Source organism: Rhodococcus aetherivorans (assembly GCF_025722975.1).
Taxonomy (GTDB): domain Bacteria; phylum Actinomycetota; class Actinomycetes; order Mycobacteriales; family Mycobacteriaceae; genus Rhodococcus; species Rhodococcus aetherivorans.
In genome coordinates this window covers 230,687-288,357 of the sequence record NZ_CP106984.1, presented here as the reverse complement: position 1 = coordinate 288,357, position 57,671 = coordinate 230,687, and the positions used below count along the sequence as shown (strand labels likewise).

Genomic DNA, 57,671 nt, shown 5'->3' with positions numbered 1-57,671 from the left:
AGGCCGATGGCCATCGGGGTTTTGCCGACGCCGCCTTTGACGTTGGCGACGGTGACGAGCGCGCCCTCCGGCAGTAGGCGGCCGATCGATGTCTGTGCGCCGCGCAACCGCATCTCGCGCGAGTGCGCCTTCGGTGCAAGCTTCAGCCCGAACATCGCATTGACGCGTCCGCGAACACCGCTGCGGGCCGGTGCACCGGCCGCGGGATCCACACGGGGTGCGGACAGCGCAGACAGTGCATCGAACGACGCGCTGAGCGGCTCTGTGACCGAGCGCGCGGGTTGTGTGGATGTCGGTCCCGGAGTGGGTGCCGGCGCGGGCTCTGCGGTCCTCTGGGATGCCTTGGGAGCATTCTGTGCGGGCGTCTCGTACGTGATCGGGCCGGCCATCACGGTCACCGGTCCGGTCGGTGCCGCGGAGACCGGTTCCGCCGCTGCCGGTTCGGGTTCGGTCGCGACGACCGGGATGGGCACGCTCGGAGCGTTCTCGGTGAGCGTGCCGTCGGGACCGACCGTGAGAAACCGCGTGTCTTTGCCGGTCCGGTAGATGACCTCGACGGCGGACTGCTGCTTGACCGCCAGTGTGCACACGAATTCGTGCACGACAGCAGCCAGTGCCTTGTCCTCGGTCGCGGCCAGGTCCATCGGCGGTACATCGGCACCGGTGAGCGTCGCGCGTGCTGTGGTCGCGGAGGTCGCTTCGATCTCGACGGTCGGCGCCATCGTTAGTTGATCCCGCCGAAGGCACCGGCGCCGGCCAGTGCGGTGTCCATCTCCTCGACGACCGCCTCGGTCTGTGTCAGCTCGTCGAGGGCTTTGTCGCGGGCCTTGCCGTCGGGCAGCGCTTCGATCACCACGCGGCGCTTGGTGGCGGCGTCGCGGATCTCGGCGAGGCGTTCGCGGGTGAGTTCCTGGCGTTCGTCGAGCTTGGCCAGCCACACCGGCGAGGTCGCCTTGAAGTACTCGCGCAACGCTTTGATCACCGGATCGTTGGCGCCCTTGGATACGAACGGTCCGCGCAGCGCAGCAACGTCCTCGGCGGTGGGGGTGATCGACTGGGAAATACGACGGGTCATCGGGCAGTCCTTCCGGAGGGTGGTTGCTGGGGCGATAGATGAAGTGACAGGCGGTCAGGCCGGGACGCTTCGGACGCGACTGCTCAGTGGCGATCCGGCGCTCGCGCCGGGTGATGTCGGAGCATCAGGCGGGCTGTTCGACGAGGTCGGGTTCGGGTAGGACGACGACACCGGTCGCGTCGAAGGTGATGCGGGTCCTCACGCGGCCGGCGCCGACGGTCAGGACGGTCTCGACGACTTCGCCTCGGGTGCCGCGGCGCACGTCGACCGCCGAGGCGGTGACCGGCACCAGTTCGCCGTCTTCGTTGTCGATGAGCACGGTCTGGCCGGCGGTCACGCTCGACGCCGGGATGACATCGGCGAAATCGTCATCCTCGGGCTCCGGTTGTGGTGCGGCTCCCGTGCCGGGTTTGGTCATCGACACCGCACTGCTCTCCCCCGTCTCTGCGCCGCCGATGACGATCGGTTCGGGGACGCTGCTGTGGCTGCGCGCACGCCGTGCGAGGGCGCGTTCGGATTCGATGAAGTCGGCCAGATCCGGCGAGTAGCAGGTGAACTGCGGTGCCTCCGCTGGTATCAGGCCGTCGATGATCGCTTTTTCGCTTTGTGACAGTTGGTTCCACTTGTTCGGATGCTTGTCGACGTTCGGGGTCCACCACATCTGTGCATCGACCGGTGACCCGTCGTCACCGAGTGCGATCCCGCGGCCCTTGACTGAGGTATCGACTTCCCTGCCGACGGTGGAGTCGCCCCACATCATCAGCGCGCCGTCCTGCGAGAGGTTGCCGAGCGAAATGCGGGTGCCGAAGTTGTCGCGCGCATTGCCCGAGGCGCCGCCGAACAGGGACGCATCCGGGCGCTGCACGCCGAGCAACAATCGGATGCCGGCCGAGCGCGCGAGCACCGCCAGATCCGCCCACGCTCCGAGTGGGTCGAGTTCTTTGAGCTGTGTCTTGGTTTCGTCGTCGCCGGTCTTGGCCAGGCGCTGCCACTTGCCGGAGAGGATGAAGAACTCGTCGAGCACCGCGATCATCAGGGGCAGCTGTGAGCCTTCGATCTTCATCTGGTGGATGTAGGCGTTGCGCGCCATCATCTCGGTGTGCAGGGCGCGCACGAACATCGCCGCGCGCAGCGCGTCGTAGATGATCGCCCCGCACCCCGGATAGCCCTCGAGGCCGTCGAGTTCGATCATCTTCGGATCGACCCCGACGAACGGGATCCCGCGCCGCGCTGCCTCGGTGAGCAGGGTGCGGATCACCGAGGTCTTACCGCCACCGGTGGGGCCGACGATCAGGCAGTGCGGCTTGTTCGAGCTGGTGGACACATCCCAGAACATGATCCGATCCGCCGCACCGGTCGCATACGGCAGGTGCCGCAGGTTCTCATCGACCAGTTCCAGGGGATGGTCGACGCGGTCGGGCATGGCGGTGACCAACCGCATCACCAGATAGCCCTTGTTCGGGTACCAATCACACGTCCAGTGCCGTCCGGACTCGTGCGGGCCGGCCAGCGAGGCGAGGGCTTCGTCGACCTTGGCCTGAAACGCGGGGGCGCCGGCGTTCATCGACTTGGCGAAGGCGATCCGGTAACCGGTCTCGATACCTTCTTCGTCGAGGGTGTCGACGCTGACCTTCGGGCTCTTGAAGATCGACGCCGCGTCGAGCGCATCCTGCAGGACCTTCTGTCGCTCGCTGCGGGTATCCGGCGCGATCGCACTGCGGATGAGGACCAGGCGGTCGCGGTGCGCGTCGTGCCGCACCGTCATCGCCCACCACTCGTCGCCGAACGCGGATTCGACCGCTCGGGAGAACTGCTCGAACTGCTTGGGCCGGATCACCGCACCACGCGGCAGCCTGATCGTCGCGCGGCGCATCACATGTCCGCTCATGGGCAGCGGAACGGAGAGCTTTGTGGGTGTGTGGCCGGTGCTCTGCTGGACCATCGATTCGAGCATCTGCGCCCAGCGGCGAGCACGGTGACGCGAGACGTCGAGGCCGATGAGCGGTGCTGTCACCACTGTCAGTGGCCATCGGTAGTCGTGCAGCTGAGTCAGCACGTCGATCGCAGCCTGGTTGCCGGCTGCGGAGGCAATGAGATGGGAGCCGGCGAAGGCCGTTGCGGCAGGTACCGCCGTGAACGGCGAGACAGGCACGAAACGCGGCACACACGACGTGCCGTTGTCGTCACCGGCACGACCGCCGCGAGTGTTGGTGGTGTCGCCGAATGTGTCGAGCCAGGTAGCGACGAGCCAGTCCTTGAGAGGGTCGGGAGTTCCGCTCACTGCCTGTGCCTTTCGCTCGTGGTGGCGCTGACCGGGATGTGGTCCGGTGCGGTGTGTGCGAGCACCGTGGCAGGGAGCTCAGGTTTTCACCAAGCAGGTGAGCATGTTCCGCATCGGGTGAACGGTTCATGGTCCGGGATGCGAGAGCGCTGACCGATCATGCTGCGGTCCACCATGGTCGAGGCGCGCCGAGAGCGAGCCGGGTTCAGCACCGTGAACAGCGTTGAGCACGCAGCTCGTACAGCACCACGACCAGCGCTCATTCCTGCGACACCTACCGCAGCCGCGCACCGGCGCGAGGAGCGCTCGACCGAGCGCGTGCGATCGTGTTCGCAGGCGCTATTTCGAGCGCTCCCCGAGCCTTGGAACGACGCGGTTGTCGAGGATGTACATCGCCTACGCATCCAGCACTCCCAATAGCGTTCGACATGGGCGTCTGCGAATAGCGTTGGCGCCCGGCGGAATTCTGGATTACACTCCCCCCAAGGAACGCCGGGGGGAGTGACCCCGTAAGGGGTAGGCGTCGCGAGCGCTTCTTCAGGCGCCCCGTTCTACCACTCGAATCCGCCGCTGTGTTCCCGCGCTCATTCGAACGCTGTGGGAGCATGCTCGCGCACCACTCGTGCAGCGAGCTGTTTCCGGCGATCCGATCACCGCCCGGCGAACTGCTTTTCACGCCGCATGTGCACGGCGTCGATCCATGTATAGCCGGCACCACTGTGAGCGCTCTTCCGCTCACCGCAGCACCGGCACGACGACGCGCCGACGAACACACCGCTACGTCAGCACCGCCCTTGAGTGCGTGAACTACGCTGCTGCGCAACCCCGGCCCGGGCGCGCTCGGCACTACCCCGCAGCCTCGCTTATCGAGGCAGGTTTCTCGCGCTCGATCAGTGCGCCGATCGCGGCGGATCTGTGTCGGGTGTGCGGTCACCTGCTTGGTCGAGATCGGCTCCTCGTTTTACGTTCTCGGCCGTCGCCTTTCGGGCGTACGACCGAACCCGTCACTGGAGTGCTCATGTCTCTCGCGTCAAGCCTTGCCGAATTGGCGATCACGACCGTCCCGCGCGGTGACGTGCTGGCCCAGACCACCGAGGTCACTACGACCGGGGTGCGCGCCTGGATCGAAGACAACATCGTCTTCACGATCCTCGTGCTCATCGCCTGTGTGGTGTTGATGGGTGGGCTGCGCGGCAACTTGTCGAAGGTCGTCACCGTCGGCGGCCTGTCGCTGGTCGGCATGGCGTATCTGGGCATCGCGACGAACACCACCGCGGCGACCGGGATCGGCAACTGGATCCTCGGCCTGATCGGCATCCAGGTCTGACCACCACCGCGTGAGCACCCACATCAGTCCAGGGAAGGGAGATCGTTCGTGATCGACAACGACGACATGCTGCACCGCGTGGACCGCCACTACCTCGGCCCGACCGGCTTCACCCTGCCGGTCCGGCTGCGCTACGGAGCTGTCGGGCTCGGCGCCGTCATCACCGCCACGGTCTTCGTCGTCGCACGCGCGATCGTGCACGTGCCGCTCGGCTTCCAGTCCCTGGTGCTGATCGTCGGGATCGGTGTGGTGATTACCGCGCGGGTGACGAAGTACGTCAACGCCGACCGTCCCTTGCGCTCGGTGATCACCGCGGCGTGGAACGACCTGACCGCGCCGCGTCCACCCACGCCGGGGCAGACCGTCGTGCTCCGCATCCCCGCGGCCTTCCACACCGCGCGCAGTACCGGCGCCGCTATGTCGAACGAAGGGAACTCCACCGATGCGTTCACAGCCTGACACCGACATCGCCGCGCTGTTCGACCCGAACTTCGACGCACCCGAACCGGCCGTGGTGCCGCCGGGTGCGTTGCCGCCGTCGTGGGCCGCCGCGATCGCCGCCCATCGCACCGACTCCCCCACCACGTCGACCGTTTCCCCAGCGTCGCCGTTGGCGTGGTCCCAGGTGCCCGACAGCAGCCTCACCGCACCCGCTGCAGAGCCCGACCCGACCACTGCAATCGACACAGATGTACCGGCCGACAAGCGCAGGCGCGGACGCAGAAAGCGCGGCAAGACAACCCACACCGACGCGGAGTTCACCCGCCAGTCGAAGGCGGCGGCCACACGCGCCGAGCGCGCACGCAAGGCGGTGCGTCTGCAGCTGGTCGGGGTGGAAGGCAACATCACCCGCACCCGCACCCAGTCCACCGCATGGTTCGTCCAGCCTCCGGGGCCGTGGAACATGCGCCCCGTCGCCCGGCAGCGCCGCTACATCCAAAACGAAGCGCTGGTGCTGGCGAACCTCGCCGAAGCCGGCGTGACCGGTCTGCACCGCCGGCTGGTGCGCACCCCGTGGGCGGTGCGCGCATGGGCGCAAGCGCACGACGGGTGGGCCGAACCGATCCCGGATGTTCCCGGCGCGTTGTCGTGGTCGGATTACCTGCGCGGTCAGCAGCACGCGATGCTGTGGGGCAACCCCACCCTCAAAGGCCGCTACTGGGGCATCGAACTACCACCCCGCGCGGCACTCGCGGTCGGACTCGACACCGTCTCCGAATGGCTACTGCCCATCGTCGACTGGCCGCTGCTCGGACGCGTCGCGAAACTGGTTCGCGCGTGGGCGCGCACCGCCTTCCTCAACGAGCAGAAGACGCTCGCCGATCACCTCGCCACGATCGAACGCATCCTCTCGGGACAAGGTGTGCGCGCCAAGCCCGCCACCGCCGCACAGATGGACTATCTGCTGCTGCGCTCCGCCTCGCTCGGGTTACCTCTCGACGCCGAGGGCGTGATCTCCGGCGGCGGGAACTGGGAGCACTCCGATGTCGCGGCGCTCGAAGACCTCACCGACCTGGAACTGACTCCCGGGGACGGGTACACCACCGTGCGCGGTCAGGTCGGCGGCCGCGACTACACCGGCTACGCCATCGTGCTCACGGTCGGGCGCATGGCGCCGCTGCCGATCCCGGAGAAGATGCTGCCGTGGCAGGTCCTCGGCGACTCGTCCGGTGAACCGCTCGAATGGTCCGAACGCCTCCGCCTGAAAACCAAGAGCCAGACCATCCGCAGTCTGCGCCGGCTCACCGCGCGCATCGAGGCGCAGTTCGACCACTACACCGTCGAACACGACCAGGTCCCACCGCAAGAGTTGGCCGAACAGCACGCGCTCGCGCAGCGGGTGATCTCCGACATCGAAGACGACCACTCCGGGCTGTCGGTGCGCACCGAGGGGTGGTACCGCGTCCTCGTCGTCGGCTCTTCGCCCGAGGACGCCAGGGCGAAGGTGTCGATGCTGCAGGAGATGTATGCGCCGCGCATCCGCCTCGAGCAGGAGCACGGGCAGTACCAATTGCTGCGTGAATTCCTCCCGGGTGAGCCGCTCGCCAATATCGCGCACTGCCGGCGCATGAGCGTCGAAGCCGTCTCCGCCGGGATGGCCGCAGTCGGTGACCGAATCGGGGACCGCACCGGCGTGGTGATCGGCGAGACCGCCTCGATCGCCCCGCGGCCGGCGGTATGGGATCTGTTCGCCGCGCACGAGAAGAAACACAAGTCCGGCCTGACCCCGATCGTCGCGGTACCCGGCTCGGGCAAGACCTTCCTCGCCGGAATGCTCGTCTACCAAGCAGTGCGCGCCGGGGCCTACGGGGTGGTGCTCGACCCGTCCGGGCCGCTCAAGAAACTCGCGCAGCTCCCCGAATTCCGCGGCGTCGCCGACGTCCAAGCATTGACCGGGCGCACCTCCCGCCCCGGCTCCTTGAATCCGTACCGGGTGATCGTCGACCCGCGCCGCGACGACCCCGACTACAACCCAACGAACCCGGACTACGCCGACGATGCCGATCCGGTCGCCGCCGCCCGCGCCCAGTACGAAGCCGACCTACGAGCGGCGCAGGCCGAGCGAATCTCGGTGGCGGTGTCGGTGCTGAAGATGATGCTCTCCCCCGCCCGCCTCGAGCACGAGTGGACCGAAACCGTGCTGCAGACCGCGGCGAACACCGTCGGCGGCGAACGTCACCACAACCTGCGTGAAGTCCTCGACGCGATCGAAGCGCTCGGCCGCGACGATGAGAACGCTGATCTGCGTACCTGCGCGCGCAGCGTGCACCAAGAGTTGTCGATGATGGCCGACCTCGCCGAAGCCCGCGTGCTCTTCCCCGAAGCGGGCACCACCGGCGAGCCGGAGGACAGCGTCGACAACACCACTCGACTGACGGTGTTGACGATGCCCGGCTTACAGCTCCCACCCACCGGCACCGATCCGTCGCAGTGGACCCCACAGCAACGCATGGCCGGCCCCCTGATGCACATGGCCGCGTGGCTGGCAAACCGGCTCGTCTACGAACTGCCGCGCTTCGAGCGCAAGGTGCTGTTTCTCGACGAGAACAAGTACCTCGAACAGACCGGCGCCGGCCGCACCCTGAACCTGCGCATCGCCCGCGACAGCCGCAAATACAAGGTCCGCGCCCTGGTGTGCTCGCAGCTGCCCGATGACTATCTCGGTGTCGATGGCAGCGACGACAAGTCCGCGCTGACCTACGAGGTGATCATCGGCGATCTCGGCGGCAACACCCATGCCATCGACGGCGCCCTCAAGCTGCTGAATCTGCCCGCCGGGGAAGGTTACGAAGCGCTGCTGGCCGATCTCGGTGGCGGTGGAGAAGACACTCTCGACGAGGACACCGACACCGACCACCTCGATCAGGCCCGGCGGTTCATCGTGAAGATGGCCGACGACATCGAACTGATTCGCTCGGACTGGACTCACTTCGTCCACCTCGCGCATGTGTTTGCCGCGCTTGATTCCCGTGCGACCCGAGCCGCGATGGGCGCCCCGGCGTGAGCGCGCAGCAAGCACGCCGGACGTTTCCGGTCCCGTCGCTCTCCGTCCGCTACGTTGGGCGGCCCGGCGAGCTCGTAGCCCGTGTTCTCGTCGTGCTGATCCTCGCCACGATCGCACTGATCGGAATCGGCACCGGGACGGCTGTGGCCAGCGGTTTCGACTGCAAGGACGTACCATCCCCGGAGTTCCCGAACGAGACCGTCGAGACGACCTTCGACTCGTCCAGCGCCAACCGGCCGCCCCTCGAGGACGGGGGTGGCACGGGTTACGAAAGCTACGGCTGGGCCGGACTGAAATGGCACACCTACGACCTCGGCTGCGGTGAGGACCTGGTGCGCGCTCCCGGCGCGGTCAACGACACCACCCTCGGCAACACCTTCCTCACGATCGGAAAGTCCCTGGCGGCCGCGGCGTTCTGGCTCGACGACCAAACCAAGACCGGACGCGACGCACTCGACGCCGGAGTCGACTCGGCACTCGAGCAGTTCGACCGGATCGTCTACTCCATCAGTAACGGCATGCGCGGGGTCTACGGACAATGGCTGGGGATCGCGCTGACCGTCGTCGCTGTGATCGTGCTATGGAAATCGCTGAAGGCCGACACCGCAGGCGTCACCCGAACCTCAGCAATTGCAGCAGCCGGGCTCATGCTCGGAGCACTGATGGTCGGCGCACCACAGAAAGCGGTCCAGGTCGCCGACGACACATTCGGATCACTGATCACCGACACCCAAGACCAAATATTCTCGGTCCAATTCGGGGACGGACCGGGCGGCGGCACACTCGTCGGTGGACCGACCGACCCACGCAACGTGCTGATCGACCAGATTTTTCTTCCGGATTGGCGCACGGGGTGGTTCGGCACGAACTACGACCCCGGGGACACAGCCGGGCTCGGTCCGAAGCTGCGTGATTCGCTGGGTTTTTCGTACGAAGAACAAGAGCGCGTCAAGAACAATCCCGACGCCCAAGCCGAGCTCGCCGAGCAGAAAGCCGACAAGTTCCGCGAGATCGTCGCATCGCTGGAATCCGACCATCAGTTGTCCTACTACCAGTTCCAGGGCAAGGACTCCGGCCGCACCTCGACCGGTTTCATCGGCATGATCAAACTCGCGATGCCGTCGATCCTGTGGATCGGCGCCTCGATCCTGAAGATCACCGCACTGCTCGCGATCCGATTCGCCATCCTGTTCGCGCCGCTATGGGTGCCCTTCGCGATGATCGCCGGTGGCTGGCTCGCCCGCATCCTGCGCATGCTCGCCACCACCTACCTGTGGGGCGTAGCCGGTTCGGTCATCATCGCGCTGTATCTGATGGCGCTCGTGCAGCTCTACGTCGACGCCGACGGACAGATCGACGGGTCCTGGCGGTTGTGGTTCATGGTGCTGCTCACCGTCGTGTGCTGGGCGATCATGCGCCCATTCAAACGGGTCGGCCAGACGTTCACACAGAACAGCTCGAGCATGGTCAACCGCAAGGCCCGGGAGGCAAAGCGCTCCCTCAAAACGAAGGCATTCGGCGCGGCAGGTGCCGCCCTCGGCGGCCCGGGCGGAGCGATCGCAGCCAAGGCCGGCGACCGCATGACACGAAGGAACCGCGGGCACGACGACGAGCTCGAGATGACGTCCACCGGTTTCCGACCCGAAGGCCGCGGACTCAACAATCGTCGACAGCAAGCACTGGCCCAGGCACGAGCAGAAGCACGCACGAACAGAACTGAGCCCCTGAGCCACGGAGCGGACCGGGACGCACGCATCGCCGGTATCGCGGCCAGTGCCGGCCGCAATCGGGACCGGAGTAAGAAAACGTTGGGCGACAAGGACACCGAGCGAGCCGTCGCATCGGGCGCGGCCGCATGGAAACGGTTGGACAAAGACGAGGCCGAGAACCGACGTCGGGAGCGGCACGCCCGCACGGATCTGTTGACCGCCAGTGTCGGTCAGCGCTGGGACGGCGGGGATCGCTCCGCCATCGCACCAATGAAGGTCTACACCCCGGCCCGTCCCCACGAGTCCGCACACGCCACCAGCACCGGCACCAGCTCTCGTGAGTCACGGCACGGCCTCCTCCGCAGTCAGCGTCCGACCGAGAACACACCGTCCCGACCACGGGTCTGGAATGCGCCCACCCCAAACAGTCCTACTCCGCGGGACAGGTACCTCTGATGTCTCGGTCCGGACCCAACCCCGTACTCGCCCCTATCCGCCGCTGGGTGCTCTACTCACGCACGAACCTGGCAATATCTGTGGTCGGGGTCGTCGCGGTGTTGTCGCTCGTCGGCATGCTGGTCGGGGAACAACCGCAGCCGCAGACAGTGGAGGACACATCCGCTGCAGGGCCTGAGACTGCTGCGGCGACCGCGGACGCCATCAGCTACAACCTCGACGAAGTGAGCGAGTCCCAGGTGGTCGCCACGACGGCAGCCCAGACCGCAGCCAGTGCACCGGCCACCGCGATGGCCTACGCCCATACCTTCGTCGACACCACACTCTCGGATACGCAGTGGACCTCCGCGCTCGGCCACTACACCGTCTCCGAGCCCGGGCCCAGCATGGTGGCGGCACGACCGCGCACTCCGGTGGTCATTACCGGACCCACAGTGAGCACTCTCGTCGCCGGCCCCGCCGGGACGCAGAGCTCACGGGTCCTCGTCCCGACCCAAGCCGGAGAAATGACGGTCTCCGTCGTGGTCAAGGAGCTGTCCGATGGAACGCAGCGCTGGGTGGTCGACACTCCCCTGCCGACCCTCGAGCTCTCCGACGTCGAGGACACCGCACCGCGCTCCACCGCCCCCACAACCACTCCAACTCCGACGGAGGCGACGACACCGCGACCGACGCCGACCTCACCCACGACGCCCACCCCTCAACTAACGTCCGCCCCTAACGAGCCGGAACACGAGCCCACGTCCAGTCGCAGCGCTGACCCTGCCCCGACGCCGGTGCCTGGGCCAATTCCGATTCCTGACCTCGACACCCCCATCCCGGGGCAATTGTGACCATCCACGGCGCCGGCAAGGTGTTGTTGCTCAGCAGCGCAGCCGCTCTCACCGTCGGCATATCCGCCTGTACGACAGGACCTCCGGTGATTCCCCACGATCCATGCCGTACCGTCCCCACCCGCGACAACACCTCCGAGGGGACATCGGAGCTGCACTTGCGTGTCTCCGGCCCGATACACCTACCGGTCCACCCCGGAACCACGACTCACACATCCGGATTCGGCCCACGCTGGGGAACGCACCACCAAGGGGACGACCTGGCCGGACCGGCCGGAACACCGATCCTTGCCGCTCTCGACGGAGTCGTGGTCGCTGCAGGCTCCACTGGTGAAGGACCAGGTATCGGATTCGAGAACTGGGTGATCATCGACTCGAACGTCGGCGGCTCACCTGTGAGCACTGTCTACGGACACATGTTCGCCGACGGCATCCACGTCACCCCCGGCCAACAGGTCACTGCCGGCGATCACATCGCCGACATCGGCAACGCCGGAAGCAGCACCGGAGCGCACCTGCACTTCGAATATTGGCAGGGCGGCAGACTGCAAGGCGGCACCCCCATCGACCCGGTGACCGTGCTACCCGCGATCGCTTGGCAGAACGGCGGAGCACCGTCGTCCGTCGCCGACCGTCACGACAGCGACCGTCACGGTGACCAGGACAGCAACGTGCGGCTCGTCGCCGCCTCCCGCTCGACTGCCGACTGCTCGGGATTCGGCACGGCCGGCGGCGGCGACCTGGCCTTCGGAGCTGTCCCAGCCGAGTTCGAGCCGTGGCTGCGCCGCGCGGGCGGGGTGTGCCCCGACATCGACTCGCCCCTGCTGGCCGCACAACTCCAGCAGGAGAACAACTTCCGCTACGGCCCGGACGCCCCAGTCTCACCGTCCGGCGCAGTCGGACCGGCGCAGTTCATGCCCGGCCCATGGGCCACCTGGGGCAAGGACTACGACGGCGACGGAACAGCGGACCCGAACTCGATCGGCGATGCGGTGATGTCGCAGGCGCACTTCATGTGCGCACTCCATCAAGATGTGGCTGGGATTGCGGGGGATCCGATCGAGTTGACGCTCGCGGCCTACAACGCCGGCCTCGGGGCGGTGTTGCTGCATCGCGGTATCCCGCCCTACGCCGAAACACAGAACTACATCGCCAAGATCACCGCAGCCCGCGCGGCCTTCACCAACCCGAACTCGCGCGGCCGGTTCACGCCGAAGGCATCAGCTGCCAACCGCCAGGTCGTCGCGGCCGCGCGCGAGTACCTTGGCACCCCGTACGTCTGGGGTGGCGGTGGCATCGCAGGCCCGTCCAGTGGAGGGTTCGACTGCTCCGGCCTGACGTCGTTCGCGGTCCACGCGGCCAGCGCCGGCATCCTCACGCTTCCTCGCACGTCCGAGCAACAGTGGACCATCGGAGTCGAGATCCCCATCGAGCAGGCACAGCCCGGCGATCTCGTCTTCGGCAACTGGGGGCCGAACGGGCCCGGCCACGTGGGGATCTACTCGGGCGACGACCAGATGATCCATGCCCCGACGACCGGCGATGTGGTCGAGGAGGCACCGCTCCAAACCGGGATGAAAGCACGCCGGGTGATGTGAATCGGCGTGTTGTTGGTACTGGCCATCGGGCGTTTCGCGTGAATTGGAGGGGACCTTGTGAAGGGGAGGAAGCTTGTCGTGGGAATGCTGGGCGCCCTGGTCGTCAGTTATGGCACGCATTCGTGTCTATCGCCCCAGAACGATGTCGCAGGACCAATCCCCGCGGACTCGGGGCCCTCGATCTCACCGATACGGGTTGCGCCCACCACGACCGTGGACTCGTCTTCCGCGACTGCGGAGGCCACAGTCCCGTCTCCGACAACTCATGCAGCCGAAGACGCGGCAAGACAGGCCCTCACCGTGGTGTTCACCTGGTACCCGGCCACCGACCGCACCCAGAACGACGCCTACCGGCGCGCACGCGACTGGCTGACCGACTCCCTTGCCCAGCGCATGATCGTCGACGCCCGCACCCAACGCGCGCCCAGCGTGCAGTGGGCTCATTGGGCCAAGCAGCAGGCCAAGGTCATCGCCGACGTCAACATCGAGTGCTCCGGCTGCCCCGAAGACACCGACACCGTCATCCGCCGCGTGGCCACCATCAAACAGTCAGCGGTGTCCGGCAGCGGCACCCATACCGTCCAGCCCGACACGACGGTGTGGGTCACGATCGTCCGGGACGGCGACCGCTGGCTCATCGACGAGATCCGTTACTGACCCGGAGGACCTATGAAGCCAAAAAACCTTGTCGTCGCCCTGATCATCGCAGCGCTTGCAGTGGGCGTGGTTTCGTGCGGGAGCGACGAGCCGACCACGCCTGCGCCGACCGTTCCCCTGAGCACGACAGCCGCGCCGGCGGCCGTGTCGGTCTTCGGCGAGGACAGCACCGACATCCTCTTCAGGATCCATCAACGGAACGCTGTCGCGATCGTTGAAACTGTCGAAGAACGTGGAGGTACGCCGGAGCAGGCGGTCGCAGCTCTTCTGGCCGGTCAGGCCGAGACAGGCTGGAGGTCCGGGTTATCTCTGCCTGCGCCAACCGCGGCCATCGCGGACATCTACGGGTGGCGGTTCGCGTACAACATCGGGGCCGACTCCACGGACGCAGTACGCGCCGCGACAGACACGTTCATGGACAACACTGCTGGCGTGGACGTCGATCCGGGCGATCCGGTGGCGTACGCGCTGGCGGTGCAGCGGGCCGATACGCGCCAGTACGTAGAGGACAAACGCTTTTACACGAACGGCGAGACTGCCGCGTCGGAGTACGCAAGGGCCCAGCCCATCGCCGAGGCTGCGTACACGGAATTGCGCCTCGCACGGTAGCTCTGGACACGTACAGTGCCAGGGCGTGCACAGTGCTCCCTGCCAATCTATCCGAGTTCGACAGGCAGCCTTCTTTCCGAGATCGTGCTCCTTCTCAGCAGGAAGAGCTCCGCACCAACGCGTTCCCAGCGCAGTGCTGTCGGTATCCCAGTGCCTCAAGCGTAGAAGAACGATGAACGAGTACAACCGTCGTCAGGCGGTGGGTGCGCCGATGCTTGAAGACGGTGCCGTTCAGGGTCAGTAATGATCGTCTACCGGAGTGACCTGGATGAGTGTCAGCTCCGCATGAGCAGGACGATCCTTGAGTTGGAATGGGCGCATAGTTACTGAGGACTTCACCCACTCGTCCTGACCGCCGTGCAATTGCACCAGATCCACGGTATACGGGGCTTCTCCAAGGCTGATTCGCTTCGCGCTGGCCTGCAAGGTAGGTAGATCGTCCGGGTGCACGACAGGTCCGGTCAGGTGCGCGTACTGCCATTCGAGCCACTCCGGGGCACGGCCGATCCACAACACGATCGAGCCCCGGTGGGCTTCGAAGAGGGCGACGTGCACCTTTGACCCGTCGAGTCCTTCGGTGAGTCCGAGTTCGGCGAGCGTGGGCATGGATGGCGGATAGGCGTCGGAGAAGTCATGGTAGAGAACACGCACGCCCTTCCCGTCCGGGGTAGGTCGCAGGATTACCTGCCACTGCATGGCGTGGCCGTGATCGTGACGGACTGAGAACCAGGTGCTGAGCACCATCCCCGGCTTGGGTGCCAGGGTGATCTCCAGGAACTCCTGTTCTTTCTCCATATGGATTGCTCGACTGATGTAATCCGAGGAAAGCGCCGTAGGCACCCAGTCTTCGAGCAACGTTCCCGACATGGCCGCGGACTCCCAGGTCTGGTAGATCAGCCAATCGGTGGTCGACCAGAACACCCCTGACGTCAGTCGTCGCGGCGTCATCTTCTCCTTCGGATCGCCGACCCACATGTGGATGCCGTGCACGTCGCCGAAGGGCCCGATGATAGGCCAGGCGTAAAACCGCCACGCGCGGTTCAAGCGCTTCGAGTGCAGGACACGTTCGAACGGTTCCCGCGTCTTCCGTACGTGCTCGATGATCGGCTCAACGAGGATGTCAGCCGCTGGCGAGATGCTTCTCCTGGTGGAGAGCATGCTTTTCGTCTCGTCCCCCGAAGCCACCAGTGTCGCGACGCCCTCGGTCAACGTCTCGATCAAGTGCCATCCGCCCATGCAGACCTCGCTCATTACGATTGCGTATCGATCAAGCGGTCAGTGTAACGGGAGTACATTCTCGAGCGATCGGGCGTCGCGTCTCATCGCTTGCGGGGTCGCATAACCAGGCGCAGGTCCTTGGGGCGGATCGTCAGAAGCTCTTCCACCCTCAACTCGTATCCCGGGACGGGTGCGATGTCGAAGTGCGTAAGGATGCGGGCCAGTGCGAGTACGGCCTCGTGCAGCGCGAATTGGCGACCAATGCACGCACGCGCGCCGACACCGAATGGCTTGTATGCGTGGGCCGGACGAGCCCGTACGGCTGGGGGCAAGAACCGATCCGGATCAAACCGCTCTACGTCGTCGCCCCACAGTTGCGGATCGCGGTGCAGGGCGAGCAGGACCACCAGGATGGTTTCGCTCTTGCGGATCGGATAGCCGGCCAGGGTGGTCTCTTGGCGAGCTTTGCGGAAGAAGGCCGGGCCGGATGGCCACAGTCGCAGCGTCTCGTCGACGATGCGCCGTACGTACCGCAACTTCGCGACCTGCTCGAAGCGCGCCGGCGCGCCGGTCGTTCCGAACACCTCGTCGATTTCTTCCCGGGCCCGTTCGACAATCTCAGGGTTGAGTGACAGGTAGTGCAACGCGAATGACAGCAACCCGGCGGTGGTCTCATGCCCGGCGATCAAGAAGGTCAGGACCTGGTTACGGATGCTCTGATTCGACATCATTTCCCCCGTCTGGGGGTCCGGGTTCTCGAGCATTCGTTGCAACAGATCGTCCTGTCGCGGTGTCTCACCGCTGCGGCGGGCGGCAATGACCTGATCTACCATGTTCTTCATCAGCGCAATGTCTTTCGGATTTTGGCGCATAGCCTTCCATCCGAGAATTTCCCGAAGGACCGGAACATCATTTGCAGTCTGGGAGACGTACGCCATAGCGCGACTCATCGATTCGACGAACGGATGACGGCCAGGGGCGAACGAGTCGAAGCTGTAGCCAAACCCTGTGCGGCCGATAACCTCCAGGGTCAGCCGGTTCATGTCAGAAGATATGTCTACAGGCTCGCCACTGGCCGCATCGACCCAGTAGGCACATAGTTGGTCGATGCATTCAACCATCGCGTCGTGGTAGCTGCGCATCGATGCCTGGCTGAAGGCCGGCATCAACACATTGTGCGCCTGCGCCCAGGCCGGCTCGCTATTGAATGCAGTGAAAAGTCCGTCACCTGCCAGTTCTCGCAGATTGCTTACCGGGGGGACAACTGCCTTGGCGAACCGGGTTTCGTCAAAGACCTCTGCGGCTGCGTCGCCACCCCCCACCACGACGACCTTGCGGCCGAGAATGCTGATCTCGAAGACGTCGCCCAACTCCCGCACGAACTGCGCTTCCCGCTGCACAGGTCGCTGAGGGTCGAGGCGCAACACATCGCCAAGCAATGGCAGCCGCCACGACGGTCGAGGCATCCGCTGTTCCGCCTGCTTGCCATCCCCCGGATCGTTCGGCGTGATTCCTCCGGAACTTGCACTCCCCACAGAAGTCATGGCCCGAGTGTGCCGTACCGCCATCTCCTCCGCCGAACCCCCACCTGAGACCACGCCTCACGACCCGCGTGCCCGATCGGCCTCGGCGACGCAAAAACGTGTCATTGACTGAGTCAAGATCCACTCTTCGGAATCGCGCCGCGATCGAACGAGGGAATTGCCTGCAGCCAAAATGTGAATAGGGCTCCAGCCCGACGCAAAATAGCTACGGATTCCGCTGCGCGAAGCCACTATTCACCTACGTCTACCGGATCTTCCATACGAGCAATCTAACGACATCTCAGGCACCTTCGGCCTGTTCAACCGTTGCGGTGCTGCGATTGGCGTGAGCACATCCGAACCGGCATCGGAAGAGAACGCGACTGCGCCACCTCGCCCCCGTTCGCTCGAACGGCCCGGCCGAGCAGAACGACGAATGGATTGAACGCGGCTGTCATCTCGACCTCGAACCCGAATGCGCTCTAGCACCGTCAAGTCAAACACTGTCGGCCAAAGCTGCCGAACAAGTGCCATCGGAAGCTTTCCCATGCCGATACGTCCCGAACATCGAGCGTTACAGTGATTTGAAACACACGCTTTGCCACAACTGCCCCACCTGGGTAAGTTCTCATGTGCTCGGGGGAGTGCCTCCTTCGTGCTCGCACCGGTCGGTGAGTGATTCCCGTCTGGAAGCAGTAGGCCCACGAAAATCGTGAGGCCTGCTTCCAGCTACCCGGAATCGGAGACGACATGCAGACCGCGAGCACCGACGAAGAAAGACACACAAGACGTTCGCGGGCAGAGGACCTACGAAGGCTCGCCGAGCGGCCTGTTTCGAGCGCGTTCGTGCGCCGCTCGCAGTTCGTCCTCCGAAATCCCCAATGCAGCAGAGAGCCTTTCGCTGACGTTGTCGGAAAGCGAAATCACACCCCGTTCCACGCAGCTCACGATCTGAGTGGTAACGCCAGCTTTGGCGCCGAGTTGCGGCTGCGTCAGACCCAGCAGCACACGCCAGTCACCCGGGTAGCGCTCCGCCTCGGGCACTTTCACCACGTCCGCGATCGTCACCCCAAGCACTTCGACAACTCGAGCGAGCAAATCGACCTGCGGGGAGGACTCGCCCATTTCCCAACGGCGGACGGTCCCGGTGCCTACCTTCGCGACCCGCGCGATCTCCGTCTGCGACAAGCCGGCGTTGAGGCGCGCCTGACGCAGAGCGTCGGGACTGAAGCCACGCATTACCCGTCGGCTCACCGTCCGAATCCTCCTTGTGAAGTCGTCATCGCTAGACACTGTGCAACTCCCTCGATACGATGCGCGCATATGGATTTGAATAGATCGTTTGTATAGATGGATGATATGGAAGGAGTGAAGTAGTCACTGAACGCGAACGGTCCCCCAGCTGTTAGCAGCAGCTGAGGGACCGTCCAATAGCAAGCCGACTGTTACAGCAGTCGAACAAGCCAGAGGCACACGGGTTAGCGGCCCGTGGCCTCGATTGCAGATACGGAGCCTGCGATGAACAGGTTAGTTGGCGCTGGGCAGATACGCCTAGTAGCAGAGAGTCCCGCCCGTCCTGACGGAGAGACTCACGACACAATTTGTGGCAGCAAGGATCCCCACTACGTCCTCGCTGAGCACCTTCCGAATCCGGAGGGCACCGCATGCTCGTCGTGCGGGTTCACCTACTCCACGGACCGGCCGCTGTGCCCGCCCGTCGTCGAGGCGTTGCGCACGCTCACCGCACGCGCCCACACGCGATCGTTCAGCGACTACTCGACGAACCAGCTCCGCGCGCTCGAGCGGGAACACTGCGGCACCGGCCGGTGCCGACGATGCGGATTCGTCTACACCCCGACCGTGCGCGTATGCCCCACTTCGCGCCGTATCGCCATCGAGCTCGAATCCCGCTTCAAGGCCCCGATGAGCGAGGTCCGCGCAGGTCAAGGTCTGTGCTCCGGCAAAGGGCAGGTGTGGACGGTCAGCGGAAACAAATCCGCCCCGTGGCGGCAAGCCGTCGCTGCGTGCGCCCAGTGCCCGCTGCTCACCTCATGCACCGCTGAACTCGACCGCAGGTTGGCCAGCGGGGAGAAGATCCGCGATCAGATCCTCGCCGGGCGACTGTTCTCCGGTAAAGGCGACGAGATCGCTCCCGAGATGTTCGATGCCTACGCCGACCGGTGCGGAACCAAGACCAAACGTCGAAAGCCCAAATCGAAACGCCGACCGTCCCGGCGCGCCGCGACCGATCGGATTGTGCCTGCTTCTCCTTCTGCGCAGGATGGTGCAGCGTCCCCCGCCGGCGGACAACTCACGTTGTTCAAGGGGGCGGTGGCATGAAGCCGAGCCCGCACCTGAATCTGTACGAGGCCATCGCCCAGGGGGTCATCGAGGCACCGGCCGGCGATGACCACCCTGCTGCGGACCGCTGGCGCTGGTTCGCCGACCTGTACGCCCACCGCACCTGGGGTCTGGTCGCCGTCATCGACGGGTTCCCGCGCCTGGCGGCCGAACAGATCGCCGCCGCCTGCCGAGACACCGCCACCGACAACGCAACGCTCGAGCAATGGCACGCTATCGCGGACATCGCGCGCACAGCCCGCACCGCCGCCCACTCCCCCGGTCTCGACCTCGCATGGAGCGCCGTCGCCGACACCTGCACCGACGCCCTCGATCATCTCGCCGGCCACACCGTCGGCGGTCTGGAAGCCATCCTCGGCGCACTCGATGCCATCGGGCATGAGCACGAGACACCGGTTGCGATGTCCTTTTGCCCTCGAGGCGTATACCGCCTGGGACCGCCGCATGGCCCCGCCCGTCACGAGCGATCGGACGGCCGCGTGAACCATCAGGTTGCTGTCGATCGAGACGGCCGCGAATGGGCACTCGTCGCCCTCGACAGCGTGCTCAAAGCTCGACTCGTCTGCGGGACCGCGACTCCTGCTGTGCTGGACCTCGAGGAGCTGGTCGAGACGTACGGACCGGTGATCCTGTCCCCCACGCCTTGCTCTACCGCCGGTGGGTTCGTCGCGTTTGCCGACACTGTCGGGCTCGTTGCGTCCGATCCGGAAACAGCCTCGGTCGAGCAGGTCAGACAGGTCGCCGCGTTCGCACAGTCGATCATCCTGCCGCACGGTTCATAGAACCGCCTACCTGCTCCACGCCCCGCATCCCGTTCGGACGCACAGCTCATCTACCACGAGTTACGCACGCTCCGAACCGGAGTCGTCACACGCTTTGAGGCACCGAGGAGACGCATCCATGACCCCGTAACCCGAACCGATCAATCCGACAGTTCAACAGCGCAGTGACTCAACCCAAAAGAGAAACCCACCCCCGAAAGGGTGGGCTTCACGAGCACATCCGCAGAAGGACTCAATAGATCCTTCACCACTCGAGCGAGAACGTCTGGCCGGACGATCACGCTCTTGAGCGAATCTCCGAAGTTTGCCGCTTCGAAAATTCTTGAGTTACTGCTTCCCCGAAGGGACTTACCGTGCCAGGTACGTCTCAGGGTAGCGCACACCCTGAAACACGCCCAACCACCTACACTTCCGCCCTCGGCGTCTCGACCGACACCGTGGAGGCCGACCTCCTACTTCCGCAGCCGTTCACCGACGCCGAATGGGACGTCATCGTCGCTGCCGCCGTCGCGAACGTCACCGTGCTCGAAGCAGCCCACGCGCAGGACCATCCTGCCGAGGACGCGGTCCGCGACCTGCTCGACGCCCAGCCCGTCGGCACCCGCACCGCGCTCTCACTGCCTGTCCCTGCGGGCGCGTGTGCCCGTGTCCCGACCTGGCACAGCCGCCGCTACTGGCTGAGCCTGTGCGAATGGATCGTCACCCACACCGAACGCGGACGCACCGCCCTCACACGCCACGGCATCGCCGCCCAGACATTCCTACGCGTCTGCGCCGCCCACGCCCGGTACGCCGAATCCACCACCGGACGCCACGTCTGCGCATCCTTGGCCACCCTCGCCACCAACGACAGCCTGTCGATCGACCAACTCAAACGCGGCCGACGCGCACTGAAAACACTCGACCTCGGCGTCGAACTGGCCCGCGGCAAGAAACTCAACGCCACCGAACGTGAAGCCGCCGCCCGCCTCCACACATACACCCACGGTCAACCTCCGAGTCGACTACAGAGCGGCGCTGCCAGCGTGTGGGCACTCTCTGCACCCGCATGGGCCGTCGAGACCATGCCCGCACCAGAGAAACCACACAGGAAGTCACGTCGACGGCCACGCTTCACTCTCATGACCGGAACCTCTGCCACTCAATCCGTTTCACCAGTCCCACACCACTCACCAAGCTCCGCACCCCAATCCCCTAGTGGTTCTTTATCAAGGTGTCTTTCCGTCAGGAAAGATCACCAAGCGCGCATACGCGCAGGCGAACAGAACTCGACACCGACCACGCCCCGGCCGCTGGCCCTCCAGCGAGCAGCCGCCCAACTGATCGACCGCGTCCCCGCGCTACGCACGATCGTCGGCATCGACGACGCAACCGGCAGACGCCGAGGGCACATCGGATCGGTCTGCGACCTCCTACTCGACGCCGGTATCGACACCGACCGCTGGACAGGCATCGACATCGCTCACGCCCTCAACCACGACGGCACCACTCGCGGATGGACATGGCCCACCGCACACGCGATGACCTCGCCGCTACGGCTGGTGGCCTATCGACTCTCCCGCCTCGACTGGTCCGGCCCCTCCCCCACCGAACGCAAGATCCACGACCGAACGCACAAGGGCGAAACCCCGACAGATGCAGCACACCGGATCATCAAGACCCGCCACCGTGCCCTCGTCGCCACCTCGATCCCCCAGGCTCGACCGGCAACCGGCGAACATCGACAAGCAGTGCGCGAACAGCTCGCGACGGACCTCGCAGCGAAGAGGACCGCTGCTGCACGCTGTGCTCGATAAACGCGCCTACCCATTCACGCACAACAAGGAAGCGCTACCTCGGCATGCAGCTACTCAGCCGCAGACGGCAATCAACTCACGACGCGTAACCGACTGTCCTACCTGCCCGCACGGCACGTGCGTCGGCTCCCGGTCACCACCCTCGTCTCGACACCTCGAGCGCCCGGCGCGCTCGACAGCACGCATACGACTCGTTGAAGCGGGCGTTGGCCGATATCACGGTCCTTACGTCAACTCGGCGCTGGCATGTCCCGCCCTGGAGCGGACGCGCAAACGTTTCGACTGGTGCAGCCACACGAAGGTGCGCTCGCTGGGACCCTACCCCGGGACGGCCGCGACGTCGGTGACCCTCCCGAGAGGATCAGGATCGGCAGATGTGAGCACGGTCCTTAGCGCCACCGATCGGATGATCGACGTCGTCAACTCAATTCTCATCGGTGTGATGTCGTACCAATGCCGGCCGGCGTCCGCGTACTACGCGAGCAGGTCGACCGGCACTCCGTTTGAGCCAGCCGACTTCCCCTCTGCCTAGGCATTCTTGGGGCCAGCTCGACCTTGAGGCCAGCTCGACGACCCGCGGTCACACCGGCCATGGAGTGGCGGAGCTTACTCACAAGTATGCAGGTCTACCTGTCACGGTGCAGTTCCGGACTCAGCGTTGACGGCCGCCAACGCTGTGTTCAAGGTCTGACTGGGCCGCATCACGACCACGGTCTTATCGCTGTCCGGCTTGCAATAGCCGCCGATGTCGACCGGCGCGCCCTGCACCTCGATCAGCTCCCGCACGATCGCGTCCTCGTCCCCGGCCAGCGCCTCGGCCAGCGGGGTGAACTGTTCTGCGAGTTCCGGGTCCTCGGTCTGCGCGCCAAGTGCCATCCGCCGACGTAGGTGCCGGTGGGGGCCGCAGATGCGAAAGTCGTACCAGCCGTGACCGCCGGCAAGTTCGGCAAGATCGGTGCCGAAAATCGCGCAGGGAGCTGCCAACTCGAACAGTCCGACCTGATCACTGATGCCGGACGTCAGCTCGTCGGCGGTGAGACGATCCGCACCGACCGCGGCGGGCCGGTAACAGTGAAACCGCACCGACGGGCGGCCGCGGTGAACGCCTCGGGGTTCGGATCGGTCGACCAGGCTGCTTTTCCTGCCGGACCGAACAGACCGACCGCGTTCGGGTGCGGTCCGGTGGTGAACCGGGTCTGGTACTGGATTCCGGTGAAGCCGATGGCATCGAACGATGCCGCCCACTCCTGTGGCACCGCGTACGGCGTCATGGACACCAGTTCTCGGGTGAGACCGAAGTCCGCGGCCTGCTCCGCGCAGGTGTCGGCGACCACATGGTCGTGCGGCACAGCCAGGGTCGACAGCCGGCGGATAGCGGCGAAGTCCTCACTGATCACCCCTGTCCTCGCCAGCGCCTCGCCGACGGTCTCTCGGATCGCAGTGCGCTCGTCGAACGCGAGATAACAGGTACCGCGTGGCGGGGTCAGATCGAATCGGCCGCCGCCGTCGGAGGAGAACCACCACGGACCGTTCGTCTCCCGGTGTCCGCGCACGAGCGGCTGCGCCGCGGTGAGCTCACCGCTCGGGAACCCGTGCAGCGGCCGGCTCGGTGGCAGAAGAGCGACACTGTCCCGGCTCACGCGGCCCACCGCTGCGCGTCGGCGCGGGCCAGCGCCAGCGCCGGGTCGAGTGGGTAGCCCTCGGCGATCCAGTCGGATGCGCTGCGATCGCCCAGTTCGTGCTGCGGGCTGCGCAACCACACTGCGCACGTCCACGGGTCGGCGCCCGCACGCAGGGTTCTCCACAGGGCGATCAGGTGCGGGTGCACCGTTCCCGTGTCCATGAACTGCCAGGTGGGATAGACCCACTGGCCGTCGGCGAGCCGACAGGCGATCACGGAGTCGGCGGCAACAGCCTTGTTGACGGCCTGTCGGCTCACGCCCCACCACCGGGTCAGGCCGCCGGTGTCGTAGAACGGACCGACCAACTGGTCGTAGATGTGACTGGTCGGCAGGGCCGCAGCCATCGCGCGGGCGATCGATTCGACGTCGTCGAAGACCTCAGCGGGGACACCGGCTGCACGCGCGTTCGCGAACGTCTCGTGAACGCGGCGGGTAAGAAGCTCCATGAGCTTGCGTTCCTGTTCGACCAGGGTGTTCATGCGAGCCCCCGCCCCCCTTGTCAACGTAGACAACCCCAGCATCCCCATATTCGTCAACCATGTCAACCAGTGTGGTCCCGGACGTCTACACGAACGGCATAAGACCCCCGGCACCGAGATCGATGCGGGGGCCGGCCCGGAAGGGCGTCCGGTTCAAGACCGACACATCGCTGGCCCCCGTGTTCACCGCCGGGAGATCAGCTGTCCATCGGCAGGACGTGCACCTCCGATCTCCCAGGAGATCGGCATGTCCGATTGCACCAAAGAAAGTGGGTCCGTGCAGATGCACGGACCCACCTCCAATTACGTTCTCGTCAATGACGAACTCGGCATTGACCTCAGCAGGCCTGGCCGAGCCGCTATGTCACCGACGATGGTTTCCTGCACCCACCGGTACCACCTGAGCGCGGCGCTGACTCGACGCCGATTCCGATGCCCAGTCCTGTGCGGGCTCCACCCTCGGACATGCACTCGTGGCCTCCGATGAGGAGGGTCATCTGGGCGAGCACTACTCCGATGACGGCCGAGGTCATGTCCACTGCCCTGCGGACACATGAACGATCCCGGAGCTCAGAGACCGATCGCGGCACGAGCGGTCGCAACAACGGCCGGATGCACACCGGTCAGCCGCCCACTGCGGGCCCGCCCGGCAAGAAACCCCAGCACCTCGAGTGTGGGGCTGTCGACAGCGATAGCAGCGAACGCCGAACGGTCGGCCACGCGCCACCCGAGTCCGAGGAGCACGGCGCGGATCTCGTTGTTCCACTCCTCGGCCGGGGCGCCGCTCGCGACGACAGCCAGGGCCGACCAGCCGGCCTGTCGGTCGAAGTCGGTCCTGCCGATCGGTAGTCGGGACACGATGTGCTGCCACAACGGGCAACACGATCCCCAACCGATGGACGACTCTACGGACAGCCTGATGGCAGAGACCGTGGAGAGCCCGTTGCATTGAGAGGCGCACGGCGGGTTCGGCGAGAGGTCCGGGGAAACGGGGTGGGAGCAATCCCGCCACCGCCGGCGTCATGACCGAATCCGCCCAGCTCAGCTATCCGATCTCGTACATCCCGGTGTCCCAGGGGCGTGCCGACAGATGTCGGGTGAGCGCGGACAGAAAGCGCATGTCCCACTCCGCTTGTTCGAAGTCGCCGGGCCGGACGGTGGACGGTTCCTCACCTAGACGAACGCCGCTGCTGTTGCTGCCGTGTCCTCGAACAGGTGCATGCGCGTGATCTTTCCCGCCTTCACGGTCAAGCGCAGCGCGACGTCGGTGTGGAACGGGCGTCCGGTCGCGGCTGCGACGTGGTCGAACGCACCGAAGATGACGGCGTCCTCGCCGTCGGTGACGACAGTCTCGACCGAGACGACGCTTTTGCCTGGTACGAGGGCGGCCCACAGGGCACGGAAGTAGTCGGGCACCTCGCTCTTGCGCGATCGTGCTCCGACCCAGTGCGCTACGGCCGGGTCGCCCGGAACGAACCAGTCGATCTCCTCCGCGAACAGCTCGCCCAGTTGCTCCGGGTCCTGTGCTCCGAGGCCCTCGAGGAAGGCGGTCGTGGTGTCTGTTGTGGTGGGGGTCATCAGGTGTCCTGTCTGTCGCGGCGAGCGCCGGCCGCCGATCTGTAGTGGTCGATACAGAACGCTAGCATATCTGTAGCGGTCGTTATAAAATGAATGAATGGGACGGCCCCGCAACTTCGATCGAGACACCGCATTGGACAAGGCGATGCTCCTGTTCTGGGAGCACGGCTACGAGCAGACCTCCATCGCCGACCTCACGCAGGAGCTCGGCATCTCCGCGCCGAGCCTGTACGCCGCATTCGGCGACAAACAGACCCTGTTCAAGGAGGCCGTCGCCCGCTATGAAGCCAACCCCGCGTCCGTGACGACAGCCGGGACCGCCGGGACGACTCCGCACGAGGTGCTGCAGTTGATGCTCGACCGTGCATGCCAGGAGTACGCCAGCGAAGCACATCCACGTGGATGCCTCGTCAACACCGCACCCGAGCTCACCGGCAATCGCCACCACAACCGCGCGATCACCGCAGACCGACTGCGGACAGTCGACACCGACACGGAGACGAGCGTCGACGCCGACACGCTCGCCGCCTTCACCCATGCTCTGCTCGTGGGCCTGTCGTCCTACGCCCGCGACGGCGCCGACGAGGAGCAGCTGCGCCGCGTGGCCGAGCTGGCCATGCGCGTGATGACCGCGTGAGCGGTACTCCTCTGCACCTGTTGCCAGGTCGTGATGCCGGCGGGCAGGAGGCGTTGCTCTCCGCTCTGGGCGCGCCGCCGTGTCCGGTCACCCACACCACGCGAAGCCCGGCACACCGGCGGTAGTACAACCGCGGCCCCCTGGGGAGCTACCCGACCCCAGCCCCCAGGCCGGCCCCGACCTGGAGCTGTGAGCCCAGGCATTCCTTGTTCGTGAGGAACCTCGGACCTTGCACGCTGTTTGATTGGCCGATCTACGATGCATGCGTGGCCTGCGACGTGGCATGCATTTCACGCGCGGCACGCATGCGTGCCGACGCAGATTCATAAACTCCTGGATCCCCGAGCCACTGGCGCAGCTCACACGGTCAGGTCCGCTACAAATTCCCGCGGGAATAGGCTGACGCACGGTCGCGTTGCACTGGCCGGATCGGGTGCGTTTTCGTGTCCCCCGGGCTCAACCCTTTGCCTTCACGGAGTTCCGTTCGGCTGGAGCCGTGCTGTGCCTTTCGCCGAGAGGCGACCGAACGCACCCGATCCTTCTTCGTCTCCACCCGGTGTCCCGCCTGTGGAGGTACTGACCGCGCGCTTTCACCCGACTGATGCGGCACTGAAGCGACGAGTGCGCACCTCGCTCGCGCTTTCACCGTTGTCCCGGTAGCCGGCCGATAGCCGCTCTTTCGTCGACTCGGCGCTGGCACGTCACCACAGACCGCGTACATGCCCTTCAGTCCCGGGCTGCCTGGGCCCTCGATAGGTCAGGATGGTGTCGAGTTCGTCGGACAGATACGCCTCGACCTATCTCATGAATGACCATCGGCTGGACGCACCGCATATCGGGATATCGGTCTGGAGGCAGTGCACCGCGCGGTGTGCCGACCTCAACTGCACCGACGACACGGTTCTGCAGTCATGGTCACAAATTTCTTGTGCCAGTAGCTCGCCGCTGTCGATGTCGTAGAACACCCGTCCGAACCGGCCGTCACGGTGGTCGACGTGCGGGCAGCCATAAACGCGGCCACCCGAACACGGACCTCTCCCGGGTCGCCGCCTCTGCCGCGTCGATGCGGTCGAGCCATTGCAGATAACGCCTGCGGCACAACCACTTATCGGCCACCGTTGCACAGCGCCTAATAGATGATTTCGCGCGACACACATCCCCGGCGTGACCGAAAGTAAGCGCCTCATGGCGCGTGCGAGCGCCGAATCGCATCATAGCCACCGCGGTCATACTGAAAGATGTTGCGCTACAGTTCACAACCGCCCGCTGATGCCAATCGACCCAAACACCGTCCAGCAGCACCCATTACCGAATCTCACACTCGACTCACGTTTTGTTCTCTTCGTCCCATTCGCACACTCCTCTCCAATCAGCAGGGTTACGACCAATACTTGAACCCGCTGCGCCGGTTTCCACATTCCATGACGGCAGGCACCGTTCTGGGCGGATACTGAGAAAGTGCCCCGGACCGAGGTAGAGGCCAGGTACGTGCAGGACTCACGCAACCCTGACGCGACAATCCTCCCTGCCGCCGAACCGCATCGGATGACACTGGGACTGCCCATACGCACAACCCCCAGGCATCCGCGGCAGCGGCACCACACGGGGATATTCTGGCCGGCCACCCATCAGGCAGGGAGGTGATGCCAGAGTCCAGCGGCGGGACTACCACGGTACGTCCGCACCGATCTGCCCCTCAAAAATAGTAACGTTCGCCAACTTCGCCGAAACTGAAAACGCCTTCGACGACCTCTCCGGCCAACATTTCGCAGTAGGCAAACTAGCCATCGTGCGCCGGGACATCGAGCCGGTCGAATAGGTCATCGGCACACTGAATCACCGCTGGGCCGCGTCGCGCGGCGCCGCGGGCGCGTCGACAGCTACACCAATAGGCTGGATCTTCGGATTACTCCACCGAGGCCGGCCGCCGCGCACAGGCCTCGATCTCACCTTCTACGCGCCGATCTTCGATGCCGTTGTCGGCGCTCTGTTCGGCCTGCTCATGCACGCATCACAGGGCAGGGCAGCCAGCGCGACTTCACCCCGTTCCCAGTCCTTACAACCATGTCCCTACACAACCACGGCACTCCGAAGTCCTCGCCGACGTCGAAGTCGCGGACCAAGCCGTCCGCCGACTCACCGGCCGGACCAATCGAAAGGAATGAATCATGGCAACTGCGGTAGGCATCGACTTGGGCACCACCAACTCGGTCATCGCAAGCTGGCAAGGCGGCGAACCGGTGGTGATCTCCAATGTCGAGGGTGCGCGGACGACGCCGTCGGTGGTGGCATTCACCGATAGCGGCGAGCGCCTGGTGGGTCAGCTGGCCCGACGACAGGCGATCCTGAACCCGAAGGGCACGATCTACTCGGCGAAACGCTTCATCGGACGTCATTTCGACGAGATCTCCGAGGAGGCCAAAGCGGTCAGCTTCGACGTCGTACCGGGCGACAACGGTGAGGCACGATTCGACGTGCGAGGTAAGAAGTACGCACCAGAGGAGATCAGTGCCCTGGTGCTGCGCAAACTCGTCGACGACGCCAGCAAGTTCCTCGGCGAGAAGGTCAAGGAAGCGGTCATCACCGTTCCGGCCTACTTCAACGACGCGCAGCGCAACGCCACCAAGGACGCCGGCCGGATCGCGGGCCTCAAGGTCCTGCGGATCATCAACGAGCCGACCGCGGCGGCATTGGCGTACGGCATGGACAAACAGACCCACGAGACCGTACTGGTCTTCGACCTCGGCGGCGGCACGTTCGATGTGAGCCTGCTCGATGTCGGCGAGGGAGTAGTCGAGGTTCGCTCGACGGCCGGCGACTCCCACCTCGGCGGAGACGATTTCGACCGGCGCCTGGTGGACTACCTCGCCGACGAGTTCCAGAGCGCGGAGAACATCGATCTGCGCAAGGATCCACAAGCGCTGCAACGACTCTTCGAGGCGGCAGAGAAGGCCAAGGTCGAGTTGTCCTCGGTAACTCAAGCCCAGGTCAACCTGCCCTTCGTCACCGCAGACGCGAACGGCCCCAAACACCTCACCACCACGATCATGCGATCGAAGTTCGAGGATCTGACGGCAGATCTGGTGGAACGCTGCCTCGGTCCGGTAAAGCAGGCAATGAGTGACGCCAAGATCACCGCCAACGACATCCACGAGGTGATCCTGGTCGGTGGTTCGACACGCATTCCGGCGGTACAGGCACTCGTTCGCCGGCTCACCGGCGGTAAGGATCCCCACATGGGCGTCAACCCGGACGAGGTCGTGGCGCTCGGTGCCGCGGTCCAGGCAGGCGTGCTCAAAGGTGAGGTCTCCGACGTACTGTTGCTCGACGTCACCCCACTGTCCCTCGGCGTCGAGACGCAGGGCGGGGTAATGACCAAGATCATCGAGCGCAACACGACGATCCCCGCCCGACGCAGCGAAGTGTTCTCCACAGCGGAAGACAATCAGTCCGCCGTGGACGTCGTAGTCCTGCAGGGCGAACGCGAACGCGCCGCCGACAACCGGGTGCTGGGCCGGTTCCGGCTGGAAGACATCCGACCTGCGCCACGCGGCGAGGCGCAGGTCGAAGTCACATTCGATATCGATGCCAACGGCATTCTCAACGTCACCGCCCGTGACAAAGACACCGGCAAGGAGCAGAGCATCACGATCAGCGAACAGGGCAACCTCGACCAGAGCGAGGTCGAGCGCATGCTCGCCGAGGCCGAACGGAACCGGCGTGAGGACGAGGAGCTGCGCAAGGCGGTCGACGCACGTAACGCCCTCGATTCGGTTGCCTACCAGGTGGAACGGCGACTTGCCGAACTGGGTGACAGTGCGCCACCGCACGAGAAAGCGCGTGCCGAGATGTTGATCGCCGACGCGAGGAAGGCTGTAGAAGACGGTGCTCCACCCTCGGAGGTAGAGCCACTGACCTCGGAGCTGCAGCAGTTGCTCTACGGGCTTGCAGCGGTTCAAAACGGCGGCGACGGATACCAGGCCGGCGGAAGAGACGCTGCGTCGTCGGATGACGACGACGTGATCGACGCCGAATTCGATCGGAGCTGAGGCACCCGATGGACAGATCTGCTGATCATTCGACGACCGAGCAGGCTACCGACCATACTGACACCGACCAGACCGAGACGAGGCCTGATCACACCGATACCGAAGCCAAGCTGGCTCAACTCGAGGACCGCTGGCGCAGAGCACTCGCAGATCTGGACAACCTGCGCAAGCGGTATGCCAAAGATCTCGACCGTGAACGCGCCGCGGAGACAGCGAGAGTATCGGCGGCGTGGCTGCCTGTCCTGGACAACTTGGAGCTCGCGCTGGCCCATGCGGATAGCGATCCTCAGGCCGTCGTCGAGGGTGTGAAGGCAATCCGGGACCAAGCGGTGCAGATACTGTCACGGCTCGGCTTCGAGCGCCACGACGAGGTCGGTGTGCCGTTCACCCCGGAACTCCACGAAGTAGTCAGTGTGGTGACCCAACCCGACCTTCCCTCCGGAACCGTGATCGAGGTCTTGCGGCCAGGTTACGGAGAAAACGGACAGCAGTTGCGTCCCGCCACCGTGGTCGTCAGCCGACCTGAGGAGTGAGCGCCATGGCGCGTGACTACTACGAAGCGCTCGGGGTCCCGCGCAGCGCCGACACCGACGAAATCCAGCAGGCCTACCGCCGACTTGCCCGCAAATATCACCCCGACATCAACAAAGACCCCACTGCGGAAGACAAGTTCAAAGAGATCAATGAGGCCTACCAAGTGTTATCCGACCCAGACACCCGGAAACGCTACGACCGATTCGGGGACGACTTCCGTCGGGTACCCGAGGACTACGACGAACGGGTCCGGGCAAGCGCCGGCGGGTACGGCGGCGGAAGGTACAGCGGCGGGGGCCGGAGGGTGCACTTCGGACACGGCACAGACGGCGAGGGGAGCGTCGACTTCGAGGACCTCTTCGGACAGATGTTCGGCGGCGGTGGCGCGTACGGCCCGATTCCCGGCGCCGATCAGGAAGCGGAACTGGAACTGACCCTGGAAGAGGCGTACCGGGGCGGCAAACGCACTCTCCGTCTGGACGGACGACGATACGACGTCAACATTCCGGTCGGTGTCCTCGACGGCCAAAGAATCCGGCTGGCCGGGCAAGGGGGCCGAGGCAACGGCGGCGCACCGCCCGGGGATCTGTACCTCGTGGTCCGGATCAAACCGCATTCCCGGTTCCGCGTACAGGGCCGGGACATCTACGTCGACCTTCCCGTCTCCCCCTGGGAAGCAGCCCTCGGCGCGACGGTCGCCGTTCCCACTCCCGGCGGTGAGGCGAAAGTCAAAGTCGTACCGGGCTCGTCCACAGGTAGGAAGCTGCGCCTGCGCGGAGAAGGCATGCCCAACCCGCGAGGCCCCAACGGCAACCTCTACGCCGAAATCAAGGTGATGGTGCCACCGAAACCGACAGCACGTGAACGCGAGCTGTTCGAACAGTTGGCCGCCGAATCGAACTTCGACCCGAGGAAACAGCCATGAGCACCCCGACCCCGGGCACCCAGTACATATTGGTTCGCCGTACCGGAATGTCGCTAGATGTCTTCGCCGAACGTACCGGGCTGCACCCCGACCTGGCACGAAAACTCGTGGCTCTCGGCCTGCTCGACGCACGCCGCGACCCCGGCGGCGAAATATTGTTCGAACCGTCAGCAGTGGCCCACGCTGCCCGCATCCAACGGCTGCGGACGGGTCTAGGCCTGAACTACTCGGCAATCGGGCTCGTGCTCGATCTGCTGGATCGAATCGAGAAACTCGAAGCAGCGTCCCACGGAAGGAAGACACCCCCATGGACACCGGCAGTCTGACTGAAAGGTCACGAGAAGCCCTGCAGGAGGCCCAGAACATCGCGACCAGAATGGGCCACACCGAGGTCGACGGAGAGCACCTGCTGCTCGCGTTGGTCGATCAGCAGGAAGGGCTCGTACCGCGACTGCTCGAGCAGGCCGGTGCGAACGTCGACGCCCTACGCTCCGATCTGGAACAGGCACTCATGCGTAGGCCGAAGGTCAGCGGCCCCGGTGCGACGCCCGGTCAGGTGATGATCACCCAGCGCCTGGCCAAACTGCTCGACGCCGCCGAACGAGAGGCAAAGCGACTCAAGGATTCCTACGTGTCGGTGGAGCATCTCGTGATGGCCCTCTCCGAGGAGGGGTCGACCAGTGCGGCCGGACGGGTTCTCACCAGCCATGGGGTCACACGAGAGACCTTCCTCGCCGCCTTGACCACAGTGCGCGGCAACCAGCGCGTCACCTCGGCCACCCCGGAGGGGGCGTACGAGGCGCTCGAGAAGTACGGACGCGACCTCGTCTCCGAGGGCCGAGCAGGCAAACTCGATCCGGTCATCGGGCGAGACGCCGAAATCCGCAGGGTAACGCAGATCCTGAGCCGGAAAACGAAGAACAATCCGGTGCTGATCGGCGACCCCGGCGTCGGCAAGACCGCGATCGTCGAGGGACTCGCCCAGCGGATCGTCCGCGGCGACGTGCCCGAGGGCCTACGCGACAAAACGATCTTCTCGCTCGACATGGGTTCCCTGGTGGCCGGCGCGAAGTACCGCGGCGAGTTCGAGGAACGGCTGCAGGCGGTGCTGTCCGAGGTGAAAGCGGCCGAGGGGCGCATCCTGTTGTTCGTCGACGAGTTACACACCGTCGTCGGCGCAGGATCGGTCGGCGGCGAGGGATCTCTCGACGCCGGCAACATGCTCAAACCGATGCTCGCCCGCGGCGAACTGCACATGATCGGTGCCACCACTCTCGACGAGTATCGCAAGCACATCGAATCCGATGCAGCATTGGAGCGTCGATTCCAGACCGTTCTCGTCGACGAGCCCAGTGCCGAGGATGCAATCTCGATTCTGCGCGGACTTCGAGAACGCCTCGAGGTGTTTCACGGCGTGAAGATCCAGGACGGCGCACTGGTGGCCGCCGTGACCCTCTCGCACCGGTACATCACCGACCGTTTCCTTCCGGACAAGGCGATCGACCTGGTAGATGAAGCGTGCGCCCGCCTACGCACCGAAATCGACTCGATGCCCGCCGAACTCGACGAACTCACCCGGAAAGTGACCCGGCTGGAGATCGAAGAGGCCGCCCTGTCCAAGGAAACGGACGCCGCCAGCAAGACACGCCTCGAGGAGTTGCGTAAGGAACTGGCCGATCTGCGGGCCGAGACCGACGCCCGGCACGCTCAGTGGGAGGCAGAGCGCCAAGCGATCCGTCGGGTGCAGGAGCTACGGGGAGAGCTGGAACGATTGCGACACGAAGCCGAGGAGGCCGAACGCAATTACGACCTCAATCGGGCCGCCGAGCTGCGATACGGCGAGATCACCGAACTCGAACGCAAACTCAAGGCGGCGGAGGAGCAATTGGCCACCAGGCAAGGCCGCAATCCGTTGCTGCGCGAGGTGGTCACCGAAGACGAGATCGCAGAAATCGTGGCCGCATGGACGGGTATCCCGGTCGCTCGACTGCAGGAAGGCGAGCGGGAGAAACTGTTGAAGCTCGACGAGATCCTGCACGAGAGAGTCATCGGTCAGGACGAGGCGGTACAACTAGTCGCAGACGCGGTAATCAGAGCAAGGTCGGGTATCCGCGATCCGCGCCGGCCGATCGGTTCGTTCATCTTCCTGGGCCCGACAGGTGTGGGGAAGACCGAACTCGCAAAGACGCTGGCCAGTGCCCTCTTCGACAGCGAAGACAACATGGTGCGCCTGGATATGAGCGAGTACCAGGAACGGCACACGGTGAGCAGACTCATCGGTGCACCCCCCGGGTACGTCGGGTATGACGAGGGGGGTCAGCTCACTGAGGCGGTGCGTCGCAAGCCGTACTCCGTGGTGCTCTTCGACGAGATCGAGAAGGCCCATGCCGACGTCTTCAATACCCTTCTACAGGTGCTCGACGACGGCCGGATCACCGATTCTCAAGGCAGGCAGGTCGATTTCCGGAACACGGTGATCATCATGACCTCGAACATCGGATCCCAGCATCTCCTCGACGGAGTCACAGCGGACGGCGAGATCAAGCCGGACGCCCGGGCGCGGGTGCTGGCGGAACTGCGCGGGCACTTCCGTCCCGAGTTCCTCAACCGGATCGACGACATCGTGTTGTTCACCCCGCTCACGCTGCCCCAGATCGAGCATATCGTCGAGCTACAACTCACCGATCTGCGGAATAGATTGTCAGAGAGACAGATACACTTGAATATCACACCGGAAGCACGCCGGCTCATTGCCGAACACGGTTTCGACCCGGTCTACGGTGCACGACCCCTGCGCAGGTATATCGCCCATGAGGTCGAAACCAGGATAGGTCGTGCGCTGTTGCGCGGCGAAATCGAACCGGGCGGCACCATCGATGTCACGGTCGATGACGGCGAACTGTCCGTCGCATATGCGGAACCCGCCATCGCGGCCTGAGAAGGGGTGTCGTCATGGGATCCGACAAGGTGAAGTGCCCACACTGCGGCAAGGTCAACAGGGTACCGGCGGCCGGGAACGGGAGACCCCGCTGCGGAAATTGCCACGAGCCGCTGCCCTGGATCGCCTCGGCAGGGGATGGCGACTTCGCGGAGGTCGCCGAGAAATCCTCGGTGCCTGTACTCGTTGACCTCTGGGCGACGTGGTGCGCTCCGTGCCGAATGGTCAGCCCCGCGCTCGAGCAGCTCGCCACAGAACGCGCAGGTCAGATCAAGCTCGTCAAGGTTGACGTGGATGCTGCACCCCAGACGGCCGAACGTTTCACCGTCCGTGCCGTTCCGACGCTGCTGGTGATGGACCGCGGTGAGGTACTCGCTCGTCAGGCGGGCGCCGCTCCGGTACCGGTGTTGCGCACATGGCTCGATCAGGCGCTCTCGGAAAAAGCAGGCAAGGAGGCGAACTCATGACTTTTGCCCACGCGGACCCACATGTGATCGCGATCCGGGCCGTGGCGCCCCGCACTCCACAAGGTTGCGAGGAATGTCTTCGCCTCGGCACCCCGTGGGTACATCTGAGGCTGTGTCTGTCGTGCGGACACGTCGGTTGCTGCGACTCCTCGCCGGGCAAGCACGCGAGCGCACACGCTCACGCCCTTGGCCATCCGATCGTCCAGTCGATGGAACCCGGTGAAGATTGGCGTTGGTGTTATGTCGACCAGAATTTCGTCTGAGGACGCCCCACGCCTCGGCGACGGTCAGCTCGTCGACGACGAGACTCCGGATGCAGTCGGGGCATTCCCGCGGTTGACGGACGCCCAGGTAGCGACGCTCGAGACCGGAGGCACACGTCGATCGGTTCACGCCGGCGAGGTGCTGATTCGAGCGGGCACCCGCAGCAGCGACTTCTTCGTCGTCCTTTCCGGCAAGGTCGCGATCATCGACGAGGGCGCCGAGGACGGTGAGCGTCGGATATTGCGCCTGCACGGTCCGGGCCGATTCCTGGGCGAGCTCGGACTGCTGGATGGCCAGGTGGCGTTCTTCACCGCCGAGGCGATCGAGGACGGCGAGGTGCTCGTCGTCCCAGCCGAGCGGGTGCGCGAGCTCGTCGCCCACGACCTCGTGCTCAGCGATCTGATCCTGCGGGCCTACCTGGTGCGCCGGCACCTACTGATCGGGCTCGGTTCGGGGTTCCGAATCATCGGCTCCTGCTATTCCCCGGACACGTTGCGGCTTCGCGAGTTCGCGATGCGCAACCGGCTGCCCCACAAATGGATCGATCTGGAGCAAGACGAACGGGCGGAGCAACTGCTGCAAAGCCTGGGTGTCGCCCCAGAGGACACTCCCGTCGTGATCTGGCACGGCGAGAAGGTGCTGCGCAATCCGACGAACGCCGAACTCGCCCGCATCGTCGGGCTTCCGGTCCCGGACGCAGCGCACGACGTATGCGACCTCGTCGTCGTAGGTGCCGGACCGGCGGGTCTGGCCGCGTCCGTGTACGGCTCATCCGACGGGTTGAACACGGTGACACTGGAGTCGATCGCTGCAGGTGGGCAGGCTAGCACCTCCTCCCGGATCGAGAACTACCTGGGCTTTCCGGCGGGGATCTCCGGTGCCGAATTGGCGGAGCGGGCCGTGATTCAGGCCGGGAAGTTCGGTACCCGCCTTCTAGTATCGGCGGAGGTGACCGGTTTGGGATCCGACGGCGGGCACCATGTGCTCCAACTGGCGGACGGCGGCGAGATCCGCGCCCGGGCGGTCGTGCTCGCCACCGGGGCGCGATATCGCAAGTTGGAGGTTCCGGGAATCGAGGCACTGGAGGGGAGAAGCGTGTATTACGCCGCAACCAATCAGGAAGCGCGTCTGTGCGGCACCGACCCTGTAGCCATCGTCGGCGGCGGAAACTCCGCCGGCCAGGCCACCGTCTTCCTCGCAGACCAAGTTTCCCACGTTCACCTCCTCATCCGCGGCCACGACCTCGGAAAAAGTATGTCCCGGTATCTCGTCGACCAGATCGAACGCCATCCGCGCGTGACCGTGCACCGAAATGCCGAGATTCGTGAGGTCCACGGCGACAAGCACCTCGAAGAGATTGCAATCGAGGACAATTGCACGGGCGACAAGGCCAGGATCCGGGTGCACGCTCTGTTCGTCTTCATCGGGGCGACGCCGCATACCGGGTGGCTGACCGACGCGATCGCGCTCGACGACCACGGCTTCGTCCTCACGGGCGTGGACGCCGTCCACGCCCGTGAGGACGGCAACCAGAGACCCGGCGCCCCGCCGTCGAGAACACTCGAAACAAGCCGGGCCGGCCTGTTCGCAGCGGGTGACGTCCGCAGCGGCTCGGTAAAACGGGTCGCATCCGCTGTCGGTGAAGGAGCGATGGCGGTACGACAAATCCATGAATACTTCGAGAGGAGCTGACGACATGCCAGTGATGGGCACTGCAAAATTCCAGCGGTTCTTCCGGGCAGCGGCTGGACTGCACGTCGACCGGAACGATCTCAAACGCTATACAGATTTCATCGACGACAAGATCTACGACGTGATCCTCATCGGCAAGGCCTCGGCAAAGGCAAACCTTCGGGACGTGATCGAACCGTGGGACCTGCCGATCACCAAGGGGCTGCAGGAGAGCATCGACCGATTCGAGAAGCTGGACGAGGAGATCGAACTACAACCTCTGCTCGACCAACTGGCGGCCCAACCGCCCTTGGACGTAGCCCTCTCCGAGAAAACCGAGCAGAGATTGCCGCTGATTGCCGGAGGCTTGAGCGTGGCGCTGGCGCGCACTTTCGTCACTGTCCAGCCGGACCGCAAAAACCCGGGACCGCCGAATGGAACGTCACCCTCGACATCTTCCATCAACTGCTCTGAACCCAGCCAGCGACCGGGCACTGATGGCGGACAAACGTGCCAGACACATCGAGGACGATGTGATCTGGCCAAGATGCAAAGGCGGAATGCACCGCTACTCACAAACGACATCTCGTAGATGAGGACGATCAACATTCACGTATCGGTCTTCCCTCCTGCGGTCGTTGTCGTCAAAGCATGCGGGTACATCGCCACGTTCATCCGGGCGGAACACCTCTCGTTGCCGCTTCGTCTTCGGCCTACATTGCGCCGCTTCGTGAACTGGATCTGTAACGACATACAGAAGGAGGGATCACCCCGGGGGTGTGCCGCAACTTCACCGCCCCGCATAGATACGCTCGATACCCGCTTCCAACACGCACGGGATGCGCGGGCCGGGAACGGTCCTACTCGGTTGACTACCGGCGAGATCGCCGCCCACTTCGACGACGTCTACGGCGCGACGGTGTCGAAGGAGACGATCAGCAAGATTCCCCCGAGCACTGCGTGCAGGGAGGTACCCCCACCGACAAGGTTCTTGCCGAAATGACGGAGTGGTCCGTCCGGCCGCTCGATCCGGTGTATCCGGCGGAAGTTCATCGATGCGATCCCCATCAAGGTTCGCGACGGACAGGTCACCAACCGGCCGGTCTATGTGGCGATCGGCGTGACCGTCGACGGGCATCGCGACATCATCGGACTGTAGGCCGGCGACGGCGGTGAGGGCGCGAAGTTCCGGCTCGCCGTCCTGACCGAGATCAAGAACCGCGGCACCGGCGACGTGTGCATCGTGGTGTGTGACGGACTCAAGGGCCTACCCGAGGCCATCACCACCGTGTGGGAGCATGCGATCGTCCAGACGTGTGTGATCCATCTGCTGCGCAACACCTTCCGTTACGCGTCACGCAGGTACTGGGACGAGATGAGCCGGGATCTGCGGCCGATCTCTCCCCCGAGCACTACGTGCAGGGAGGTGCCCCCACGGCAGCTACCGAGGCGAGGCCAGCGAGCGGTTCGACGAGTTCACCGTCAAATGGGGTCCGCGCTATCCGGCGATCACCCGGTTGTGGCGCAACGCCTGGAGCGAATTCGTGCCGTTCCTCGATTACGACCCGGAGATCAGACGCGTGATCTGCAGTACCAACGCGATCGAGAGCATCAACGCGCGATACCGCCGGGCGATCCGGGCCCGCGGGCATTTCCCCTACGAACAGGCCGCGTTGAAGTGTCTGTATTTGGCGACCCGAGCGTTGGCGACCCGAGCGCTGGACCCGACAGGGAAGGGAAGAGCACGATGGGCAACGAGGTGGAAGCCGGCACTGAACGCTTTCGCTATCACGTTGGAGGGCCGGATCACCCCGAGTGAGAACTAAACCTATGCGCCAGAACCGGATCCACCGGAGAACTGACAGGCCCTGCCCCCTCCGGTGTGAACTGCAGCTGCCAGGCGGTGTTGCGCGACTGTAGTAGTTCGGCGATGTGCTGTGCGCATTCGTCGGTGTTTCGTGGCACGGAGCGGGGTAGTTCCACCTCGCGTGCGTGTAGACGGTCCCATAGCTCGATCAGCCAGGGGGGCCGCAGCCGTGCCGCGGTCATGACGTTGCCATCGCGCAGTATCTCGTCGGGGGGTCCTTGCCGAACGGCGCCTCCGTGTACCACGGCTACGGAGTCGGCCCATTCGTAGGCCAGGGCGGTGTCATGAGTCGACAAAACGACTGTGGTGTGGTTTTTTTCGAGCTTGTCGAGTGCTTGGAACATTTCCTCGACTCCTGCTGGGTCAAGACCGGCTGATGGCTCATCGAGCAGCAGCACGCAGGGGCGCATAGCCATCGCGCCTGCAATGGTCACGCGTTTGCGCTCTCCGTAGGACAGTTCGTGCGTCGGTCGGTCGGCGAGCGGTTCGATGGACAGTAGATCAAGTGCCTCGGCGACTCGTTCGCTTATTTCTGACCTGTTCAAGCCGAGATTGGCCGGTCCGAACGCCACGTCATGGGCAACATCAGCCGAGAACAGTTGGTCGTCGGGGTCTTGCAGCACGAGTTGAACGTCCTGCCTGTGCCTGCGTAGTCCGCGTCGGGTGTGCCGAAGCGGTACACCGTCGACTTCGACGGTGCCGCTGGTGGGTTCGAGCGAGCCGGCGAGAATCTTCAGGAGTGTCGTCTTCCCTGAGCCGTTGGCACCCAGGATCGCCACCCGAGACGCGGGTGGTATGTCGATCGTGGCGCCGGCGAGAGGTTCGGTGCCGGAGGGATAGGAATAGGATATTCCCTTTGCGCACAACGATAGATGGCTCACAGCAATGTTCCTTCCAGGAGGGACGCTCCAGCAATCGCGCTGAACGTCACCACACAGGCGCCGATGAAACGCCAGTTCACCGCCGCTGCATTGAGCGTCGGCATCGAAATACCGAAGTCACGTCCTGCAAGCCCCATCTCCAATCGGCGTGCCTGTGTCCAAGCTCGTGTGAGCACGGCCGCGGTGAGCAGGCCCGCCGAATTGAGGGTGCGTCTGGGGGTCGAGTATCCGAGGCGCGAGGTCTGTGCTTGTCGGATCACCGAGACCGATTCGAGTAGAACGAATACGAGTCGGTACATAACGGTGACCACGTCGATGCAGGGTCCCGGCACTCCGAGTCGACGGAGCGATGCCATCACCGTGGTCAGCGGCGTCGTCGAGGCGAACATCAGCATCGCGATGGATGCGGTCATTGCCCGGGCGCCCAGTGCGGCTGCCTGCACGATTCCTTCTTCGGACACAGACAGGTGCCAGTTGTTCAAGTCCACCGTGAGCATCGTCGACGCGGCCGCGATGAGGATGAACGCAGCGGGTCCGCGGGCGCAGCGCAGCACGTGTCCTAATCGGATGCCGGCCGGCCGGGTCGTTGCCAGGCACAGTGCCAGCAGCATCGGAATGGTCGGCCAGGGCGGCAGCACCACTGCAAGTGTGGTGACCCCGCCGTACAACGCCGCTTTTTCGGCGACGGTTTTCTGCCGCCACGGGCTTCGCCAGGCGACTGTGTCGATTCGTGCTGCGCTCGAGGACATTGCGTTCCCTTCGGTGGGGGCATCGCCGGTGTGATGATCAATCCTCTGCTGTGGCGGCGGTCGGCGCCGGAGGTGTCGCAGACGACCCCGATTCGGTGCGCCGGCGTTGCCATAGTGCGCCGACAGCGAAGCCGAACACCGCGGCCCCGACTGCGGCCTGCACGGCGAACAGGCCCGACTCGATCTCCCCCGATCCGGGGGTGAACACCGGGGAGAACCAGGGTTGGTACTCGGGGTTGGCGTCTTCGATGTATTCGGTCGCGGCGGTGTCGGTACCGACGAAACTCGCGTCCTCGTCCAGATCACGGTTGAGCCAGATCGAGGCGACGAAGATGAGGGCGATCGCGATCACCAGTGATGCGGTCGTGAGGGCGGACTTATGACGCAACATAGCTGTCCTTCGTCTGGGTCTGGGCTTCTGCCCGGTTGCGGCGCGTCAGCACGCTCAGGCCTGCGAGTTCCGGGCCGGCGATCCTGCGCAGTGTGCGGAAGACCAGGACTCCGAGCAGTCCTTCGATAACTGCGAGCGGAATCTGTGTGAGCGCGAATACCGAGAGGAACTTCACCAGCGAACCTCCGATTCCGCTGGTTGCGTCGGGAAATGCGATGGCCAACTGCAGTGAGGTCGTGCAATAGGTGGCGAGGTCGGCGCAGAACATCGCGGCGAAGATGCCGACGCTGACAGGAGCGTTGAGGGTGCGGAGCCCGCGCCATGCGCCGTATCCCACCCAGGGGCCGATGATCGCCATGGAGAAGACGTTGGCGCCGAGGGTAGTGAGACCACCGTGAGCGAGCAGGAGTGCTTGGAAGAGCAGCACTACGGTGCCCATGAACGCCATCACCGGGGGTCGGAACAGCACGGCCCCGAGGCCCGTTCCGGTGGGATGGCTCGAGCTTCCCGTCACCGACGGTAGTTTGACGGCCGAAAGAACAAAGGTGAAGGCTCCGGCTGCACCGAGGAGTAGGCGCGTTTCGGGTTTCTCCCGCACTTGGCGCACCACCGCTGTGGCACCGTGAACAACGAAGGGTACGGCTGCTGCCGTCCATGCTGCCGCTTGTAGAGGCGGTAGAAATCCTTCCGCGATGTGCATGTCTACAGGCTCCTTTCGGAAGAATATGAGTACTCGCGCCCCGAGTTGCCGATATCTGGGCGGGCCGGGGTGAGCCGATCAGGGATCTGACCCTCGCCACTGCCAGATCGGCCCGGTCATGGACCGGCTATGTGTAGTCGCTGCTCGAACTGTGGAACCGAGGGATCGCGCCGGGCGGTGAGGTGACAGGCCCTGCGGTGTCGAGAGGAGCCGATCAGGGTGGTATGGCCCCGCTCTGAGGTCAGAATGCGTCGTTCCTGCACTTGACGGCGATGATTGTTTCGCGGTGGACCGAGGTTGCGATCCGGAAGGGTCGGTCCTGCAGGTCCGAGTTGACGACGAGGTCGGCGATGGGTGCATGCAGCTGCGTGCGCACAACCCTCTTGAGATTACGCGCACCGTAGACGGGGTCGAATCCTTTGTCCGCCAAGAACTCGCAGACGGTGTCGTCGGGTTCCCATTCGATACCGTTCTTGAGCAATTGTGTCCGCAGACGCGCAAGCTCGTGATCGACGATCATCCGGGACTCGTCTCGGCCCAGCGGACGGAACTTGACGATCTCGTCGAAGCGGTTGAACAACTCGGGGTCGAAGAAGTTTTCCACCGCGTCCATGACAGGGTCGTGGTCCGCAGCGAGCCCGATGCCGGCGGCGCTTTTCACCGTATTCCATACAGTGCGCACGGTCATCGAGCCGGCGCGTGCTTGTCGGGCCAGCTCGTGGGATCCGAGATTCGAGGTCAGGAGGATGATCGAGTTTCGGAACGAAATGCTCGAGGTTCCCGAGGCGAGGGTGAGGACACCGGTGTCGAGAATTTGCAGCAGTGACCGCAAGACGGTCTTGTGGGCCTTCTCCACCTCGTCGAACAGGACGATTCCAGGTCTGGAGATGTTGCCTTCGACCAGTTCCCGGTCGAAAAGGGTGAACTGCTCCTTCGAGCCGGAATACCCCGGGGGAGCGCCGGACAACGACGCTGCGTAGTGCTCCTGTGCAAGTGAGTTCATGTCGATCCGACAGAGCTTGTCCGGATCTCCGGCCACTTCGGCCGCTATCCGTCGGGCCAGTTCGGTCTTTCCCACACCCGTCGGGCCGACGAAAAGCAGCGACGCGATCGGGCGGTGCGGGTCGCGAATACCGGCGGCAGCAATCGTGAGGGCACGCACCACCGAGGCAATTGCGTCGTGCTGGCCCAGGATTGCTTGCTGGAGGTTCTGGGACAGCTGTTGAGGGGACGCGCACCTGCCCATGGCGAACTGCCGGGGGGCCGGTCGTGCGACATGCCCCGAGTTCAGATCGTCGACTTTTTGAGACAGGTAGCCGGACATCGAGATTACTCCTCCTTGTGATCAGCACCGGCGTGGCGCGCATCCACACGTGTATCGGTATTCACATCAGGCGATCTGTGTGCCGGTCTGGGTTGCTACTGCCGGATGGACGATCTCGGAGGTACGCATCGATGCCGTCTCCAACCAGATGTCATTCAGGCACCCGAATCACTCGCCGCACAGACCGCGACGGGGCGTGCACCGAGGCATTCACGGCCGAACACATAAACTCTTCCAATCGGAAGCATATGCTACTGATACCAGCATCTCCATAGCGATGACAACCACCCAACCTGCGATTTCTCGCCAACATTCGCCCGATCGGCCAGATTTAACAGTCAGGAAACAGTCATTCCTCTAGTGTGGAGTTACTTTCAGATGGAAGTAATCTCGCCCCGCGGATGGGGCACAGTACCCGCTCAACGAGAGAGGTCCCACTCAAGTGCGACACGGAGACATTTCATCGAGCCCGGATACCGTCGGCGTCGCGGTCGTCAACTACAAGATGCCACGCCTGCACACCAAGGCCGACGTCCTGAAGAACGCACAAGCAATCGCGGACATGGTCGTCGGGATGAAGGCCGGACTTCCCGGCATGGACCTGGTGGTCTTCCCCGAGTACTCCACCATGGGAATCATGTACGACCAGGACGAGATGTACGCGACGGCGGCAACGATCCCCGGCGACGAGACAGCGATCTTCTCCCAGGCCTGCCGCGAGGCGAAGACCTGGGGAGTCTTCTCGATCACCGGCGAACAGCACGAGGATCATCCGCACAAGCCCCCGTACAACACCTTGGTACTCATCAACGACGAAGGCGATATCGTCCAGAAGTACCGAAAGATTCTGCCGTGGACGCCGATCGAAGGCTGGTACCCCGGAGATCAGACCTATGTCACCGAAGGCCCGAAGGGCATGAAGATCTCGCTGATCATCTGCGATGACGGCAACTACCCCGAGATCTGGCGCGATTGTGCAATGAAGGGCGCCGAACTGATCGTCCGCCCTCAAGGCTATATGTATCCGGCCAAGGACCAGCAGGTTCTCATGGCCAAGGCGATGGCATGGGCGAACAACTGCTATGTGGCCGTGGCGAACGCTACGGGCTTCGACGGCGTCTACTCCTACTTCGGCCACAGCGCCATCATCGGCTTCGACGGTCGCACACTGGGCGAGTGCGGCGAGGAAGAGTACGGCATCCAGTACGCGCAGCTGTCCCTGTCCACCATCCGCGACGCCCGCGCCAACGACCAGTCCCAGAACCACCTGTTCAAGCTGCTGCACCGTGGCTACACGGGCGTCCATGCTGCCGGCGACGGCGACAAAGGTGTGGCGGAGTGCCCATTCGAGTTCTACCGGAACTGGGTCAACGACGCCGAAGCCACCCAGCGTCAGGTCGAATCGATCACCCGGGAGACCATTGGCGTCGCCGACTGCCCGGTGTACGATCTCCCCACCGAGCGAACGATGAATGCCTAGCGAATCGTTCTGGTGCAGGTCGCGCTGGGTACGGATAGGGCAACGTCGCTCTACAGGTGACCCTACAACTGCAGCCTTCGGCCCAGAACGCCGCTTCTCACCGGTGGAGGAACGCGCATGTCCCGCGCGGATCAGATCAAGATCGGCTTGGTGATTCCCGAAAGTGGTCCCTCGGGAATCTTCGGCCCATCGTGCGCAGCAAGCGCCCAACTGGCAGTCGAAGAGATCAACTCCCGGGGAGGAATCCTGGGACGCGAAGTTGTGGTGTCGACCATCGACGGTGGCACAGAGCCGGTCACGGTGGCCAACCGTGTCCGGACTCTGTGCCACGAGCAGGCGATCGACGCGGTCGTCGGCTGGCACACCTCGGCGGTCCGACTCCGGGTAGCAGCCGCGATAGGGGGCCAGATCCCCTACATCTACACCGCCCTCTACGAAGGCGGAGAGTCCACACCCGGGGTATTCCTCACCGGCGAGATACCCGACAAACAAGTCGTTCCCGCCCTGAACTGGATGGCAACCCACCACAAGGTCCGCCGCTGGTACGTCGTCGGCAGCGACTACGTCTGGCCCCACGAGACCCTGTCGCAGATCATCGACAGATGCGTCGACGGGACCCACTCCACCACGAGCGCCGAGATCGTCCTGGCCGGCGCGCGGTTCCTGCCCCTCGGCGCATCGAACTTCGATGACGTGCTCGACGCAATCGAGACCTCCTCCGTCGACGGGGTCCTGGTGCTACTTCTAGGACAGGACGCGGTCCGGTTCAACCGGGCATTCGGTGAACGGGGACTGCACCGGGACATCGTGCGGTTGAGTCCACTCATGGACGAGAACATGCTTCTCGCCACCGGAGCCGAAAACGCTCTCGAGTTCTACTCTGCCTCAGGGTATTTCGAATCTCTTGCAACCGGCCACAGCATGGACTTCGCGAACAGTTACTTCGGCATGCACGGGATGTCGGCGCCCCCGTTGGCATCACCGGGCGAATCCTGTTACGAGGGCATCTCTTTGCTCGACAAGCTGGCACACCAGGCCAAAGCACTCGACGTCGGTGCACTCGTCCACACCGCGGACACCATTCCGATCGACTATGAAAGTCCTCGTGGGATGGTGCGTTTCGTCGACAATCACTTGGCTCAGGATGTCTACATCGCACACGCAGACGGATTGGACTTCGATATCGACGCTCGTGTCGCTGAGGTCGTCTGACTGGCGGTCACACCCGCACGGCAAGGCGAAACACACCACGGCGATCGGCACGGCGCTCGGAAGTACTCCAGCCAGAACGGAACCCAGGACAGCAGTCGTACGAGGCGTACGTTAGTGGTCCTCCGGTGCGTTCAACGCCTGCAGCGCGTTCAGCTGTGCATCCGACCATCCCAGCTCGGCCATGAACCGGGCTTCGATCTCGCGCGCCCGCTGCGACGCGGTGGCGTGGACCTCACTGCCGCGAAGCGAGGCATGAACCAGCGTCCGACGACGATCGGTGTGATCGACGAGCCTGAACACCAACGCTTTCGACGCCAGGCGATCGACCAGCTTGGTCAACGTCGGAGCCGGGATGGCAAGCCGGCGTGCAAGATCGTTCATGGCAATACCGTCGTGCTGCACGATCAGATCGAGCAGATAACAGGTGTCGGCCGTCAAGTCGAGATCGTTCAGCGCATGATCGACCTGCCGGCTCAGTGCACGCGACACCGCTGCGAGCGAACCCCCGACCAGGGAACACGCATCCCCCGAGATCCGAGCACTTCCGTGTGACACGTCCGCGTCAGGCAAGGCCGATCCTCTCTGGTCGTACCGATCTGTGGAACGGGAAAGAACTGGAAAACCTACCCCATTGCAGGGTAACCCATACCCCCTGCGGGACAACCGCACCCACCGAAAATCACCCTTACCAAGATCGTTACACGGATTTTTCACAGAATTACTTTACAATGACAGTATCTGTCGTAGTCTCTACACTTGCGTGCTGCAGATCAGCAATACGTATCTGACCAGTGCATATGCCGTCGCTCATCGAAGCGCATCACGGGACAACCACGCTCTGAGCCTGGTATATGGACCGTTTGAAAGGAATCACGAATGTCAGGGCTACATTCACACGACCACGGGCACAGCCACACCGCATGTGATAGCGAATCGGCAGGCTACGCCACAGACAAGGTTCGACTCGAAGCACTCATCACCGACAACGTCCACCGCATCGGTGAGCACGAAGGCCCGTTCTCGATCCACACCGTCGGCATCGGAAAGACCGGGGCGAACATCGTCGAAGCACTGGTGAAGCAGTACTCCGAAGGCGGTGTCGCCACCGCCGGGACCACGAACTTCACCGGCCTGGCGATCGACATCGGAGATACCGAACTGGCCGGAGTTCGAGCCGCGGCCGACACCACCGACGCGCGCGTCACAGTACGCACGGTCGACCTGCCGGCACTCGACAACAGCAACCTGTTCGCCGGCCTTCGCCGGTACCGCGAATTCCTCAAGAACGAGTATCCGCGCTACTACTGGAACCCGAACTACGAGCCCTGGCTGCCGAGCGACCTGGAGGTCCCGGGCGCCGGTGAGCACTTCCCCCGCGCAGTATCCAAGGGCATCTACGGTGTCGAGTACTACACCGGCGGCGAAGTCGCCGACGCGCTCGACGAGTTCGCCGAAGGAGTGCTGAACAGCTCGGAAACCCCGCTGGTGATCGTCGCCTTCTCCATGGTCGGCGGCACCGGAAGCGGCATCGTCGTGGAACTGGCCCGACACCTGTCCAACATCCGCCTCGGTCGCCGCGCCCTGGTGCTCGGCCTCGGCGTACTGCCGGCCGACGCCGACCCGGACGAGCTCAAGGACGGCCGCGCATTCGTGGCCATCAACGAACTGGACTGCATGGTCGATGCCGTCAAAAACAACGGCGTCATGACCGTCTGGGGCGATCTGTACAAGAACCCGTTCACAGCGGGCTTCTTCGCCATCCCCCAGAACGCGGTGATAGCCACCTCCAACAGTCTCGACGAGGCACACCGTAAGATCGACACCGGTGTCGCCGAGTTCGTCCTCCGGGACGGCGGCACGCATCTCTACGAGTCGATCAAAGCTCTGAACTGGATGAACGTTCCCGCCGACGCGTGGCACCCGGCCACCCGCGGTGATCAGACCGACAAATGGATCAACCTGCTGGCAGTCGGTGTCGAGGCCGGCAACCCACTGATCACCGGGGAGCTGCGCTCCGGCGCGACACCGGAATTCGCCGAAATCCGCTCCTTCGGGGCCGACCCCTCAGCAGTCGAGGTCTCGGCCAAGGCACTGACCGAGACACTCGCCCCACAGGTCGGCCCCTCACAGCTCGCCTTCGACGCCACCGGCGATAACGCCGTCGTCGCGTTCGTACCGCGGCTGAGCAAACTCGACCTGGCCTCGTTCGTCCCTTCCCGCGACCGTTACGACCAGCTCGGCTGGGAAGAGAAACTGATGCGGCACGCCTGGCTGCTCGACCTCGGTGTCCTGCTGTGCGAGCCGTCCACGCGTTTCGAAGGCGTCGGCGGCGAGTGCCTGCTCGGGTGCGCGTGCTGGGTCGTGGTGCCCCACGCCGCCATCCGCGGTGAAGTACCCGAGGAAGCGATGGTGGCGTCATGACCTCGTCTTCTGTCCAGGAACTCGACTGGGACCACGTCGTCGAGAAATACCGCGACGGCGCCGCAGTCGAGACACTGCCCGGCGGCGCAGCCATCACGGTCAGCGGCGCCGACGCCGACAAGATCTACGTCAAGCACCGCCTGTGGACCGCCGAGCTCAATCGAGCCAACCTCCAGCGAGGAGTCGCCCTCGTCAACGAGGGCTTGATCTCGCGCAACGCCAATCAGTTCATCGACAAGTACCGGACCCTCGTCGCCGACGAACGTCCCACTGTGGCAGCCACGGTCCTGAAGGACCTCGGATACCTCGACTAGGAAGACACCTCAATGGCACTATCGCTGTACCACAGCGCCACCGGTAAGCAGGCGCCTCACTGCATCAACGTCGTCGGTCTCGGCAAAGCAGGTGCCCAGCTGATCGACGCATTCCTCCGCACGGGCGAGATCGAAGATCTCCTCGAAGACCCCCGCGCTCGGTTCACGGCGTTGGCCGTCGACATCGGTGACGGCGACATGCGCCAGATGCAGCAGTACGCCGCCTCCTTCCGCGAGCGCCTGGAAAGCCGCGGCATTCCCACGGACAGGGCGCAGATCAAGACGTTGAACCTGGAGGTCCCCACCGCCGAGGATCTGATGTCCTCGGTCTCGCGGATCCCCGAATACCTCGGACGGGAGTTCCCCCGTTTCGAGTGGAGCGGCGCCGACTCCTCTCCCACCGTCAACTGGATCGCACCCGACACGGCCATGCCGAACCCGGACAAGCACTACGAAGCTCAGCTCGAGGTGCCCTCGACCGACGAACACGTATCCCGCTCGGTGGCCAAGGCGATCTACAACCGCGCCTACTACGAAGGCGACCGGCCTGCGTATCAGGCACTGCGTGAATTCGCCTCGAGCATCGACGACACAGGGCTGCCGTGCCTGGTCTTCGTGGCCTTCGGCGTCGGTGGTGGCACCGGCAGCGGCATCGTCGTCGACCTCGCCCGCCATCTGACCACCGGGGCACTGGGCCGTCGGGTGCCTGTCATCGGCGTCGGTTTCCTGCCGTGCTCCGGGGATCCGGAGTACCGGCGCGGCGCGTCGGTGTACACCACACTCAACGAGATCGACTGCATGCTCGACGAGTCGAAGAACGACAAGATCACCGCGATCTGGGGTGACATGTACAAGAACCCGTTCACCGGTGGGTTCTTGGCGCTGCCGCAGGAGCAGTCCTGGGAGCGGCTGTTCCGCTACACCACCATCAAAAAGGGTGTGCGGCCCGAAATCCGCCGACAACAGGCACTGCATGTCACCAACAAGTTCGTCGACGACTCGTTCGCCCGCTATGTCGTCCACGACTACGGCCGAGAGATCTTCCGCGTCCTGCGTCCCGCCGGCTTCACCGGCGCCCCGCACGAGACGGTGAGCTTCGGGGCCCGCAACTTCACCATCTTCAACGTAGCCAAGCTCATGCATCCCGGCGTCGAAGTCGTGCCCGGCGAACCGATGAGCAAGTGGCGCAGCGCTATCAGCGACTGGGTGGGCTACCTGCCGAAGTGGATGGGCCTGAAGGACGGCTTCAAGACCGATCACATCGAGGCCCACACGTATTCCGCCCGCGGCAAGTGGAATGGCACACTCCAGAAGCAGCTAGAAGACGTGCTGTCCCAGTACCTGCTACCCGGCGAGGACGGCTATCTCTATACGACCGAGAGCGAGTTCTTCGACGCGCTGACCCTGTACACCAACGTCATCATCCCCGGGGTGGCGAAGACCGACCTGACCGCGTTCGATGAGGCGAAGAAGCTGTACGACACGACCCCGGAGCCCAACCGGGTCGCGTTGAGTTCCTCGCTTCTGGAGCTGGGAATCGTTCTGTCGGAACCGTCCGAGCAGTTCGAGGGAATGATGGGCCAGGCCCTTCCCGGTGCCCCCGGTTGGAACACGCGCATCGCAGCGTTGTCGTTCTACGGTAAGGACGTGCCCCGCACGGCCGTCGACCACACTCGTGAGGTGATGGCTGAGGTCGTTCCCACCGTCGTGCCGACGCCGTGACCTGACCATCAGATCACAGCAATCGTGTAGGAACATGCGTCGAGACGGAGTCGCTGCTGCCACAGCAGTACTCCGTCTCGACGCACCGGGCGCAAGAAACGACGAATCGGTGGCTACGGATTCTCACGCGCACTGGTCGACGATGTTCTCACAATGGATACGGAGGGTACGTGCTACCCACTATTCGATACGGGAATCGGTGGCGCAAGAGTCCGGGGATGCCCTGCGCGCAGAACGCGTAGCGATTCAGGTCATCCAGCACATGGTTTCACGTCCTGCCATTTTTCGGCATCGAGGGAAGGAATACGACCGGCGAGTATCGGCCCTGACCGAGCTGTTCACCGCTTCCTACGACAACTCCGCCACCTGCCATCTGCCCAGCTGGGAACAGCTTGCACAGCATCTCAACTACATGCCAGAGGGTTTGAAGATCGTACATATGGCTGTGGCCGTATGCGGAAAGACAGTCTCTGAAGCGGCCTCCGGAACAGAATTGACCAGTGCCGATATCCCCAATCTCCTGGCCGATCTCGAAGAATATCTGTCTTTCGGCCAGACCACTCCGGAAGGAAGTCACTAGAGCATCGCGTGCACCCACCCGACCCACTCAGCGTCTCGAGATGAACTCCCGCGCAGTCACTCCACTTTGACATTCGATACCGCACACACTTCGTTCGCCACCCGACGCGTCCGCACAAAACTCATCGAGGTGGTTGATGCCGGCATCACCGTCCGAACGTTTCGTACCGCCGATGCGCGGACAGCCGAGCTGGGCACGATCAGCATGCTCAACTCGATTGCCCGGTGGCATCACGAGGGCAACGAAGCGGCACAGGTTGCCGATGATCTCGTCGAGATGGCAGTGCGCATCGTTCAAGGCGACAACCTCGACCATCAACCACCCACAGGGAGGCATGTGCATCTCGCGTGTGCGTTTCGTAGGTTTGTAGCCTACGAGATGCACACTATTTGGAACGCTGGTGTCGTTGGTCGGATTCATATGGAACGGCGCCACCACTGAATCCGCCCCTACCGCACCGATGCCGGATCAGGGTGTTCAGTGCGCCAAGGCTGCAGACTGCCGGGTAGAAGGCCCTCGCCTGGCGGTGCGTGGTCCGCGCGGCCGAGGAGTCGGTGAGATGCCGAGAAGTTCGAGGACAGCTTGCTCGTCGGCCGGGAGCTGACCGTCGCGCCACTTGCGGACCTTGCGGTAGAGCCACTCCCCTACGGGCTCACCCTCGTCGGAGAGGTAGGTGCTCGGAATCTCTCCGGTACCGTGCTTTTCGCGGTAGGCAGCGATCTCGAGCAACATTCGGCGATGCTTGCTGTCGAAACCCGCGGGACGAGGGGCTTTCCAGTCGAATCCGATCGCGTCGAGCTCGGCCTCGCGATCTGCGGGAAGGATACCGAGGGCACGGGCGATGCGGTGCCGGTCCGCCCAGCGTCCGAGGTGAAATCCATCCTCGGCCAAAACATGTGACGCCCTGTCGGTGTTGTTCGCATGCTTGTGGTAGCGACGCACCGCCGGCGACAAGGCGGCGGTGCGTCGAAGTCCTCGACGAGCGTGGGGAGCTGCGCAATCCGGCATTCGCATGGGTTCAGTATGCCCACCGAAACTGCCGCTCACACCCCTTGGCGGCAGGATGAGCGACCTGCCGAGCTTGTCTGCCGTTGACGTAGGCAACTCAACGCCACCGAGCGCCAAACCGCCCGCCCCTACACCCACACCCAGGCGCAGCCCCCAAGTCGACTACAGATCGGCGCTGCCAGCGTGTGGGCACCATCCGCACCCGCGTGGGCCATCGAGACCAGGCTCGCATCAAATAAACCACGCAAAGCCACGTCGACGACCGCGACGCCGACCACTCTTCTTCCCAACGACCGGAATCCCTGGTGCCTGTGCTGATTCACCAACCCCACACCGCTCACCCAGTTCTGTACCCCAATCCCCTAGTGCTTCTTTATCAAAGTCTCTGTCCATCAGGAAAGATCACCGAGCGCGCACACGTGCAGGCGAACAGAACTCGACATCGACCACGATCCGCCCCCGAACTCTCCAGCGAGCAGCCGCGCAACTCGTCGAACGCGTCCCCGTACTGTGCACGATGGTCGGTATTGACGGCGCCCAAGCTTTGAACCACGACAGCATCGCTCGCGGATGGACATGGCCCACGGCGCACGCGATGACCGCAACGTTGCGTCCTCGAACACGATGGCCCGCAGGACATGCTCGGGCTTGCGACGCCCGTCGGCTGAATCCGAGTCGACGAACTTCCTGATCTCGCCGGCGGCGTGGATGCGTGCCACACCGCGATCGCAGGCGATCTTCCGGAAGAAGTCCTGCGCCTGGATGACCAGGGCGCTCTCGTACCGCGAGTCGATCTTCGAGTCGTTGATGTATTGTTCGACGTTCCCGGCGGTGGGCGCGTTCCTTTATCGGCGTGACGTTTCCAGGCTTGCAGTTGGTGACCCGGCGGCTCACGCGGGTGACGGCGTCTTGTTCGTCTCCACCGACGGTCGTGCGCTTGATGACTGCTCCTGCCGTTCGCTGTGCTGTTGTGATGACGCAACTTTCACAACAAACGACGGTGGGTGTCCCAGTTCTGCAGCCGGGCGTACGGGTCAGGCAGTGGGTTGGCGCCGAATGAAATCCGCCATGCCGGGCACGGTGAACGCGATCCGACCGTGCTCGGGCGCCCAGATCAGGCCCTTCTTGATCGCGGATTCGCGGACGTCGCTGACACCGCTGGTGGTCACCCCCATCAGTTCGGCCACCTTGCCCGACCGAGGTGCATCTTCACCGGTGGCGGCGATGGCCGTCAGATAGCGGCGTTCCCTGTCCGTAGCCCGATTCCACCGGGAAGGAAAGAAACCTTCATCGAGGTGGCGCCGCCCGACCTCGACGGCAAGTTCTGCATCTTCTGTCTGAAACGGTGCCTCCGGTGCGAGGTTCCAGATGGCCTTGCCATACTCCTGCAGGAAGTACGGGTAGCCGCCGCTGGCGGTGACGAGCACTTCGAGCGCGTCGTCGGTGAAGTCACCTCCGTGTTGACGAACGGGGATCCTCAGCGCATCGGCGGCGGCGTCTCTGTCGAGGGGACCGACTGTGCTGTAGAGGAACTGACGTTCGGCGTAGGAGCGGTTCTCGGCCAGGATGGCAGGCAGGTTGGGAAGGCCGGCACCGATGAGGAAAAACGGCCATTCGCGTTGGCTGGCCCGGTGTTGGACGGTCAACAGCGCCGAGAGCAGGTCCGCGTCGAGGTCCTGCATTTCGTCGATGAACAGGCCGAAGGCGCTGCCCCGAGGTTTGAGTGCGGCGGTGATCGCTTCGACGAGTTCCTCGATGTCGAGGTCGATGTCGCCGCTCGAAGCCGCGGGTTGAGAGGTGCCGACATTGACGGTGGCCGGCCCGAGGCCGATTTCGACGGAGAATCCGCGGGCCAGCTCGATCAGGGGATCGATGAGCTTCTGGATCTTGTGCTTGCGGCTGTATCGGCGCAAGCCGACAGTCAGTTCCTGGCCCAGTTTGGCGCGCACAGCAGCGGTACCGGCAGCGTTGGGTCGTGCTTCGATGCCGATAGTCAGCCAACCCTCCCGGTCGGCGTGTTCGGCGAGAGTGTTCAACAAGGTCGTCTTACCGACTCCACGCAGGCCGGACAGGACCATGCCCCGGTCGTAGTTGCGTCGTTTGCTTCGCGCGACGAGCAAGTCGAACGCCCCGATCTGTTTGTCCCGACCTTCCAGCGCGGGAGGCCGCAACCCTGACCCGGGCTTGAAGGGGTTCAGTTCCAGATCCATATGGAACAGTATAGAGAGATATGGACTTTTTCCCATACTTTCCCATAAAGTCCCCGATGTCCCCGATTCACGAGCTGACATCAGCTCGGCACGCTCCTGGACGCCCTCCCGGAGGGCGCGGATCGCCTCACGGATCTGCGAGATCTCGCGCAGCAGTGCCTACCGCCGGAGCCATCCGGATCCCGACCGTGCCTGGATATACAGCGCTCAAACTCGTCGCCTGGCTCGACCGGAGCGAGGTCGGCGGCGATGAGAATGCCCCTGATTGCGGACGGAGCCGAAGTTCACCCAGGGCTCCGGCTCGGCTCGGATCCGAATCCACAGTCACGCAGCATTCCAGCACATCGATCGCAGCCCAGATCTGGTTTCGATTCCCCTTCGGCAGCACCTCGAGTACCCCCACCACAACGAGCCGCATCGCCACCGAACACACCCAGTCCACCGGCGATCGCACCCCGTCCAGTAACGATAAGAGCGATGGACGAGACGAGCACTTCACCGCCCGGACTGCGGCGACCGGGCGGATAGACCTGTATGCCACAGACCGCCCCCCGGACGGCAACCCAGACCGTCGAACAAGAGAGAGCGGTCGTACTCGGCAGGGGGGAACGAGCACGACCGCCACCCCAACATATCTATCTTCACTGCCCACCACACGTCAGCCGGAGATCGGTGACGGACCTTCACCGTTCCTTATGCAGACCATCACTCAGGTCCTTCCCGCTACGCCGACGCCGTAGGGCAAAACGAGGGGCCGCAGTGCCCTATACGAGCCCCCTGCTCCCTATCAGGGCACTGCGGCACCTCAGTGTCGCAACCGCCCCCACCGTCATAGAAGACTTGTCATCCGCACGAACGAATCCTCCGACGCAGCCCCTCGCCCCCGAAACAACACACCGATCCGGCAGTAACGTCGCACCCGCAGAACTCGACCCCGCACCGCGCCAGGACACACGGGGCTCGTCATCTACCCGTGCATCGCGTCATCCTTCGCTACCGTGCCGACCATGGGTACGACCCTGCACGCACCCCACCCCTGGCCGCACATCACCGCCGCCCTCCGCGGCCGCGGCCCCGGTCCCCACCGTGTCGCCATCGCCTACCTCGACCACACCGCCCCCGATCTGCTACCTCTGCGCGCCGGGGACCAACTCATCGTCAACGCCGCCCGCCCCGCCGTCCGCGCGCACGCCACCTCCCCCACCGCCCTCGCCCACTTCCTCAACGCCGGAGTGCGCGTGCTGTCGACTCCGAACCTGCACACCGGCCTGATCATCACCGGCAACCGGGTGATCGTCGGTCCGGCCAGCGCCTCGATCAGCTCCACCGTGGCCGACGAAACCGCACTGATCACCGATGACCCCGACGCCATCGGCGCCGCACACACCTTCCTCGACGATCTCGCCGACACCGTCGTGGTCGACGAGGTGTTCCTCGACAGTGCCACCGCGATCTGGCAGATCGGACGAGTGGTGCCCCTGGTAGGGATCGGCAGCCGCACCCGCACCGGTCACGATTTCCTTCCTACCCCCGTGCGCCGGATGTTCCTGCGGCACCTCAGCGACTACACCCCCACCGATGACGACGAAACATTATGGGCCGCAACCTCCTCCAGTGGGAACCGGCCGGACCCGCGCTACCACACCACATGGATACGCCAGAGCACTCCCGGCCCCGACCACCGCACCCGCCTGCAACCCGGCGACGTCATCCTCCGCATCAGCGACGACGACACCCGGCTACATCCGCCGGCCGTCGTCGCCACCGGCCCGCACCGCATCCCCCACGCCCGCTCTGCGGTGGCCTACCGGCTACGCGTTCGCACCGACCTCGACCCCATCTCAATAGCGGACGCCGCGCGAAGCCTCGCCGAGCACGGCCACCCGAACCCTCGCTTGCACAACGATCACCGTGTCATCTCCCCGAGCCTGCGCGCCGCATTGCTGCGGTTGTGGAATCTCTGACATTCCCCTCCGCACCACCCCGGGGGGACGGTGCGCCACACCTGGATGGTTCGGGTGCTGCGCGCGATGCGGCGAAACGCCGCCGTTGTCGTTGCCGCAGAAGCACCCCAGTACGACCGATGATCGAGCGAGATCATGCGCCGGAGCCAGGTCGCTACATCCTCACCGGGACACCGTCGCGGTGCGGGGGAAGCACTGTCTACACCGATCATCCTGAACCAAGCCTCGGCTCGGTAACTGTCCGAATCCCGGAACCCCACCTAACAATCGGGCCGGACAATCACAACGCCCGTCCCCGGCCAACTGAGTATTCGGTGGACCCTGACCACTTCATCGTCCACGGACGGTGCCGTCGGCCGACACGCGTCGCGGTCGAGCAGCACGTGTACCGGTGGCGGAGCGTTCGTCGCCAACACCGACAACTTCGGTGACAAGAACCGCCCTGATCACCGCATCGGCACTCCCGGCGGACTACGTGATGACCGTCCCGATCTCCGTGGTCGCCACGACTCTCGCGATCACGTCGCATTCCCGGACGTGCAACGTATGCGGTCGAGATCGCTGAAATGTGCATCCAGCCGAGGGTCGCCGGATAACGCACCGCGCTTGTGCGCCCGACGGTGAGGAAGTCGGTATGTGCTACTCGGGCGTCCAGCAGATCAGATCACGTGCTCGGCGAACCCCGCGTCACCGATTGCCTGGTCGAGGGCACATCGACAGACATACCGTGTGCGATGCCGCAGCGGACCTACAGACCGACCGCGCGGTGCCGGCGGCCGCACGCGACAGAAGGTCCAAGTGCAGGTGCAGCCACGATCTACCGTGCGCTGTGCTGCGCCGTCGACTTCCCGGTGTGAGAGGTGCTCGACAGGCCTATCGTCGGATGAGCACAGGTTGGCCGACCGGATCGCCGCCGGTGCACAACGGTGAGGTGGTGGATCTGCCATGACCGACGGGATCTCTTCCGCCGAAGAAGGCAAGCTCTCCGGCCGGAATCGGGTGCTCGCCATCCTTCTCGCGATGGCGATGTTCGTGCTTGTCGTCGACACCTCGCTGATGAACGTGTCGATCTCGGCGGTGGTGCGCGACCTCGACACCACCGTCAGCGGTGTGCAGTCCGCCATCGCGCTCGAAGCACTGGTGTCGGCGGCGTTCATCCTGATCGGCAGCAAGGTCGGTGACCTGATCGGCCGCAAACGCGCCTACGTGCTGGGACTGCTCGGCTACGCCACGGGCGCGGCGGCGATGACCCTCGCGCAAGGACTGACCGTGGTGATCCTCCTGTGGGCAGTGGTCGGCGGGATCGGCGCATCACTGCTGCTGCCTGCCATGCAATCACTGGTACACGGCAACTTCCACGGCGCCGCGCAGAAGAAGGTCTACGCCCTCGTCGGCGCGGCCGCCGCGATCGCCGCCGCCGTCGGCCCACTACTCGGCGGCTTCGTCACCACCTACCTGTCGTGGCGAGTCGGGTTCGCCCTGGAAGTAGTGATCATCGCGGTGGTGCTGGCCGGCATCGGACTCGTCCGGGACGTGCCGTACACCGGCCCACGCGGCGTGGACCCGATCGGAGCCGTGCTGTCGGTCGTCGGCATGGGTGGGATCGTGCTGGGAATCCTGGTGTGGCAGGAGGGCGGCGACGCGGTCGCGGCACTGTTGCTCACCGGCGCCGCCGCGCTCACCGCTCTCACGTACTGGCTGATCCGCCGCGCACGGCGCGGCGAACCCGCCCTGCTGGACCCGGACCTGTTCCGGTCGAAGGTGTTCCGGCTCGGTGTCACCGGGCAGATGCTCCAGCAGATCGCGCTGGGCGGCACCATGATCGCCCTGCCCATCTACCTGCAGATGGTGCTCGAGTACAACGCCATGCAGGCCGGTCTCTCACTCGCACCAT

47 protein-coding genes and 3 pseudogenes (2 of these 50 running past the window's edge) are annotated in these 57,671 nt (G+C 64.4%); 31 read left to right on the top strand and 19 right to left on the bottom strand.

Annotated elements, in window-relative coordinates; translation table 11 throughout:
• From OCS65_RS29720 to OCS65_RS29710, 3 genes are all read right to left on the bottom strand, one after another.
• Positions 1 to 722, bottom strand: partial view of a CpaE/TadZ family protein gene (locus OCS65_RS29720; protein WP_263510587.1) — the 5' portion only. 688 nt of this gene lie to the left of the window's left edge; 722 of the gene's 1,410 nt are visible here — the first part of the coding sequence; it begins with the start codon at positions 720 to 722; its stop codon lies beyond the left edge, outside the window.
• 2 nt (positions 723 to 724) lie between these two features.
• The gene (locus OCS65_RS29715) at positions 725 to 1,075 is read right to left on the bottom strand and encodes a hypothetical protein (protein WP_138998890.1); all 351 of its coding nucleotides are present in this window, start codon (positions 1,073 to 1,075) and stop codon (positions 725 to 727) included.
• Between the two features lie 124 nt (positions 1,076 to 1,199).
• Positions 1,200 to 3,356 carry a type IV secretory system conjugative DNA transfer family protein gene (locus tag OCS65_RS29710; RefSeq protein WP_263510586.1) on the bottom strand — a complete coding sequence of 719 codons (2,157 nt, stop codon included), beginning with the start codon at positions 3,354 to 3,356 and terminating at the stop codon, positions 1,200 to 1,202.
• A 1,018-nt stretch (positions 3,357 to 4,374) separates the two neighbouring features.
• On the opposite strand from OCS65_RS29710, the gene OCS65_RS29705 reads away from it, so the two are divergent.
• From OCS65_RS29705 to OCS65_RS29670, 8 genes are all read left to right on the top strand, one after another.
• Complete coding sequence (locus OCS65_RS29705) at positions 4,375 to 4,683, top strand: hypothetical protein (RefSeq protein WP_120285355.1); 309 nt, start codon at positions 4,375 to 4,377, stop codon at positions 4,681 to 4,683.
• Between the two features lie 48 nt (positions 4,684 to 4,731).
• A complete protein-coding gene (locus tag OCS65_RS29700; protein ID WP_263510585.1) occupies positions 4,732 to 5,142 on the top strand; it encodes a hypothetical protein in 411 nt (136 codons plus the stop codon).
• On the top strand, positions 5,126 to 8,188 hold the full coding sequence (locus tag OCS65_RS29695) for an ATP-binding protein (RefSeq protein ID WP_263510584.1): 3,063 nt from the start codon (positions 5,126 to 5,128) through the stop codon (positions 8,186 to 8,188). Before OCS65_RS29700 ends, OCS65_RS29695 begins: the two co-directional genes overlap by 17 nt.
• A gap of 92 nt (positions 8,189 to 8,280) precedes the next feature.
• On the top strand, positions 8,281 to 10,353 hold the full coding sequence (locus OCS65_RS29690) for a hypothetical protein (RefSeq protein WP_263510583.1): 2,073 nt from the start codon (positions 8,281 to 8,283) through the stop codon (positions 10,351 to 10,353).
• 47 nt (positions 10,354 to 10,400) lie between these two features.
• Positions 10,401 to 11,186, top strand: coding sequence for a hypothetical protein (locus OCS65_RS29685; RefSeq protein ID WP_338049268.1), 786 nt, complete (start codon positions 10,401 to 10,403; stop codon positions 11,184 to 11,186).
• A complete protein-coding gene (locus OCS65_RS29680) occupies positions 11,183 to 12,784 on the top strand; it encodes a peptidoglycan DD-metalloendopeptidase family protein (protein WP_263510581.1) in 1,602 nt (533 codons plus the stop codon). Before OCS65_RS29685 ends, OCS65_RS29680 begins: the two co-directional genes overlap by 4 nt.
• A 300-nt stretch (positions 12,785 to 13,084) precedes the next feature.
• The gene (locus tag OCS65_RS29675; protein WP_263510580.1) at positions 13,085 to 13,441 is read left to right on the top strand and encodes a hypothetical protein; all 357 of its coding nucleotides are present in this window, start codon (positions 13,085 to 13,087) and stop codon (positions 13,439 to 13,441) included.
• A gap of 12 nt (positions 13,442 to 13,453) precedes the next feature.
• Positions 13,454 to 14,050 (top strand): hypothetical protein, encoded by a 597-nt coding sequence (locus OCS65_RS29670; RefSeq protein WP_263510579.1) that lies wholly within the window; start codon positions 13,454 to 13,456, stop codon positions 14,048 to 14,050.
• Between the two features lie 237 nt (positions 14,051 to 14,287).
• Here the strand turns inward: OCS65_RS29670 and OCS65_RS29665 are convergent, their stop codons facing one another.
• The 3 genes from OCS65_RS29665 to OCS65_RS29655 form a co-directional block, all read right to left on the bottom strand.
• Complete coding sequence (locus OCS65_RS29665; RefSeq protein WP_263510578.1) at positions 14,288 to 15,301, bottom strand: GAF domain-containing protein; 1,014 nt, start codon at positions 15,299 to 15,301, stop codon at positions 14,288 to 14,290.
• 68 nt (positions 15,302 to 15,369) lie between these two features.
• Positions 15,370 to 16,734: a cytochrome P450 gene (locus OCS65_RS29660; protein ID WP_263510610.1), complete on the bottom strand. Its 1,365-nt coding sequence runs from the start codon at positions 16,732 to 16,734 to the stop codon at positions 15,370 to 15,372.
• 864 nt (positions 16,735 to 17,598) lie between these two features.
• Positions 17,599 to 18,030, bottom strand: coding sequence for a helix-turn-helix domain-containing protein (locus OCS65_RS29655; RefSeq protein WP_263510609.1), 432 nt, complete (start codon positions 18,028 to 18,030; stop codon positions 17,599 to 17,601).
• Between the two features lie 489 nt (positions 18,031 to 18,519).
• Here OCS65_RS29655 and OCS65_RS29650 point away from each other — a divergent pair, with 489 nt between their 5' ends.
• From OCS65_RS29650 to OCS65_RS29640, 3 genes are all read left to right on the top strand, one after another.
• On the top strand, positions 18,520 to 19,131 hold the full coding sequence (locus OCS65_RS29650) for a hypothetical protein (RefSeq protein WP_263510577.1): 612 nt from the start codon (positions 18,520 to 18,522) through the stop codon (positions 19,129 to 19,131).
• Positions 19,128 to 19,934 (top strand): hypothetical protein, encoded by an 807-nt coding sequence (locus OCS65_RS29645; protein WP_263510576.1) that lies wholly within the window; start codon positions 19,128 to 19,130, stop codon positions 19,932 to 19,934. Before OCS65_RS29650 ends, OCS65_RS29645 begins: the two co-directional genes overlap by 4 nt.
• A 437-nt stretch (positions 19,935 to 20,371) precedes the next feature.
• Positions 20,372 to 21,730: a hypothetical protein gene (locus OCS65_RS29640; protein WP_263510575.1), complete on the top strand. Its 1,359-nt coding sequence runs from the start codon at positions 20,372 to 20,374 to the stop codon at positions 21,728 to 21,730.
• Between the two features lie 633 nt (positions 21,731 to 22,363).
• Here OCS65_RS29640 and OCS65_RS29635 read toward each other — a convergent pair.
• The 5 genes and pseudogenes from OCS65_RS29635 to OCS65_RS29615 all read right to left on the bottom strand — a co-directional run.
• Positions 22,364 to 22,600: pseudogene (locus OCS65_RS29635) on the bottom strand (NADP-dependent isocitrate dehydrogenase); the annotation flags it as partial.
• A gap of 149 nt (positions 22,601 to 22,749) precedes the next feature.
• Positions 22,750 to 23,370: an RES family NAD+ phosphorylase gene (locus tag OCS65_RS29630; protein ID WP_263510574.1), complete on the bottom strand. Its 621-nt coding sequence runs from the start codon at positions 23,368 to 23,370 to the stop codon at positions 22,750 to 22,752.
• Positions 23,367 to 23,891: a hypothetical protein gene (locus OCS65_RS29625; protein ID WP_263510573.1), complete on the bottom strand. Its 525-nt coding sequence runs from the start codon at positions 23,889 to 23,891 to the stop codon at positions 23,367 to 23,369. The genes OCS65_RS29630 and OCS65_RS29625 overlap by 4 nt, the downstream gene beginning before the upstream one ends.
• 570 nt (positions 23,892 to 24,461) lie before the next feature.
• Positions 24,462 to 24,749, bottom strand: a complete 288-nt coding sequence (locus OCS65_RS29620) for a hypothetical protein (protein WP_263510572.1) — start codon at positions 24,747 to 24,749, stop codon at positions 24,462 to 24,464.
• Positions 24,750 to 25,064: 315 nt separating this feature from the next.
• The gene (locus OCS65_RS29615) at positions 25,065 to 25,469 is read right to left on the bottom strand and encodes a nuclear transport factor 2 family protein (RefSeq protein ID WP_263510571.1); all 405 of its coding nucleotides are present in this window, start codon (positions 25,467 to 25,469) and stop codon (positions 25,065 to 25,067) included.
• A 97-nt stretch (positions 25,470 to 25,566) separates the two neighbouring features.
• Between OCS65_RS29615 and OCS65_RS29610 the strand changes: the two genes are divergently transcribed.
• The 11 genes and pseudogenes from OCS65_RS29610 to OCS65_RS29560 form a co-directional block, all read left to right on the top strand.
• Positions 25,567 to 26,106, top strand: coding sequence for a TetR/AcrR family transcriptional regulator (locus OCS65_RS29610; RefSeq protein ID WP_263510570.1), 540 nt, complete (start codon positions 25,567 to 25,569; stop codon positions 26,104 to 26,106).
• 2,168 nt (positions 26,107 to 28,274) lie between these two features.
• Entirely contained in the window at positions 28,275 to 30,155 is a 1,881-nt protein-coding gene (gene dnaK, locus OCS65_RS29605) for a molecular chaperone DnaK (RefSeq protein ID WP_263510569.1), read from the top strand.
• 8 nt (positions 30,156 to 30,163) lie between these two features.
• Positions 30,164 to 30,688: a nucleotide exchange factor GrpE gene (locus OCS65_RS29600; RefSeq protein WP_248690722.1), complete on the top strand. Its 525-nt coding sequence runs from the start codon at positions 30,164 to 30,166 to the stop codon at positions 30,686 to 30,688.
• A gap of 5 nt (positions 30,689 to 30,693) precedes the next feature.
• Positions 30,694 to 31,614 (top strand): J domain-containing protein, encoded by a 921-nt coding sequence (locus OCS65_RS29595; RefSeq protein WP_263510568.1) that lies wholly within the window; start codon positions 30,694 to 30,696, stop codon positions 31,612 to 31,614.
• Entirely contained in the window at positions 31,611 to 31,940 is a 330-nt protein-coding gene (locus tag OCS65_RS29590; protein WP_088899724.1) for a chaperone modulator CbpM, read from the top strand. The genes OCS65_RS29595 and OCS65_RS29590 overlap by 4 nt, the downstream gene beginning before the upstream one ends.
• Positions 31,922 to 34,552 carry an ATP-dependent chaperone ClpB gene (gene clpB / locus OCS65_RS29585; protein WP_263510567.1) on the top strand — a complete coding sequence of 877 codons (2,631 nt, stop codon included), beginning with the start codon at positions 31,922 to 31,924 and terminating at the stop codon, positions 34,550 to 34,552. The genes OCS65_RS29590 and clpB overlap by 19 nt, the downstream gene beginning before the upstream one ends.
• Before the next feature lie 14 nt (positions 34,553 to 34,566).
• Positions 34,567 to 35,019: a thioredoxin gene (gene trxA / locus OCS65_RS29580; protein ID WP_029540149.1), complete on the top strand. Its 453-nt coding sequence runs from the start codon at positions 34,567 to 34,569 to the stop codon at positions 35,017 to 35,019.
• The gene (locus OCS65_RS29575; RefSeq protein ID WP_071936080.1) at positions 35,016 to 35,282 is read left to right on the top strand and encodes a UBP-type zinc finger domain-containing protein; all 267 of its coding nucleotides are present in this window, start codon (positions 35,016 to 35,018) and stop codon (positions 35,280 to 35,282) included. The genes trxA and OCS65_RS29575 overlap by 4 nt, the downstream gene beginning before the upstream one ends.
• Complete coding sequence (locus OCS65_RS29570; RefSeq protein ID WP_263510608.1) at positions 35,260 to 36,975, top strand: FAD-dependent oxidoreductase; 1,716 nt, start codon at positions 35,260 to 35,262, stop codon at positions 36,973 to 36,975. Before OCS65_RS29575 ends, OCS65_RS29570 begins: the two co-directional genes overlap by 23 nt.
• A 13-nt stretch (positions 36,976 to 36,988) precedes the next feature.
• Positions 36,989 to 37,428, top strand: a pseudogene (locus OCS65_RS29565) (DUF1931 family protein).
• A 394-nt stretch (positions 37,429 to 37,822) separates the two neighbouring features.
• Positions 37,823 to 38,780, top strand: a pseudogene (locus OCS65_RS29560) (IS256 family transposase); the annotation flags it as partial.
• On the opposite strand, the gene OCS65_RS29555 reads toward OCS65_RS29560, so the two are convergent.
• The 5 genes from OCS65_RS29555 to OCS65_RS29535 all read right to left on the bottom strand — a co-directional run bounded on the left by OCS65_RS29555 (position 38,761) and on the right by OCS65_RS29535 (position 42,866).
• Entirely contained in the window at positions 38,761 to 39,702 is a 942-nt protein-coding gene (locus OCS65_RS29555; protein ID WP_232512537.1) for an energy-coupling factor ABC transporter ATP-binding protein, read from the bottom strand. The pseudogene OCS65_RS29560 and the gene OCS65_RS29555 overlap by 20 nt on opposite strands.
• Positions 39,699 to 40,451: a cobalt ECF transporter T component CbiQ gene (cbiQ, locus tag OCS65_RS29550; protein ID WP_094979957.1), complete on the bottom strand. Its 753-nt coding sequence runs from the start codon at positions 40,449 to 40,451 to the stop codon at positions 39,699 to 39,701. Before cbiQ ends, OCS65_RS29555 begins: the two co-directional genes overlap by 4 nt.
• A 37-nt stretch (positions 40,452 to 40,488) precedes the next feature.
• Positions 40,489 to 40,842, bottom strand: a complete 354-nt coding sequence (locus tag OCS65_RS29545) for an energy-coupling factor ABC transporter substrate-binding protein (protein WP_120285109.1) — start codon at positions 40,840 to 40,842, stop codon at positions 40,489 to 40,491.
• Entirely contained in the window at positions 40,829 to 41,542 is a 714-nt protein-coding gene (locus OCS65_RS29540) for an energy-coupling factor ABC transporter permease (RefSeq protein WP_094979955.1), read from the bottom strand. Before OCS65_RS29540 ends, OCS65_RS29545 begins: the two co-directional genes overlap by 14 nt.
• Positions 41,543 to 41,783: 241 nt before the next feature.
• Positions 41,784 to 42,866 (bottom strand): AAA family ATPase, encoded by a 1,083-nt coding sequence (locus tag OCS65_RS29535; RefSeq protein ID WP_232512533.1) that lies wholly within the window; start codon positions 42,864 to 42,866, stop codon positions 41,784 to 41,786.
• Positions 42,867 to 43,308: 442 nt separating this feature from the next.
• On the opposite strand from OCS65_RS29535, the gene OCS65_RS29530 reads away from it, so the two are divergent.
• Together OCS65_RS29530 and OCS65_RS29525 are read left to right on the top strand one after the other, a co-directional pair.
• Complete coding sequence (locus OCS65_RS29530) at positions 43,309 to 44,346, top strand: aliphatic amidase (RefSeq protein ID WP_088899712.1); 1,038 nt, start codon at positions 43,309 to 43,311, stop codon at positions 44,344 to 44,346.
• 117 nt (positions 44,347 to 44,463) lie between these two features.
• Positions 44,464 to 45,558 (top strand): substrate-binding domain-containing protein, encoded by a 1,095-nt coding sequence (locus OCS65_RS29525; protein WP_094979953.1) that lies wholly within the window; start codon positions 44,464 to 44,466, stop codon positions 45,556 to 45,558.
• 111 nt (positions 45,559 to 45,669) lie between these two features.
• Here the strand turns inward: OCS65_RS29525 and OCS65_RS29520 are convergent, their stop codons facing one another.
• Entirely contained in the window at positions 45,670 to 46,047 is a 378-nt protein-coding gene (locus tag OCS65_RS29520; RefSeq protein ID WP_088899710.1) for a MarR family transcriptional regulator, read from the bottom strand.
• A 387-nt stretch (positions 46,048 to 46,434) separates the two neighbouring features.
• On the opposite strand from OCS65_RS29520, the gene OCS65_RS29515 reads away from it, so the two are divergent.
• From OCS65_RS29515 to OCS65_RS29495, 5 genes are all read left to right on the top strand, one after another.
• A complete protein-coding gene (locus OCS65_RS29515; RefSeq protein WP_094979952.1) occupies positions 46,435 to 47,979 on the top strand; it encodes an FtsZ/tubulin family protein in 1,545 nt (514 codons plus the stop codon).
• Positions 47,976 to 48,293, top strand: a complete 318-nt coding sequence (locus tag OCS65_RS29510; protein ID WP_094979951.1) for a hypothetical protein — start codon at positions 47,976 to 47,978, stop codon at positions 48,291 to 48,293. The genes OCS65_RS29515 and OCS65_RS29510 overlap by 4 nt, the downstream gene beginning before the upstream one ends.
• A 12-nt stretch (positions 48,294 to 48,305) precedes the next feature.
• Positions 48,306 to 50,015, top strand: a complete 1,710-nt coding sequence (locus OCS65_RS29505; protein ID WP_263510566.1) for a tubulin-like doman-containing protein — start codon at positions 48,306 to 48,308, stop codon at positions 50,013 to 50,015.
• 199 nt (positions 50,016 to 50,214) lie between these two features.
• The gene (locus tag OCS65_RS29500) at positions 50,215 to 50,595 is read left to right on the top strand and encodes a hypothetical protein (RefSeq protein WP_263510565.1); all 381 of its coding nucleotides are present in this window, start codon (positions 50,215 to 50,217) and stop codon (positions 50,593 to 50,595) included.
• A 66-nt stretch (positions 50,596 to 50,661) separates the two neighbouring features.
• On the top strand, positions 50,662 to 51,036 hold the full coding sequence (locus OCS65_RS29495; protein ID WP_263510564.1) for a TetR-type transcription factor C-terminal domain-containing protein: 375 nt from the start codon (positions 50,662 to 50,664) through the stop codon (positions 51,034 to 51,036).
• Positions 51,037 to 51,072: 36 nt separating this feature from the next.
• Here the strand turns inward: OCS65_RS29495 and OCS65_RS29490 are convergent, their stop codons facing one another.
• Both OCS65_RS29490 and OCS65_RS29480 read right to left on the bottom strand, forming a co-directional pair.
• A complete protein-coding gene (locus tag OCS65_RS29490; protein WP_263510563.1) occupies positions 51,073 to 51,609 on the bottom strand; it encodes a helicase associated domain-containing protein in 537 nt (178 codons plus the stop codon).
• Between the two features lie 1,028 nt (positions 51,610 to 52,637).
• A complete protein-coding gene (locus tag OCS65_RS29480) occupies positions 52,638 to 53,813 on the bottom strand; it encodes an ATP-binding protein (RefSeq protein WP_229583118.1) in 1,176 nt (391 codons plus the stop codon).
• 1,007 nt (positions 53,814 to 54,820) lie between these two features.
• On the opposite strand from OCS65_RS29480, the gene OCS65_RS29475 reads away from it, so the two are divergent.
• Together OCS65_RS29475 and OCS65_RS29470 are read left to right on the top strand one after the other, a co-directional pair.
• Positions 54,821 to 55,777 (top strand): phosphatidylserine/phosphatidylglycerophosphate/cardiolipin synthase family protein, encoded by a 957-nt coding sequence (locus OCS65_RS29475; protein WP_263510562.1) that lies wholly within the window; start codon positions 54,821 to 54,823, stop codon positions 55,775 to 55,777.
• Between the two features lie 945 nt (positions 55,778 to 56,722).
• On the top strand, positions 56,723 to 57,671 hold the 5' portion of the coding sequence (locus OCS65_RS29470) for an MFS transporter (protein ID WP_229583122.1). The gene runs 653 nt beyond the window's last position; 949 of the gene's 1,602 nt are visible here — the first part of the coding sequence; its start codon is at positions 56,723 to 56,725; its stop codon lies beyond the right edge, outside the window.

Coding starts and splice junctions, on each gene's coding strand:
- OCS65_RS29595 (WP_263510568.1), top strand. CDS start 30,694: ATGGCGCGTGACTACTACGAAGCGCTCGGGGTCCCGCGCAGCGCCGAC.
- OCS65_RS29475 (WP_263510562.1), top strand. CDS start 54,821: ATGGGTACGACCCTGCACGCACCCCACCCCTGGCCGCACATCACCGCC.
- OCS65_RS29525 (WP_094979953.1), top strand. CDS start 44,464: ATGTCCCGCGCGGATCAGATCAAGATCGGCTTGGTGATTCCCGAAAGT.
- OCS65_RS29490 (WP_263510563.1), bottom strand. CDS start 51,609: ATGCGAATGCCGGATTGCGCAGCTCCCCACGCTCGTCGAGGACTTCGA.
- trxA (WP_029540149.1), top strand. CDS start 34,567: ATGGGATCCGACAAGGTGAAGTGCCCACACTGCGGCAAGGTCAACAGG.
- OCS65_RS29715 (WP_138998890.1), bottom strand. CDS start 1,075: ATGACCCGTCGTATTTCCCAGTCGATCACCCCCACCGCCGAGGACGTT.
- OCS65_RS29545 (WP_120285109.1), bottom strand. CDS start 40,842: ATGTTGCGTCATAAGTCCGCCCTCACGACCGCATCACTGGTGATCGCG.
- OCS65_RS29590 (WP_088899724.1), top strand. CDS start 31,611: ATGAGCACCCCGACCCCGGGCACCCAGTACATATTGGTTCGCCGTACC.
- OCS65_RS29695 (WP_263510584.1), top strand. CDS start 5,126: ATGCGTTCACAGCCTGACACCGACATCGCCGCGCTGTTCGACCCGAAC.
- clpB (WP_263510567.1), top strand. CDS start 31,922: ATGGACACCGGCAGTCTGACTGAAAGGTCACGAGAAGCCCTGCAGGAG.
- OCS65_RS29510 (WP_094979951.1), top strand. CDS start 47,976: ATGACCTCGTCTTCTGTCCAGGAACTCGACTGGGACCACGTCGTCGAG.
- OCS65_RS29480 (WP_229583118.1), bottom strand. CDS start 53,813: ATGGATCTGGAACTGAACCCCTTCAAGCCCGGGTCAGGGTTGCGGCCT.
- cbiQ (WP_094979957.1), bottom strand. CDS start 40,451: ATGTCCTCGAGCGCAGCACGAATCGACACAGTCGCCTGGCGAAGCCCG.
- OCS65_RS29515 (WP_094979952.1), top strand. CDS start 46,435: ATGTCAGGGCTACATTCACACGACCACGGGCACAGCCACACCGCATGT.
- OCS65_RS29615 (WP_263510571.1), bottom strand. CDS start 25,469: ATGACCCCCACCACAACAGACACCACGACCGCCTTCCTCGAGGGCCTC.
- OCS65_RS29535 (WP_232512533.1), bottom strand. CDS start 42,866: ATGTCCGGCTACCTGTCTCAAAAAGTCGACGATCTGAACTCGGGGCAT.
- OCS65_RS29575 (WP_071936080.1), top strand. CDS start 35,016: ATGACTTTTGCCCACGCGGACCCACATGTGATCGCGATCCGGGCCGTG.
- OCS65_RS29625 (WP_263510573.1), bottom strand. CDS start 23,891: ATGAACACCCTGGTCGAACAGGAACGCAAGCTCATGGAGCTTCTTACC.
- OCS65_RS29655 (WP_263510609.1), bottom strand. CDS start 18,030: ATGCGTGGCTTCAGTCCCGACGCTCTGCGTCAGGCGCGCCTCAACGCC.
- OCS65_RS29645 (WP_263510576.1), top strand. CDS start 19,128: ATGAAGCCGAGCCCGCACCTGAATCTGTACGAGGCCATCGCCCAGGGG.
- OCS65_RS29665 (WP_263510578.1), bottom strand. CDS start 15,301: ATGAGCGAGGTCTGCATGGGCGGATGGCACTTGATCGAGACGTTGACC.
- OCS65_RS29670 (WP_263510579.1), top strand. CDS start 13,454: ATGAAGCCAAAAAACCTTGTCGTCGCCCTGATCATCGCAGCGCTTGCA.
- OCS65_RS29600 (WP_248690722.1), top strand. CDS start 30,164: ATGGACAGATCTGCTGATCATTCGACGACCGAGCAGGCTACCGACCAT.
- OCS65_RS29610 (WP_263510570.1), top strand. CDS start 25,567: ATGGGACGGCCCCGCAACTTCGATCGAGACACCGCATTGGACAAGGCG.
- OCS65_RS29570 (WP_263510608.1), top strand. CDS start 35,260: ATGTCGACCAGAATTTCGTCTGAGGACGCCCCACGCCTCGGCGACGGT.
- dnaK (WP_263510569.1), top strand. CDS start 28,275: ATGGCAACTGCGGTAGGCATCGACTTGGGCACCACCAACTCGGTCATC.
- OCS65_RS29705 (WP_120285355.1), top strand. CDS start 4,375: ATGTCTCTCGCGTCAAGCCTTGCCGAATTGGCGATCACGACCGTCCCG.
- OCS65_RS29505 (WP_263510566.1), top strand. CDS start 48,306: ATGGCACTATCGCTGTACCACAGCGCCACCGGTAAGCAGGCGCCTCAC.
- OCS65_RS29540 (WP_094979955.1), bottom strand. CDS start 41,542: ATGCACATCGCGGAAGGATTTCTACCGCCTCTACAAGCGGCAGCATGG.
- OCS65_RS29660 (WP_263510610.1), bottom strand. CDS start 16,734: ATGCCTCGACCGTCGTGGCGGCTGCCATTGCTTGGCGATGTGTTGCGC.